A 57,671-nucleotide genomic window follows, 5' to 3' on the forward strand; every position below is an offset into this window, starting at 1 on the left:
CCAAAGGACGGGTAAGCTTTATTCCCCCTCCGCCGTAATTCCGATGACACACCTTGCCAGTTTCGGAGTTATAGAGTTATAGAGTTACTAAGGCCGCCACAACTTTCCTTTCGACAGATGCTCTGCGGGCAGTATAGCCGTTTCTTGAACATTGTCAAATAATTATATTGTTTTTGGAAGACAAAAGACTGCCCGATGCGGAACTGTCCCCCCCACCCCTATCGTCTGCCGGGGAATGGGGATTACTATTGCCGCCTGCGTCGGATAATCACACCTGAATGATACAGTCAGGCTGTCCATCTTTATATTGACTTTATTGATATTAGCGGATATCATAATATTGTCTTAATATATCTTTATGCCACAGAAGCAGAAAATACTTATCATTGACGATGAGCCTGATGTCAGGAACGTGCTGTCCACGTTCCTGGGCAAGCTTGATTACGAGGTGCATCAGGCGGAAACGGGCATTGACGGCATCGAGGTGCTGGCCAAGGAGCGGTTTGACCTGGTGCTCTGCGACGTGATGATGCCGGCGCTGGACGGCCTGAGCACGCTGGCCCTGATAAAGAAAAACCATCCCAAACAGCCGGTGGTGATGATGAGCGGCTTCGCCACGCACGACAAAATCATCGAGGCCCTGGACAAGGGCGCCGTGGATATGCTGGCCAAACCGTTCAACCTGACCCAGATCAGGCAAGTGGTCACCAAGGTGCTCAATCCCAGGCTCAGGTATAAGCCGGAATACAACTCGGCCACCTCGCATCTATTGCGGGAAAGCTATATGGGACTGTTGCGGATTATCATCCAGCTGACGGAGACCAAGAATAAATACCTGAAGAACCACTGTTCACGCGTAGCCGAATTTTCCGGACTGATTGCCAAAGCGATGCGCCTGCGCGACGACACGGTCGAGGTGATAAACTGCGCCGGGCTGATGCACGATATCGGCAAAATCAGCCTGAGCGACCTGATACTGTTGAAAGACAGCAAGCTGACGCCCCAGGAATGGGCCGAAATAAAAATGCACCCGGTCATCGGCAGTATGATGATGGAACAGCTTAAGCTGTTCCGGGCCGAGGAGCCGTTGATACGGCATCACCACGAGCGGTTCGACGGCAAGGGTTATCCGGCCGGGCTGGCCGGCGACAAAATCCCGGTGGGCGCCCGGATTATCGCCGTGGCCGACGCCTACGACGCCATGACCTCAATCCGGCCTTACCGCGACGCCATCACACCGCACATAGCCCTGAATACCATCAGGCAGAATTCAGGAAGCCAGTTCGACCCCAAGGTCGTGGCGGCCTTCCTTGAGGTGGTGCAAAAAGAGCAGGCGCCTGATTAAATGCCCTCCTTAGAATAACGGGGATATTTGTTCAAATATCTTGACTTTTGTTGTAATAAATTATTTATTCAGCCATTTGAAATTAACAGGAGATAAACTATGCCCAATCCAAAAAGGAAACATTCTAAAAGCAGGAAGCGTATGCGCCGGTCGCATCTCGCCTTAACAACGCCAAATTTATCAATTTGCCCGCGTTGCCACACTGATAAGCTATCCCATCGGGCCTGCGGTAATTGCGGTTACTATAAAGGTAGTCCGGTAATTGCGCTTGATTAACCCCGACGGAATAGTCGGGATAACGTGGCAGGTAACGTCATGCCGTGCCTGCGACACGGCATAACTAACTGCCACTAAGAATAATTGAATGACAGCCCCCAATAATTCCGTCTCAATTGCCATAGATGCAATGGGCGGCGACCATGCGCCCGAAGAGGTAGTCAAAGGCGCCCTGCTGGTCGCCCCTGAATTCCCGCAAAGCACCCTGCTGTTGGTCGGCGATGAAACCGCCGTCAATAAGATTATCGGCCCCAATAAGCCGGGCAATATCCAGGTCATCCACGCGGCCCAGACCATCGGAATGGACGAACACCCGGTTGAAGCCATCCGCCAGAAGAAGGATTCCTCGCTGGTCAAGGCCCTGGGCCTGGTGGCCGCCAAGAAGGCCGACGCATTTATCTCGGCCGGCAACACCGGCGCCTGCGTGGCCGGAGCGTCTTTTATGTGGGGTTTCCTGGAAGGCATCAAGCGCCCGGGCATCGCCATACCCCTGCCCACCCGAAAAGGCTTGACTTACCTGATTGACGCCGGCGCCAATATATTCTGCCACCCGATTCACCTGCTCCATTACGGCATTATGGCATCGGTTTATTGCAAGCACGCCCGGAACATAGCCAATCCCAGGGTCGGACTGCTCAATATCGGCGAGGAAGATACCAAGGGCAACGAGCTGGTCCAGGAAACACTTAAATTATACCGCAAAGCCCCGATTAATTTTACCGGCAATATCGAAGGCCAGCATATTTTTGACGGCGACTGCGAGGTCATCGTCTGCGAAGGTTTCGTCGGCAATGTCATCCTTAAAGTGACCGAAGGCTGCGTTGAATTCGTGAGCGAATCATTCACCAATAAACTGACCCAGAAAAAGGACTCCATCCCCCAATTCGATACCCTGATGGAGCTTTTAAATAATATCAGGAAACAGGGCGACCATTCGGAATTCGGCGGCGCCAACCTGTTCGGCGTCAACGGTGTCTGTATCATTTCGCACGGACGGGCCAAGGCCAAGGCCATCTATAACGCCATTAAGGTGGCGATTAATTCAGCTCAGCATCATGTCAATGATGAAATCGTCCAGGAACTCCAGAAAACCAAGCTGACCTGGCTGGACCTGCTTAAGAGCTGGAAGACGCACAGGTAATATAACTAAATTCCAAATGCCAAATTCCAAATTACAAATTCTCAATCTGACTTCCAGTAATCCGGCCAAGCTTTGGAGCCCGTTGCGGTTGCTTTGCGTTTTGGCGGCGCTATTAAGCCTATTCCTGGGCGGTTGCGTGGCCAAATGGATTGCCGGCGGCGAAACGCCGGTGGTCGGGGTGTACCGCTACGACGAGAACAGGTTCGAGCTTCAGCGGAATTATCCGGTGGATATGCAAAAGGCCTGGCTGGCCGTTGTGGATATGACCGAGAAAATGCAGTTTTCCATAGAAAACTCCTCGCGCGACCCGCTCAACGCCGTTATGAATACCAGGAAAAGCGACGGCACGCCCATAAGAATAACTTTTGAGTATATCGCCGATAACATTACGGCGGTCAAGATAAAGGTCGGCGTTTACGGCGAAAAGGACATCTCCTATAAAATCCACGATCAACTCAAACACAGTCTGGATGAGGCCTCTAAAAAATGAGCCCTATCAGATGGATTAACAACTCTACGAAGTCGCTGATGATACTGGCTATCCGGGCTTACCAGTCGGGCATCGCGCCGATAATCCGCCCCAATTGCCGGTTCCAGCCGACCTGCTCGGAATACTTCATCCAGTCGCTCCGAAAGAAAGGCGTATTCCTGGGCTCGTTGTACGGTATCTGGCGAATATTGAGATGCAATCCTTTCGGAGGCAAGGGATACGACCCGGTGGAGTAAAGCCACAGATTTCACGGATTAAAAACCGCTTAATAACCGCCTAAAATATAGGTATGTCCTCTTCAACCCTTCCGGCCTTGATATCTCGGGCTGCCATTTGAGTATTTTCCTGGCCCGGGTAATATCCGGCCGCCTTATTTTGGGGTCGTCCTGCGGTAATGGATAGATCCGGACAGAGCTGTTACTGCGGCAGATGTCTTTTATCTCGCGGGCCAGCTGGCGGATGGGGATTTCCGACGGGTTGCCCAGATTGACCGGCATATGCTCCCGTGAATCAAGCAGGCGGGCAATGCCGCGGACCATATCGTCCACGTAGCAAAAACTCCGGGTCTGGCTGCCCTTGCCATATATGGTAATGGGCTGGCCGGTTATGGCCTGGGCGAAGAAATTAGGCAGTGCCCGACCGTCTTTAAGGCGCATCCTCGGGCCGTAGGTGTTGAATATCCGAACGATTCTGGTATCCAGTTTATGATAGCGGAAATAAGACATGGTCAAGGCCTCGGCGAAGCGTTTGGCTTCGTCGTAAACGCTGCGCACCCCGACCGGGTTGACATTGCCCCAGTATGACTCGGGCTGGGGATGCTGTAAAGGGTCGCCATAGACCTCGGACGTCGAAGCCAGTAGGAACCTGGCCTTTTTAGCCCGGGCCAATTCCAGCAGGTTATAGGTGCCGATAGAACCGGCTTTAAGGGTTTCTATGGGGTATTCCAGGTAATCCTTGGGGCTGGCCGGCGATGCGAAATCAAGTATCGCGTATAACGGTCCGGCTAATTTCAAGGGTTGGGCTATATCGTGCTTTATGAAGCTGAACCCGGGTTTGCCGAGCAGGTGTTTGATGTTGTTTTTGGTGCCGGTAATAAGGTTATCAAGACAAATGACCTGGTTGCCCCCTTGTCGGAAATAATCGCACAGGTGCGAACCGATAAAACCAGCTCCGCCGGCGATTAGAATACGTTTCATATATTAAAATAACTAATATAGGTCAATCCCGTCAGGAACAACATCATCTTTTACAAAAATCCCCAACGGGGTCAATAAAAACCCATTATTTCTTTGCTATTAGCATTTGGTTTGGTACACTCTTTGCAGGGATATTAAAGTATGAGAGGATTCACGTTAATAGAATTAATGATTGTTGTGGCAATAATCGCGATTATTGCGGCAATGGCCATCCCCAATCTGGTCACCGGAAAACTTGCGGCTAATGAAACATCGGCTATCTGCACCCTAAGAATACTTACCAGCCAGCAGATGATTTGGCGCGAGCGTAATTATGATGGTAATGCCTACCGGGATTACTGGACTTATGATGTTTCCTGCTTCAACCGGATGGCTTTGGGCTCAGGCTCAAAAGTGGGTATGGTAGATATTTCCGTGGCGCGGTCTGATTTTGCGGCCGCAGTGGACGATGTCTTTGGTCCCAGCCCGACATTCGAGGATTGGGGCGTTTTTACGCCTACCGCCAAGTCCGGTTATTACATTCGCGCCATGACTACGGCTTTCGATGGAAGTTCTTACAATCAGAATCTGGTCGGAACTAATAACCTCCCTGCAGCAAATACCGTATTATTTGGGATGATGTCTGCGCCTGAATTCTACGGTATAAGCGGCGTAAGAAGCGCCATTGTAAGCCAGGATGGCATCATATATAATGTTGACTGCGGCGGCGAGGCTAATAAATGGAAAACCACCTCTACATGGGAATTACGTTGGCCGGACCAGGTGCCTTCCTCTATAACCGGTCCAGGCGGTCATATTTGGACAATAAGTGATTAAACCTTATTACAAAACAATAAGCTTAGTGACAAAATATGTCCATATAACCATATAAAGTGACAATTTTTGTCAATTTTTAGTGTTAAATACCCGATAATATTGAGATAATATACAAAAAAACTGATACTATCTTGGATGTCAATGATTTTATGGCTAATATCGAGATGTTATCCTTAATTTAACACCTCTCTATTAGCAATTTGGCATATTTTTTGCTTATATTATTAGAAGATATATAAATATCTGAAAAAGCTGCTGATTTACTGAATTAAGCAGTAAAACTTCCCTTATGAAAGGAGATGAAAACTAATAAAGGGCAAGTAAAGTCTGGTTAATTTGATTAGGTCTGCGGCGACAAAAGGAGAAAAACATGTCAAGCAAAAAAGGTTTTACACTGATTGAATTGATGATCGTGGTAGCGATTATCGCGATTATTGCGGCTATCGCAATCCCTAACCTGATTACAGGTAAAATAGCGGCTAATGAAACATCAGCAATTGCCACGCTGAAACTGTTTGTTTCCACAGAAGGTATCTGGAAGCAGACCGACTCGGATGGTAACGGCAAAAAGGATTTCTGGAACCTTGACGTCTCTTGTTTGCACAGGATGTTCAGGGCAGATGGAGTAACCAAGGTTAATTATGTTGACGTTTCCATCGCCAGGGCTGATGCTAATATGTATAGCCGGATTGCTGCCAACCCCTTCACCGCAGGCGCTCCTGATGATATTCAGGACTGGGGTTCAACGGCTACTTTGTTAGCTAATTTTACAACCACAGCGAAATCAGGTTACTATTTCAGGGCATTGGATACACACTTAACCAGGGCCCTGTTGGTAAATACACTGGGAGCCAACTTAATCCCAATGGGTCACGATAACCTGTTCGGTTTTATGGCCGCGCCTCAGGTTTATCCGACATCCGGCGTTAACCATTTCATCGTGGATAACGGCGGCACCATCTACCAGAGCGATCCAGGTACGGATACAGCCTCCAAGTGGTATACCAAAACCGGTCTCACAACCACTGACTGGCCCTCTGACCCCCCGACATCATCACAGAGCATCGGTGGCAAGTCATGGGCAACGGCAGAATAACCTTCTTAAAGGTTATTTGTTAGCTCAAAAAGGGCTCCGACAAAATCGGAGCCCTTTTTATTTCTGCCCACATTTTCAATCTCCTAACAGCGTATGCTTTTCTTGACCTAACCTCATTTTTATACTATTTTACAACTATGGTTGAACCTGTTTTGACTGATGCGTCTTTTTGGGAACAAATCAAACAAAATAACCTGCCTGATAAATTATATAATACGGCTTTTTACCTTACTCGCAGCCATCATGATGCCCACGATATCTGCCAGGAAACATTCCTGATCGGTCACCGTAATATTAATAACTTCAGGGGGGAATCATCGCTTTCCACCTATCTTTATCAAGTAACCATCAATCTTTGTAATAAATACCATCAGAAGAAAAAACCTGGCACTACAGAAGAAATTAACAACATCGCCTCGACGCAATCATCGCCTTATGAGAACACGGCGGTCAATGAAAAATGTCAGGTTATCCAGATGGCGCTTAATGAACTGCCACCGGAATACCGTCAAGTGGTCATTTTAAAGGATATGGAAAACTTCTCATACCAGGAGATATCCGAAATACTCAATCTCTCGGTACAGACGGTCCGTACCAATCTGGATAATGCCCGTAACCAGCTGCGCATAGCTCTGAAGAAAATAATCGCTTAATTCTCATTTTCCCTAACAAATTTCAGGCCCCAAAGTATCTAATATTATAGAAAGGGATAAAATACCATGAAATGCCCAGAAATCAAACAGATGCTCAGTCCTTATCTGGATAATGAATTATCGCGGCCGGAGACCGAAGCAGTGGAATCGCACATCAAATCCTGTTCGGATTGCCGCAAAGAACTGACCGAACTGGAGCAAATCAAAGGCCTAATTAAATCACTGCCCCGCCATAATGCGCCTAAAAACCTTTTGGCTAACGTCGTTATCAACCAACCCGTTTCGACCCCCAGGGAAAAAGCCGGACTGCGGTGGAAATTTCAATGGGTATCTACCGGATTGGCTTCTGCCGCGGCTATGTTCTTTGTCATATATATCACCATGACTGCCCTGCCACGGTATGAATTAATACATGAAACGAGTGGATTTGATGTCATGTCAGAAGCTGGTAAAAAGCCAGAGAATAACGATGCTATTAACACGTATAAGGATAAAATTTCAGGCTCATTAAAATTGCAAGAATCTCTCAAGAAAGGACAGGAAGGATTTATCCCGGAATTAACCACTAACTTAAAGAACAAGGAATCAGATAAGAGCTTGGACAAAAAAAACAGTAATGAATATTCCCGCGGCAACCAAAAGGGGATGGTGAAATCCAATAAATCTTCTGATATGGAATTGAGTAAAGCTGAAGCTATGAAGCCAAAAGATATGGGTGATATGATCATGTCAATAAAACCGGAAATGGGATTGAAAGAAAAAGCTATGGGGTCGCCGGGGGCACCGGGTGCGCCGCCTGTGTTTGGAGCCGGAGCTGCGCCGGCCGAGAAAAGGAAATACGCCTTCAGCATAAAAGTCACTGATTCCGCCCTTTGGAATATCAATTCCATGGAAAATCTCCTCCAGCAAGCCCTGGCCACAAAGCAGTTGGTAATGGTATACTTCTATTTCTCAAGCAAGGACTATTTCCCTAAGAACCGTGATGAAAAGCTTATGGAGTATTCAACTAGACGGGCTATTTTTACCAAAATATTTGTAACCATCGACCAGTCCAATAAAATTACCGACGCCTGGCTGGGAGAATTCTTCAGCAAGAACAAGCTGGACCATTCCGCCCAATGCGTTATCCTCGATTATTACGGCAATATGATCCAATCCGTGACAAAACCGCTGGCCACCAACAAGATAACCGCGGCAATAGACGCGGCTGATAAAAAAATTTACGAAATCAAGTCCGACTTTAACACTTCTTATACCAAGGCTGAGGCACTGGGCAACAGCGGCAAAATAACGGAGCAGATTAAAATCCTGACCGGATTGCTGAAGAAACCCTATACCGGCTACCCGGCCATTGAGAAAGCCCGGATTAAACTGGATAATATCAATCAACAGGCTTTGAGTGACCAGAAAAGTATCATTCAAAAATACATCGATGTTGCTGATGAAGATGACCGGGATATAGATATGGCTATCAAAGAACTGGAAAATCTGGCCAGGCAATACAAAGGATTAGCTGCGGAAAAAGAAATCAGAGATAGTATTAACCGGGTAAAACAAACCCGTCCGTCTGGTGAATAAATATCTTAATGAAAAGGAGTCTGTATGAAAAAGCAACTGATAACATGCTTAATGGTTGTCCTAAGCTGGATGACACTGATTCCTGCCCAGACTGTCAACGCCTGCGGAGTAATTGACATCGATAGGAGGATTTTACCGCCGAATACCCAGGTTACTAATATTTCCGTAAAGAACACCACCTTGGATATCAAGATTGAGGAACAGGTGGCGATAGTAACCGTAGATGAAATATTCCATAACTCCAATAACCATCAATTGGAAGGCACCTTTATACTGCCCATTCTGCCAGAAACTACCGTCCAGAACCTGGCTTTATGGATTAATGGAAAAGAAACTAAAGGAGAACTCCTGGATAAGGATAAAGCCTTGCAGTATTACCAGGATATCGTCCGCCGGATGATTGACCCGGCGCTCTTGGAATATGCCGGACACGGAATGCTTAAACTGCGCGTTTTCCCGATTCCGCCGGCGCAGCAGGACCTTGGACAGGGACCAGGCAACGTGCGCATTAAGTACTCTTACACTTATCGTCTGCCTAACGATAATGGCGTCTGCACATTCCGCCATCCATGGGGAACTAATAAATTCTCTTCTGAAATCATCGATTCGGCTGTGATAAAAACCAGTATCAAATCTGCCATTCCCATAAAAACAGTTTACTCCCCCACTTATCCTAACATTGATATCAATCGTAAAGATGATAATACCATATCTTTAAGCTTCGAACAAACCAAGATGAAACCGGATAAGGATTTTATCCTGTATTATACGCTTTCGGATAAACAGTTCGGCGTGAATTTGGTCAGTTACAAAAAACCAGACAACGATGGTTTTTTTATGATGCTGCTGGCGCCTAAATATGCGCTTACCGAATCTGAAATAGCTAAAAAAGACGTGCTGTTCGTTCTGGATACATCAGGCAGCATGGCTGATAGCAATAAAATAGAACAAGCTAAAAATGCAATTAACTTCTGCATTAACAGCCTCAAGGAATCTGACCGGTTCAATCTGATTACATTTTCCACTGAGGTGCGTCCGTTCAAACCCAGCATCCAGGAAGTAACCAAAACAATCAAAGATGAGGCCCTAAACTGGGTTAAAAGCATCGATGCCCGTGGCGGAACGAATATTGATGAAGCACTTCAATCAGCACTTAGCATGGTTGACCCTAAAGATTCCAGACCTTTTATCGTTGTTTTTATGACTGACGGCCTGCCAACCGTGGGCGAACAAAATATCGAAACCATCTTGAAGAATGTCGCCTCTAAGAACAAAAGTAATGTCCGGATTTTCACCTTCGGCGTAGGCTATGATGTAAATACCCACCTGCTTGATAAGTTAGCCGAGATAAACCGCGGCACCCGTGAGTATATCACGCCTGAAGAAAATATCGAGGTTAAAGTCTCGAGTTTCTATGATAAAATAGCCTATCCGGTCCTGGCTGACGTGAAACTCGATGTCTCCGGCATAGAAATATATGACCGCTACCCAAAAGTGCTTTCCGATCTTTTCCGCGGAACGCAATTGGTTATTTTTGGGCGCTATAAAAGTTCCGGGAATAAATTGATTACCCTTTCGGGCGTGGTTAATGGCGAACCTCGTAAATTTGAATACGAATCTACATTTACTAACCAGAATATATCCACTGATTTTATTCCCAGGCTCTGGGCCACTACTAAAATAGGATACCTTCTGGACGAAGTAAGACTGCGCGGCGAAAGCAAGGAAGTAAAAGAAGATATTATCAAGATTGCAATGGAATACGGGATTCTTACGCCTTACACCTCTTATTTGGTAATGGAAGATACCAAAACCGCGGGCGCTCCGATGACGCCTTTAAGAAATTCACCAAGAATTTTCACCGAGACAGAGAGGAATGAAGGCATCAGAGCGCAAAAAGAGATGAGAAACGCTAGTGGTCCTCAATCGGTTACACAAAGTATGGCGACTGAAAGATTAAAGAAAGGTGATTCCGATGCCGCAAAACCAGAGGGCAACGGATATCTAGACAAAATGGTCCGCGATACCGTAAAACAGGTAGCCGACAAGACCTTCTATCTCAACAACAATATCTGGTATGACAGCAAGTATGACGAAAAGGATACCAAAACGGAACGGCTTAAAGTCAAATACCTGAGCGACGAGTATTTTACCCTTATTTCCAAACAGCCACAACTGGCTAAATATCTTGCCATAGGCGAAAAGGTTGTGGTTTGCTTTGACAACAAGATATATGAAATTATAAAAGAGTAACGAAAGGAGACGGATTATGTGGAAGAAACTGGTGACATTGGTAATAACCCTGGGAGTAATGAGCGGTATGGTTACAGCTCAGGAGGAAAAGAAGGAAAACGATGCGCCTCCAGTAACCAAGATTGTTCTGTATAAGCACGGCATGGGCTATTTTGAAAGGCTGGCATTGGTTAAGGACAATGGCGTCATTTCGCTCAGCTTCAAGACAAGCCAGATGCCGGATTTATTGACCTCATTCTTTGCCGTTGATCTTTCGGGCAAGGGAAGCATCACCTCTATCGGCTACGATTCCAAGGACCCTATTGATAAACAGCTGGAAAACATCCTGATTCGCGTGCCCGAGGGCGCGGCACTGACCCAATTCCTGTCCCAGCTTAAAGGAGCCAAAGTGGAGGTTAAAATCGGCTCTGAAACTGCTCGCGGCAGTATACTGGGCATTGAACCGGTCTCTCAGAAAATGGATAATACCGTGATAACTTCTTATAAGCTTATTCTGCTCCGCGACGACGGCGCAATACAACCTTTCAGCCTATTTGATATTTCAACCATGAGGCTTTTGGATGAACCTATCCAGAAAGACCTCCAACGTATTTTAGATATTTATCTCCATTCCAAATATACCGACCGTAAAGTAGTTAAATTAGAAACTACCGGCAAAGGTAACAGGGATATCCTGATGGGCTATCTGCTGGAAATGCCCATATGGAAAACGTCTTACCGCCTGTTGTTAGGGGAAAACAAACAGCCTTATTTGCAGGGCTGGGCCATTGTCGAAAATCCAACCGACGAGGATTGGGATAATGTCCAGATGTCTTTTGTCTCCGGCAACCCCATTTCGTTTAAACTTGATTTGTATACGTCTTTTTATCCGCCCCGGCCGATCATCGATTTGAACGCTATAGCCACCGCATCTGACAAACTTAATTTGGAGGCACTTTCAAAATCAGAGATGGCAGACAGTAATAATTGGGAAGCAGAAGGTGATGCCCGGATGAACGATAAAGCGAAAGGTAACCGCGCTTACGCTGCTCCTATGGCGCCAGGCATGATAACAGGAGGCGGGTATGGTAAAAACAAGCAACCATTAAATGAGTTGATGGCGTCATCGGTAAAATCTGTTGCGACTGGTATAAAAGTCGGCGAGATGTTTTCCTATAACTCCCAGACGCCGGTAAGCATCAAGCGCCGCCAGTCAGCCATGATTCCGATAGTGACAGAAATGGTTGACGGCAAAAAAGTCCTATACTACCGGGCGGCCATTTCGCCCCGAGCCATGAACGCATTATACCTAACTAATTCCAGCAAATTAACCCTGGAAACCGGGCCGCTGACTTTCTTTGAAGAATCAACATCGGTCGGAGAAGGATTGCTCAAGCAATCACTCGAACCGGGCATGAAAGAAATTATTCCTTACGCAATGGAAACAACATGTATCATTGAACCAGTCGTCAAGCAAGATACCAAACCGGTACACAAGGTATCCTATGCCAACGGGACAATGGTCTTAAGACAGTTTTATATAAATGAAACCAATTATAAATGCATTAACAAAAGTAATAAGGCTTTTGTCTTCTATCTTGACCACCCCCGTACCGGTAATTACGCCTTAATGGAACCCATCAAGCCGGAAGAAGAAATCCCCGGTTATTACCGGTTTAAGCTGGAACTAGGCGCTAATAAAACTATCGATTTTAAGGTTGTCGAACAATTTGAAGGCGCTTCAAGTATCAGTTTGAGTAATACCAGGCTCGATCAAGTCAGCTTTTATATAGGACAAAACTATCTTAGCAAGAAGATGAAGGAGTTTTTGGGGGAAATAAAGGTTTTAATGGAAGCGATTTCCAAGCAAAACAACATCTTCAATGAAGCCAACCAGGAATCCCAGCGCCTGAATGAAGACCAGAGCCGTTATCGCAACAATATGAATTCCCTTAATATAAACGACCCGAAAGAACGCGAAGTAAGAGCAAGCTACGTGGAAAAATTGCAGCAGGTTGAAAGTAAAATCACTGACTTGCGCAGCCTAATGCTTGATTCGCAAAACCAAAGGAAAGGGTTAGAAGTCCAATTGGCTAAGAAAATACAAGAATTTACTGAAGAATAAATTATATTGTTTTACCGAAAGCGCCCCGATAGGATTGGCCTTAGGGGCGCTTTTTTATCGATCAATCGTCATCTGATATAATTCTTGACTCCCAAATAAATATATCTACAATAAATTAATTATGGCTTTCAGAAAAACTGAAGCAATTTGCCTGTTTCGGACTGATTACAGTGAAACAAGCCAGATAGTTACTTTTTACACGGCTGATTACGGCAAAATTACGGTTTTAGCCCGTGGAAATAAACGCCCCAAGCACAATAAATTAGAGCCGGTTGATCTGCTGGCGCACAGTGAGATAGTTTTTATCGATAAGACACCAAAAGGATTACATCTATTAACCGAGTATACTTTAAAGAACGAATTCCCGAGGTTAAGGAATAGATTAGAAAGGTTATATAAAGGTCTTTATCTGGCAGAATTCCTGAACGAATTAACCCCGCCCGGAGATTCTAACCAGGTTTTGTTTAATCTGGCGCTAAAAACCATCAGTAAAATACACGATCTTCCTGATGATAAAGCCACTGACAGGTGGGAGGCAATATTTTATTTTGAGGCTAATTCCTTAAAACAACTTGGTTTTATTCCGCGCCTGGTTCCTAACGGATTCGAGAAAGACTTCCAGTGTGGGCTATGCGATAACCGAATAGGAGAGAAAAGAATACTGAAATTTAGTTCCAGATACGGAGGAATCCTTTGTGATAATTGCAGTCTGGCGCATGAAACTGTCAAAGTGACACCAGGCATATTAAAAACGGTCCTTTGGTATGCCGGCATCGTTCAGGATGAAACTGATAATTATCAGAATCGAAATAACTTGAAAGTGCCACATAAAATGATTTACGGATTGAGAAGCTTCTTGAATTATTATATAGCATCAATAACCGGAAAAGAATTAAAAATGAACAGGTGGCTTAATTAAAAATAGAGTATGCAATATCGATTGTTTTGTATTTGTGTTTTACTAATTACTACGTCTTTATACGGATGTAGCGGCAAAGTACTTTTAACGGCTGAAGAGGCCGCCCAAATTCCACCATCCCCGGAAATCGAAAGTCAATATTCTGAAGCAGAATTACTCTCAAAAAACAGCCAGTATGACAATGCAATCAAAATCCTTAATTCTTGCGTAGAAAAAACGCAGAACCCAGGGCAAAAAGAAAAGGTAACTTTTCTTCTAGCTGAATGCCTTTTTCATTCGCGCCATTACGAAGAAGCACATAAGCTTTACGAAATATACCTGAATGAGTTTTCCGCCACATTAAAATTCAAAGAAGTACTTACACGCGAATTTGAAGTTGGGTTGCAATTTATTTCAGGGGCTAAAAGAAGTCTATGGGGTTTATATATACTTCCAGCGTTTGATTTTGGTCTTAAAATAATCAAAGATACTTTAGCCCGTTACCCTTACGCCAAACCATCAGAAACATACCACTTAAAATTAGCTGATTACCTTTTTACTCATAGCTATTTCGAGCAAAGCCTTGAAGAATACGAATTATTCATTTCTAAATACCCGCAGAGCTCTTCCCTTGATATAGCAACCTATCGAGCCGGCTTATGCCACATCAACAACTATCTAGGAAGTGAATATGAGATAACTCCTCTTTTAAACGCAAAAGTATCTATTAATGAACTATTAACTAAATACCCCCAAAGTAACCTAAAGGGTGAAGCACAAAAATTGTATAATGAAATAGTCTCCTTATTAGCTGAGCGGGATTATCAGGTTGGCTATTTCTATAAAAAAACTGGCCAGGAGAAAGCAGCCCAGGTATATTTCAAAAGCCTTGTCCATAATTATCCCCAAACCGAATGGGCACAGAAAGCAAAAACCAACGCGAAAGTCGAAGATGACAAATGAAGATATCTTTTTTTCTTGTATTTGCTTTAATTTTAAGTTCCGGCTGCGGTTACAAACCATCGCTCTTTTTAAAAGAAACCAGCTCTATAGCTGTTCCCATATTTGAAAATCAGACTACTTACAGAGGAATCGAGTTCGAACTAACTAATTTTGTCCATAATCAAATTAAGAGTCGCACGCCCTTCCGTTTAGTAGCAAAACCTGAGTACGCTGACCTGTTGATTAAGGGCGAAATTATTGATTATCAAAAACCGGTATCGATTGAGGGCCGACTTGATATAGTTATGGCATCCGAAGTTGTGATTACCGTCAAAGTAACATTGCTTGACCAAAAAACCGGAAAATCTATTTTGGAGAAAAAGTACACCTCCAGAAATGACCTAATCCCCTCAAGAAAAGAAGACGAAATTTCCGCCCGTGAAAGAATTTATGAAAATATAAGTCAGTGGGTTGTATCACTACTCGAATAATATTATGAAACGTGGATTAATACTTTTTTCTTTACTGATTACATTCATGGCAATAATGTTTTACTACGCCAGTGACTCCTATCTCACAAAAACAGGCAATATTACATTCGCCCAACTTCAAGAACAGGCTAAAGCCGGAATAGTTAAAAGCATCATAATAAAGGGTAATTACGCCGAAGGTGAATATAAGGAACCCCAGTCATTAAAAGGAAAATCATTTGTAAGGTTTAAGACTGATAAGGTTTCTGAACTATATTTAAAAGAACCCACTGTATGGAATGAATTAAAAAATAGCGTCTCTGCTGAGAATTTCAGTTATGATGACGGAAATTCTCTTTGGTACCAAGCATTTCTGGCATTACTCCCGGTGATTTTAATTGTCGGAGTTATTTGGTTTCTTCTCATACGCCAGGTAAAAAATGCTAACGGGCCATCCGGTGTTTTCTCATTTGGTAAAAGCCGCGCCCGAATAGCCACGAAAGATAAAAAGAAAATTACTTTTGAAGATGTCGCTGGAGTGGAAGAAGCAAAAGAAGAATTAAAAGAAATAGTCGAATTTCTAAAAGACCCATCTCATTTCCAAAAGCTTGGGGCCCGTATTCCACGCGGAGTCTTACTAATCGGACTCCCAGGTTCAGGAAAAACCCTTTTAGCTAAAGCAATCGCCGGAGAAGCCGACGTGCCATTTTTAAATATGTCCGGATCAGATTTTGTAGAAATGTTTGTCGGGGTCGGCGCTTCCAGAGTACGCGATTTATTCAAAACAGCAAAAGAAAATTCACCTTGCATAATATTCCTGGATGAAATAGATGCTGTAGGAAGACACCGCGGCACCGGACTCGGTGGCGGAAATGATGAGCGCGAGCAAACCCTTAATGCAATCCTCGTGGAAATGGATGGTTTTGACACTGATACCGGAGTAATCGTTATGGCCGCAACTAACAGACCTGATATCCTAGATCCAGCACTACTCAGACCCGGCCGGTTTGACAGGCAGATTACCATCGATCTACCTGACATTAAAGGGCGAGAAGCTATTCTTAAAATTCATTCACGAAAAATTAAAATAGATCCAAAAGTAAATCTAGCAAACCTGGCAAAAACAACACCAATGTTTTCAGGAGCTGATCTTGCAGCAATAATAAACGAAGCAGCTTTAATCGCGGTAATGAAGAAAAAAGAACTTGTTGATATGGAAGATCTTGAGGAAGCCCGCGATAAAGTACGCTGGGGCCGGCAGAAACGAAGCCGAGAAATGGCCGAAGAAGATAAAAAAATCACTGCTTATCACGAAAGCGGACACGCGCTGGCTGCTTACCTCTTGCCTGAGGTGGAAAATGTACACAAAGTAACTATTATCCCCCGCGGCAGTTATTTGGGGGCAACCATGCGCTTACCTGAAAAAGACCGTTACCATATGCAGCGCAAATACATTTTAGGAAATATTACTGTATTGTTCGCCGGACGAGCGGCAGAGGAGACATTCTGCAACGATATTTCTGCCGGCGCGCGTTCGGACATTAAGGAGGCTACAGCTTTAGCCAGACTGATGACTACTGAATGGGGTATGAGTGAAAAATTAGGCCCGATAAGTTACACCGACAGCGAAGAACACCTTTTTTTGGGCCGCGAAATTACTAGAACCAACCATCATAGTGAATCCACCTCATTAGAAATAGATCAAGAAATCAAAAAAATACTCCTTACCTGTTATGAACGCGCCAAGGAACTTATCAGTTCGAACAAAGAGTTATGCGAAAATATTGCCAAAAATTTACTGATATATGAAATTATTACCTCTCAGGATATTGAAAATATCGCTAACGGCGTGGATATAGAACCTTTCCATAAAAACAACAATACAGCTACGGCGTAATGAATCTAATAGCAATTAACTTAAAGAACAAATCTATCCCCATTCCCAACCATCACATTGGAAAATTGCCCTTAAAAAAAACATTAATTATGGGCATCCTGAATATCACACCGGATTCTTTTTCTGATGGTGGTAAATTTTATCATCGTAGGCATGCTGTAAATCACGCCCTAAAGATGGCTGAATCCGGCGCTGATATTATCGATATCGGCGGAGAATCAACCAGGCCCGGCGCCCAAAAGGTTAAACTTATAGAAGAATTAAAAAGGGTTATTCCAACAATAGAAACGATAATAAAACTGCAGCCAGATACTATCATTTCAATTGACACTTACAAATCAAAAGTCGCTGAAGCAGCAATAAAAGCGGGGGCTAGAATAATCAATGACATATCCGGACTAACATTTGACAGCAAAATGGTCGATATAGCCCTCAAATACAAAACTCCAGTTGTTATAATGCACATTAAAGGCACCCCCAGAAACATGCAGAATAAACCTTGCTATAAAAATATAATCTCTGAAATAAAGGAGTACTTTAGGGAAAGGATAGCATTAACCCTGTCAAAAGGCATAAGTAAAAATCAAATTATTATTGACCCAGGAATTGGTTTTGGTAAAAGAATAGAAGATAATTACATCATTTTGAAAAGGTTGTCGGAGTTAAAAACCTTAGGTTACCCAATATTAGTAGGCCCGTCCCGTAAATCTTTTATAGGCGCAACCTTAAACCTAGTGCCAGAAAAAAGATTACTAGGAACAGCTGCTTCAGTAGCGATAAGCATACTAAATGGCGCCAATATAGTCAGAGTGCACGATGTGAGCGAAATGAAACAGGTGGCTACTATTTGCGATAATATTATAAAATGAGTATTAGTATTCAAGAAATCATTACTGTAACCGCGCAAATTGGCCTGCTTTTTGCATTTTTCTATTTCTTGCTAAAAAGTCTGCAAGGCACAGGCGGTATAGGTATACTCAGGGGTGTAATTATCGGTTTTCTCGTAGTATTCATACTGGTAAAAACTGTTGCCAAACAGTTTAAACTGGATACTATTTCCTGGATTTTGAATGATTGGTTTTTAGTTTTTCTTATCGTCGCACTGGTAATTATTTTCCAGCCGGAGCTTCGCCGAATCCTACTTAGATTGGGGCAAAATCCTTTCTTCAAGCCATTCTTAAAAACTAAATCTGGTGTTATTGATGAGGTAGTTGAAGCGATATTTGAGCTTTCTGGAAGTAAATATGGAGCTTTGGTCGCAATTGAGAGAGAAATAGGCTTAAAACCCTATATTGAAGGCGGCACATACATAGATGCCGATGTTTCAAATGAGTTAATACAAACCATATTCTATCCCGGCTCCGCCCTTCACGATGGAGGCGTAGTCATCAAGGATGAAAGGGTCATCGCCGCCGGATGCCTGTTCCCTTTAACCGAGAACAAAAATATACCTAAGACAATAGGCACCAGACACCGCGCCGCTATCGGATTAACCGAAGAAAGCGACGCCATCGTCCTGATTGCCTCAGAAGAAACAGGGCAGGTCTCATTATGCGTTAATGGGCAGTTAAAAAGCGGCATGGATAAAGATGCAATAAAGAAAACAATTCATGATATTTACCATAAATAGCTATGATTTCATTTAAAAAGATTCTTACTGATAATATTGGCACAAAAGTTACCGCTCTTATCCTGGCTTTATTGGTCTGGTACTATATAGGCTTGCAATTAGAAAATCCTCTAGATACAACCGCCCAAATTAAAATCGAAGCGCCATCACAGATTCTTAGCCGGGTGGAAACTTTAGAAGGCGACCCCATCAGTGAATTATCAATCAGGCTGAAATATGCCGCAAAAACAGAACCTCCGACTAATTTAATATGCAAACACCGTATAGCCAACCTCAACCCTGATATATTAAACCAAATGTTTATTGAGGAATTATCCGCTAAAGATTTTAAACTAGCTCCGGGCATCAAAATAGTTTCTATTGTACCATCTAAAATCCGAGTGGTCTTATATAAAGAAGGCTCTAAATACATGAAAATCAGGACTGATAATTGTCTTAAAGGAACTCCTGAGAAAGAATACCGAGTCGCTGGAGTCCGGGCCGAGCCTTCGGACATTCTAGCGAAAGGACCTCTTCATATTCTAAATAAATATGACAGCATTTCAATAATGAAAATAGACATAACCGGACATAAAAAAACATTTTCGCGTACCGGGCAGATAGACCCCTTACTGGATGGCGAAAAAATATATAGCGAAGATAAATTTAACGTGGAAGTGAATATTCAAGCCGAAATGAGCGATTCCGTTTTTCAAGTGCCCGTAAAACTTCTGATACCCATTGATTTCCCTTATCAAATCCAGCTAAAATCAAAAGAGCGCGGGGTAAAAGTTAAAGGACCTCTATCCAGCATAAAATTATTAAAAATACAGAGCATGAATCTATTCGTTAACGTAGCCTCATTATATAACGATATCGCCGAAGTTAAACCTCCGATGAGCTTTACCGCATCCTTGGAATTCAAATTAGCTCCGGATGCGCCTAAGGATATCGAACTGGCTGAACCAATAGAGCAAATAACCCTTGATATCATAGCGCCACAACCACCGGCACAGGAAGCGCCTAAACCTCCAGAAAAAAATACCCCTCCTCCCCCGCCCGAGCCGCCTAAACCTCCGGAAACACCTAAATAGCCATGAGAATATTCGGAACTGACGGTATCAGAGATGTTGCGAACTCGGGATGGCTTACACCGGAATCCCTTGTCAAACTCGGCAAAACCATAGGATTAATCCTAAAACCTTCATCCCAAATAATTATCGGGCGTGACACCAGGATTTCCGGAAAATCAATAATGCAATCACTCTCAGCCGGAATCCTTCCATACGGAATAAATATTACCGACGCTGGGATAATACCCACCCCAACTTTATCGTTCTTGACAAAAGAAAAAGGATTCGACATGGGCATAATGATATCAGCCTCACATAATCCGGCTGATAACAACGGAATAAAAATATTCGGTAAAAACGGACTAAAAATACCTGCTAAAACAGAACTTCTCATTGAAAAACACCTTTTAAATAAACTACCTGTTAAGCTGAAAAATATCCGCCCGGGCATGATTAATAACGGCGATAAATTACGCAACCTATATGTTAATCATTTACTCAAAAAGGCGGTAGGACCAGATTTTTCCCTAAAAGGATTTAAAATAGTAGTTGACTGCGCTAATGGCGCGGCATCCGAAATAGCTCCATCTGTCCTATCATCTTTCGGCGCAAAAGTCATCGCTATCAACAACCATCCTAACGGCAAGAATATCAACCTCTATTGCGGCGCCTTACACCCCACCGTAATGAGCAGGTCTGTCGTAAAACACCAGGCGGATGCCGGGTTTTCTTTCGATGGCGATGCTGACCGTGTAATCATGTCCGACCAAAAAGGAATCGTGCGCGACGGGGATTTTGTTTTATCAATCGGGGCAATGCACCTAAAGAAGAAAAAACTCCTCAAAAAGAATACTATCGTCGGGACTATAATGACAAATTCCGGGCTGAACGCTTACCTCAAAAAACTAAATATCAATATTGTGGCTACGCCGGTCGGTGATAAATACGTCTTGAATAAAATGCTTTCTGGAGGTTACGTCCTGGGCGGTGAGCCCTCGGGCCATATTATTTTCTCGGATTATTCCTTGAGCGGAGACGGCCTGCTAACGGCCTTAATAATCCTAAAAATAGTCAAGGAGGAAAATACCAGCCTTTTAACCCTGGCCAAACGCCTGACTAAATACCCTCAAATTCTGGTAAATGTCAAGGTGAAATCAAAACTTCCGATAAAAAATATCAAGCCACTGATGTCCAAGGCCGCCGAGGTTGAAAGAATTCTGGGCAATGAAGGCCGCCTATCCCTGAGATACTCCGGCACCGAGCCCCTGCTTAGAATAATGGTGGAAGGCAAGAGCAAAAAACAGATAGAAATACTTGCTAAAGAGCTGGCTAATATAGTAAAAAAGACGTTATAACTCTATGATAAAACTAGGCGTTAATATTGACCATATCGCGACAATCCGCCAGGCGCGCTACCGCGATATCACTATCGGCCAACATTTTGAACCAGACCCGGTGCGTGCCGCGGTTATGGCTGAATTGGGCGGAGCTGACAGCATTGTGGTTCACCTGCGCGAAGACCGCCGCCATATCCAGGAACGCGACCTAAGGCTGCTGCGCCAAACTATCACGACCAAGCTGAACCTGGAAATGGCCATGTCTGACGAAATCGCTAAAATCGCCCTGGAAGTAAAACCGGACCAGGTTACCTTTGTCCCCGAACGCCGTGAAGAACTAACCACCGAAGGCGGATTAAATATCGTAAAAGAACGCAAACGGGCCGAAGAATTCACTAAGCTTTTCAGGAAAAATAATATTGCCGTTTCCGTATTCATCGACCCGGACCGGGAACAGCTCCAGATAGCCAAATTAATCGGCGCGAATATCGTAGAACTCCACACCGGAGAATACGCCAACGCCAAAGACCCGGAAAAGAAAAGGATTTGTTATATCAAATTAGGCGAAGCCGCTGTCAGCGCCCGAAATATGCGCCTGAGCGTAGCCGCCGGACACGGCTTAACTTATGTTAATGTCGGTGGGATTACCAATATTCTGGAAATCGAGGAACTAAACATCGGCCATAGCATTATTTCCCATGCCGTAACGGTCGGACTGGAACAAGCCGTCCGGGAAATGAAACAGCTGATTAGCAGAAGGATTTGATTATGTTCAACGGATGCATTACCGCCCTGGTTACCCCGTTCAAAAAGCAGCAACTTGACCTCAAGAAGCTCAAAGAACTGATAGATTTCCAGATAAGTTCAGGCGTTAACGGACTGGTGCTCTGCGGCACCACTGGCGAAAGCCCAACCCTTAGCGATGACGAAAAAACCGCCATTTATAAAACGGCCGTAAAATATTTCCGTAATAAGATAACGCTTATCGCCGGGACAGGCACCAACGATACGGCTAAAAGCATTAAACTCACTAAAATGGCCGAAGCCATTGGCCTGGACGGCGCCCTAATAGTGACGCCCTACTATAATAAACCTACACAGAACGGCCTTTACCTGCATTACAAGGCTATCGCCGCCAAAACCAGGCTGCCGATAATCCTTTACAATGTTCCGGGCCGCACCGGAGTCAGCATCGCCCCGGAAACGGTCGCCCGGCTTTCGGAAATAAAGAATATCGCGGCCATCAAGGAAGCCAGCGGCAGCCTCGAACAGGTCGGACAAATAAAATCACTCTGTAACATAACCATCCTGTCGGGCGATGATTATATGACTTTCCCGATTCTCTGCCTCGGCGGCAAGGGCGTGATTTCGGTCAGCAGTAACATCTTGCCTAAAAATATAGTCGCAATGATCAATGCCTTTGAACAAGGAAATATCAGGCTAGCCAAACAATATCATTACCAACTCGGGCCTATCAATAAAGCCCTATTCATTGAAAGCAACCCCATCCCGGTCAAGGCCGCGATGAAAATGCTGGGCCGGCTTAATGGCGAGATGCGACTGCCCCTGACGGAAATGTCCAAAGAAAATCAGGTTAAGCTGAAAGGCGTGCTCCAGGGTTATAAATTCTAAGGTTCAGCCGACCTCGTTATAAATCCGGGCCCGGAAATCAACCCCCAGTTCTTTGGCAAAATCCCTGAACCTGTCCGCCTCGATACCCGGCCTTATGACCGTGGTTATTTCCACATAGGGCAGGTTATTCTTGGCGTCATTAATAAATTCCAACACCTTGCTCAGCGTAATCTCGCCGAACTGCGGGTTGCAGGTTTTGACATATTCTTTCGGGTCGGTGGCGTTCAAGCTGACCGAAACGACATCAATCAACCCCTTAAGTTCAACGGCGATGGACCGTTTATGGATAAGATTGCCGTGCCCGTTGGTATTGAGCCTGATGTTCATCCCCTTGTTCTTAAGATGCTTGGCCACACCCTTGATGACATCCAGCCTCAGAGTCGGCTCGCCGTAACCGCAAAACACCACCTCTTTATACTTCTTCGACACGTTATCCGGTATCGCCTTTATCACCTCTTCTAATGAAGGCTCAATCTTGAGCCTCAGGTTATGGCCTTTGACGTAATCGGTAAACTTGGTCACGCAGAAATAGCACTGGGCCGTACAGCGATTGGTGATATTAAGGTATAAAGAATTCCTTATCGAATAGGCAACCTCGCCTTCTTTTACCAGCTGTTCAAACCCAAAAAGCTTCTTGGCATTATGCGATGTAACCCTGTCAATATCCGCAATACTCAGGCCGTATATTTTGGACAACTCCTCGATGCAATAGGTCAGATATGCAGGCTCGTTCCGCTGCCCTCTTTTGGATTGGGGCGCCAGGAACGGGCAGTCAGTCTCAAGCAACAGGTTTTCTACGGTAATCTTCTTGGCCACCTTCTTAAGCTGTTCCGATTTGGGAAATGTTATCGGCCCGCCGATGGAGATACTCATACCCAACTTCAGGTATTCTTCAGCTACTTCGGCCGTACCGGAAAAACAGTGCGCCACTCCGATGACTTCATTGCCCATTACCTGTTTAAGCGTCTTAAGGCATTCCGGATGCGCCTCGCGCGAATGAACTATCACCGGCAATTCATACTCGCTGGCCAGCTCCAGCTGCTTGATAAAAACCTTCTCCTGCGCATCCTTGGGCGCGTAGTCCTTGTGAAAATCCAATCCGGTTTCGCCTATGGCTACCACCTTCTTCTCGCTAATCAGCTTCTCGAATTCCTTCCAGTCCTCCGGTTTCACATCCTTGGAATTACTCGGGTGAATGCCGACCGAGGCGTAAACATTAGAATACCGGCTGGCGATATCAATAGCCCTTTTGCTGGATGCCATATCCGTTCCGACGGTTATTATGTGGCTTACTCCGTTGCCCTGCGCACGCTCTATAACCGCCGACAAGTCATCTTTATAATCCGGGAAATCCAGGTGCGCATGCGTATCTATCATATATCCTCTTTAGTGATGATAAAAATAACTTTGTCATTATAACTAAATAACCAAAAAAGTCAATAAATTAAATGGCTTTCAGTGAGAAATCGTATGTCAGCCGCTTTACCAGGATAGTGGCGTAGGCGCCGCGGGGTATCTCGAATGATACGGTCATCTTCTGCTTACCTTTATTAAGCTCATCGCTTTCCGCCGCCGTGACCGACAGCTTATCCGTAAATATTATGGCATTGCGCTCGCCCTTGCGGAAATATGTCTTGACCATACCGCGAATCTTGAAATCTTCCATCCTGATGCCCTCTTCCTTGAGTATCCCTTCGAATATCTGCCTGATTGTGGAGTCATTATATACGGTCCGGTGGGTCACAAACGGAATACTCAGCCCTTGGAGCGATTCCAGCGCCTCAGTAGGCAATTGCCGGTAGAATACGAACTCGCCCAGCATATACGGAAACCTGATAAATTCTGAATTACTATTTGCCCCATTCTGGATATTCCGCGTTAGGTACTGGCTCAGCCCTTTATTCCACAGATAACTCTGGTAGGCGTGCAGGTACAACAGCACCAGCTTGGGGTCAATCAGCTCGAAGGCCCGCCTGAAATTGACCGGTTTATGGTCCCGGAGATAGTTGACGATGCTCCGCTCGGGTGACCTGGGCAATAACCCCATCAGCTCCGCCCATTTGCCCCAGTTCTGGCTGATGGCGGTCCTGACATCCCTGACCTGCTTGCGGTCCGCGGCGGAGGTCGAGGTCAGGGCCGTCTTCAGGGCGCCTTCATAATCGCGCCGAATTAGCTGCTTGGCGGCGAAGTCGTTCCCGGCGCGCACCGACCCGAACCTCTGCTCGTCAAAGTAGTTGGGCAGGCCGTCCCGTCTGACCTCGTCCAGCCGCTGGGTTATCCGGTCCATCTCGGGCTTGGACAAATCGCGGATGGTTATGTCAAAGTGGTTGGCATCGAACGAATCCGGCCCGATGGCGTGTTCAACCCGGCCCAGGTATTTGAGCTGAAACCGGTCCTGGGTCATGTCCTTGTCCGGCCCGCGGTAGATGGAAATCAACTGGGCGGTTTGGGCGTGGCGGTCCTTAAGCCCGCCGGCCGAGATGGCCTTGCGGCTGAGGGCCCAGAACTTGCCGATGATGTCCATCGCCTCTATCGTGCCGATGTCGAATTTAGCCAGCTCGTAGACGGCATAGATTCCCATTCGACCGGGTTTAATCCCGGACACCTCACGCACCACAAAATCAGATGGTAACTGTTTTATCTTCATATAATCTTGCCACAGAGACACAGAGCACACGGAGAATATAAAATTATAATTAAATCCGCCTCTGTGAACTCTGTGTCTCCGTGGCTATTACTTATTCGACTCGAACAATTCCTGCCTCAGTATCCTCAATGCCTCCAAATCGTCGTATTCCCTATCCCTGAACCCGCCGGCCTTACGGTTGATGCCTTCGGCCTTCTGCTCCAGGTCTATCCCGTTCATTATCGCCTTCTTTATGGTCTTAGGCGTTATCTTATACTTCTTGTTATATGCCAGCTGGATATTCCTGCGGCGAGTGGTCTCGTCTATGGCCTTCTGCATCGAGCCGGTCATCTGGTCGGCATAAAGCACCACCAGCCCGTTGACGTTCCGGGCCGTCCGCCCGACCGTCTGGATGATGGACGTAGTCGAACGCAGGAAACCCTCCTTATCCGCGTCCAGGATGGCCACCAGCGACACCTCAGGCAGGTCCAGCCCCTCACGCAGCAGGTTAACACCGACCAGCACGTCAAACTTGCCCTCGCGCAGTTGCCTGAGAATCTGGGTGCGCTCGATGGTGTCTATCTCCGAATGCAAATACCGGCCCTTGATGTTCTTGCCCTGGAAATAAACGCTCAAGTCCTCGGCCAGCCGCTTGGTCAAGGTGGTCACCAGGATGCGCTCCTTGCGCTTAATCCGGGTAACCATCTCCTTATGCAGGTCGTCTATCTGCCCGGTAATCGGCCGGACGACAATCTGCGGGTCAACCAGCCCGGTCGGCCTGATAATCTGTTCGGCCACCTCGCCCTTGGTCCGGTCCATCTCATACGGCCCGGGCGTAGCCGAAACGTATACCACCTGATTAATCGCCTTCTCCCACTCATCGAACTGCATCGGCCGGTTATCCAGGGCCGAAGGCAGTCTGAACCCGTATTGAATCAATACCTCCTTGCGGGCCCGGTCGCCGAAGAACATCCCGCGCACCTGCGGAACGCCCGTGTGCGACTCGTCCATAAAGCACAGAAAGTCCTTGGGGAAATAATCCACCAGCGTGTACGGCCTCTGCCCGGCCAGCCGCCCGCTGAAATGGCGCGAATAGTTCTCTATGCCCTTGCAATAGCCCAGCTCCTGCAACATCTCCAGGTCGTAATTGGTCCGGGTCTTCAAACGTTGCGCCTCGAGCAGTTTCTTCTGCTTCTTCATCCGGGCCAGGGTCTCTTTTAACTCCTGCCGGATGGACTTGACCGCCCGGCCTATCTTGGTCTCCGGTATGACGAAATGCTTGGCCGGAAAGACGTTATAACTCTTGAGCGTCTCCATTATTGTTCCTGTCAGCGGCTGAAAGCGGCTGATTTCCTTAATGAAGCTGGAAGTGGCCGTCTGGCTGAAAACTATCTTGATGGCCGTCTCGTCGTAGGCCGGGAAAACTTCTATTGATTCGCCGCGCACCCGGAACAGTCCGGCCTTGAACTCATATTCATTCCGCTCGTATTGCATATCTATCAGGCGCTTGAGCACGGACTCGCGGCTAAGCACATCGCCAATCCGCAGGGGCAGGACCATCCCGGCATAGTCTTCCGGGTCGCCCAGGCCGTAGATGCACGAAACGCTGGACACGATAATCACGTCCCGGCGCGACATCAGGGACGATGTGGCCGCCAGCCGCAAGCGCTCCAGATTCTCGTTTATGGCCGCGTCCTTTTCGATATACATATCCTTGTGCGGGATATAGGCCTCGGGCTGGTAATAGTCGTAATAACTGACGAAATAATGCACCGCGTTATGCGGGAACAGCTCCTTGAACTCGGCGTATAACTGGGCGGCCAGTGTCTTGTTAGGCGACATAATCAGGGCCGGCCGGTTGGTGTTATTGATGACGTGGGCTATGGTAAATGTCTTGCCCGAGCCGGTCACGCCCAGAAGCGTCTGGTGCGGCCTGCCGGCCAGGATGCCGGCGGTCAACTGCTTGATAGCCGCGGGCTGGTCGCCCCGGGGCTTGAGCTTGGTGACTAACTGAAATTTATCCATATTATTAAACTCTAAAGATTACTATCCTTGGCAGCGAAGTCAAGAGTAACCTAACAAACCCGGATATTTACTTGACAGGAAATTAATAACAATTATATTGATACTACTGAAGTGGAAAATGCAGTAACAAATCTAATAAAAGGAGTATGGTATGCGCAAACTATTGATGAAAGTGTTGGTCTTGGCCTTATTTGTTACATATATAACGGCGTTCAACTACGGCGGCTGCGGCGGCGGAGGCGGCGGTTCCAGCGGCTCGTCCGGCGAACCTCTCCCGAACTATACGCCGTCACTGGCCGTCATCGCCAACCAGTCAGTCAACGAAGGCGCCGCACTGTCATTCACCCTTTCCGGCACCGACGCTAATGGCGACGTCCTGGCCTATTCATCGCCCAACCTGCCGATAGGCGCGACGCTTATTTCTACCACCGGCGTCTTCGCCTGGACGCCGTCCTATACCCAGTCCGGTTCGCATTACGTCACCTTCCGGGTAACCGACGACGAAAACGCCCAAGCCGAAAGGTCTATTTATATCACCGTCGCCAATATCAACCGCACTCCGACCCTTAATACCATCACCAACCAGTCCGTCAATGAAGGCGCCGTACTGTCATTCACCGTCTCCGGCGCAGACCTTGATAGCGATACGCTCACCTATTCATCCGCCGACCTGCCGGCCGGCTCAAGCATTATCTCTTCATCCGGCGTATTCTCCTGGACACCCAACTATGCCCAGGCCGGCGCTTATCCGGTCACCTTCCGGGTAACCGATACGGGCAGTCTCTACGCCGAATCGACCATCACTATTACCGTTACAGACACCGTTCCCAACTGGGCCAGGATCAGCGCCGGCTGGTATCATAACCTGGCCCTGGAGGCCAACGGTACGCTCTGGGCCTGGGGCAGGAATGGCGCCGGCTGTCTGGGCGATGGGACAGATACCAAGCGGAATATTCCGACCCCGGTGCTCGGCACCGGTTGGAAAGTGGTCACCGGAACCAACCTGTCCACCATCGCCGCCGGCGAAAACCACAGCCTGGCCATCAAGGCCGACGGCACACTCTGGGCCTGGGGCAGGAATGCAGAAGGCCAGCTGGGCAACGGAATAACAGGTACTTACAGTACCATCCCGCTCCAGGTCACCGGCATAAGCTGGTCGGCCGTAGCCGCCGGCCAGAATCACAATCTGGCCCTTAAAACAGACGGTACACTCTGGGCCTGGGGAAAAAACGACTTAGGCCAACTGGGTGATGGAACAACCACCGACAGCTCTATTCCCATTCAGGTTACCGGCATAAGCTGGTCGGCCATTGCCGCCGGCATTGGCTACAGCGCAGCCCTCAAAACCGACGGCACACTCTGGACCTGGGGCGATAACGGGTTCGGTCAATTAGGCGACGGCACCACCATCAGCAAAACCTCTCCCACCCAGATTGCCGGCACCACCTGGTCAGTCATTGCCGCCGGCTGGTTTAACACCATAGCCATCAAGACCGACAATACCCTGTGGAGTTGGGGATCTAATGGAATGACCGCCCCCTATGTCCCGACCCAGGTTTCCGGCACCACTTGGGCATCTGTTACCACCAACCAATACCATGCCAGCGCCATTAAAACCGATGGCACTCTCTGGGCCTGGGGCCAAAATGAATACGGCGTCCTGGGCGACGGCACAATCACAAACCGGGCCGACCCGGTCCAGGTCACCGGCACCGGCTGGGCAAGCGTGTCAGCCGGCGTATATCACACCATCGCCCTCAAAACCGACGGCACCATCTGGTCCTGGGGATTTAATTATTACAGCCAGCTAGGCACCGGCGTCTCGCCGGATAAAACCGTGCCCGCCCAGGCAATCGGCACCGGCTGGCGTGTCACCTCCGCCACCGGCCTGTCCAATATCACCGCCGGCAAACAACATTCAGTTTCCATCAAGTCCGACAACACACTCTGGGCCTGCGGCGGCAACACCTACGGCGAACTGGGCGCCGGCTCCGGGATAATAGTTCCTACTCAGATTACCAGTACCGCCTGGTCGACTATGGATGCCGGCGAATACTATACCTTGGCCATCAAATCCGACGGCACCCTTTACGGCTGGGGCTATAATAATTACGGACAGCTGGGCGACGGCACCAATACCGATAAAACCCTCCCCACCCAGATTACCGGCACCAACTGGGCCACCTTGTCCGCCGGCACCAATCACGCCGCGGCCATTATGGCCAACGGCACACTCTGGACCTGGGGACGCAATAACAACTACCAGCTGGGCGACGGAACACTAACAGATCATAATACCCCGACACAGATTACCGGCACCAACTGGTCGACCGTATCGGCCGGCGGATGGCACACCGCGGCCATTATGGCCAACGGCACGCTCTGGTCCTGGGGCATTAACTCCTACGGGCAATTAGGCGATGGCTCAACTTTATTGAAAAATGTCCCAAACCAGGTTGCCGGCACCAACTGGGCCGCCGTGTCCACCGGCCTATTTCACACCGTGGCGCTCAAAACCGACGGCACGCTCTGGACCTGGGGCAATAATTCCTATGGGCAATTAGGCGACGGGACTACTTCACTCCGCACCCTGCCCACCCAGATCGGTATCGGCACCAACTGGTCGGCCGTATCCGCCGGAGAGAATTATACCGTGGCCCTCAAGACCGACGGCACCCTTTACGGCTGGGGCTATAATAATTACGGACAGCTGGGCGACGGCACCAATACCGATAAAACCCTCCCCACCCAGATTACCGGCACCAACTGGATTGCCATCGCGGCCGGCTGGCAGCACACACTGGCGCTTAAAGCCGACGGCACCCTCTGGGCCTGGGGCAATAACAACAAGGGCCAATTGGGCGACGGAACCATCTGGAAAGAATCGCCGGTCCAGGTGAATCAATAAATTCATTAATATTCTGGTTCAAATAAATAAGGGGCGACCAATTAAAGGTCGCCCCTTGTCACTTATCCCTTCTTAGTGCCGGTTCGAGCTTGCCCCATTAGAGACGTACCTCTAACGGGGCAAGAAGAGCGCAAAGCCTGACTCCACAGACTCCACAAACCCTTTAGACTCTTCAGACTCATTCAATATACCCTTTCACCCACACATTCGTGCTACAGAACTGACCCGATTTGGTAATCATCACCTTGATTTGTCTAAGTGCATCTACCGCCAGGGTTGCCTCTTTATAGGCATTCTGGTTCAGGTTGGCGATGTTTTGCCATATAAAGTGCACCGTGCTTGAGCCGAAGTTCATCCCAGCCCTTCTACCGAATACGGTCAATATCTGTTCCATACCCACCGGCACGGACATGGCGTTGAACTGGATTTCTAAGAGCACCGCCTGGGCCGTGGCCGGAATCTGGGTTGACAGGTCCACCAACTGGTCAATATCGGTCATCGAGTTCTCGGAGAACACCAAGGGCTGGCCGGACAACAGGGTCAACTGCATCCCGCCCGCACCGCCGGTGGGCGGAGCAATCCAATTAAACTTGCCGGTGGCCGCATCGAAAGACAGTATTTGTCCGTCCGTAGGCGGGGCGATATTGTAGAGCAATTCGTGGTTGATGGAGCTCAGCGCAATCTTGACCCAATCAACGGCCCGGTCGGCTATCTTCGCATTGGTAACAGCGCCTGTTGCTATCTTTTCGGCGGTTACTGCGTCTCCTGCGATTTCTGCGTTTTCTATTGGCGGAATCAATGGCCGTGTTATGCCTCCGGCTGAGGTCACATACTTAAACTTACCCGTCGCCTGTTCGTAAGAAACCACTTGCCCATCCGCCGGAGCATTGACCGCATCCACCTTGGGCGGGGTTACGGCATTGCTGGACAGTTCCGTGTTACCGACCGCGCCGGCTATCAACTCGCTCGAACCGACCGAGTTAGCCGCTATCTTACCCTGGGTTACAGCATTGTCTGCAATCTTGGGATTGGTGACCGCCCCGTCCACCAGGTCGGCCGTGCCGACTGATTTATCCGCCACCTTGTCCCGAGTGATTGCGCCTGTGGCAATCTTGGCCGTGGTAATGGCATTGTCCGCTATCTTTGGTGCGGTGATGGCCCCGTCCGCAACCTTTTCCGGTGTTATTGCCGAGTTGGCAACTTTATCCGTGGTTACGGCGTTGCCTGCTATCTTGGGCGTGCTGACTGCGCCGTCCGCTATCTCGTCCTTGCCGATAACGCCGTCGGCAATCTTGGCCTTGGTAACCGAGCCGTCCTTGATGTGTTTCTCCGCGATAGCATTATCTGCTATCTTGTCGCCCGTAACCGATTGCGGGCTTAAGTGCTTTGTTTTGATTTCGTTGATTCGGTCTAATAAAGTCCTTGCCATAAAACATCACTCCTTTTGCGTTCCCGAACTTATGGTCCGGGCAGACATACCACCTTTTTCTGCCGAACCTGTAGAAAGCTTGGTTTCGACAGGGCCGGAGATACTCGGTTAATGCCTGACATTGTCTTCGTTGTTGCCATATCCGTTTCATAAATCCTTTTCATAGTGTTGGAGGTTAAGGGCGGTGCCCGCCTGCCGGCGGGCAGGCACTCGCCCCTTCTCCTGTTACATACCTTATGGTATATAAATCTGAACCTCCAGTTTCAGCTGGCCTTCCTCCACGAACCAGACGCAGTAGGACTTATCCGCGGTAATGGTTGATACCCAGTCAGTTGCCTTGAGCGGGTCAGCCATACTCTCCAGATAATCCTTGATACGCTGGTTTTGTGACGCCAGAACGGTAGCGGAATAACCCGATGCCGTAACAGTCACGCCGGTCTGAACCAACAGTTGGGTCAATCCGGTGCGCAGGGTAGCTTTCAGCTTTGCCTTGGCGATGTCGTAAGGACCACCGGCCAGAACGACCGTGCCCTCAGGCATTTGCCCGACAATATGCTGGTATCCGGTCAGCCAATAGCCGACCAGAGATGCCGCCTGCCTACCGTTTGCCTTGCTCCCGGTAAGCCGCAGTACCTTGGGAATGCCTTCCTCCCAGGAGGACTGTTTGGCCTCAACGGATTCCTTGAACCGTTTGGCCTCAACACCGTCAACTTCCTCGAACATCCTATCCAGGTTGTCGTTGTACTTGTTGTAGGCATTCATCAGGTTATCGCGTTGCTTAGTGCGAATATCTTCAGCCGAGAGGTCGCCCTTGGATACGAATCCGGGCGCAACCATTGGCCCGTATTCATCCGCAGATTGAGTTGCTATCAGTTGGCCGAAAGTGCCGTCCGTATCAACCCTTTTCTTGCGCCTCTTGTTGATGGTATCCGCGTTGCCGGTCAGGTCCCGCACCCACTTGGCACCCATATCCGGGTCCGGGGTAATGACCGCAACTATCGATATCCTTGCTTTGCTTTTTATCATTGTTATCACCTCCCTCTCTTAGAGCCAGTTAGCAATTGCCCGGCCAAACGGGCAAGGGCGTTACTGGCTCTTAGATCCCAACAAGCGCAGCTTCGTTGGGACATGCTAAATTCACAACTACGCGTTAACGGTAAGCCCTTGTGCGCTGCAAGAGTTACCGATCTGACTCTAGTGTTAATCCGTGTAATCTGTGGCTTTAAGAAACTCATATATTTCTCCTATAGGAACTATTCCTGCCATAGTAGTTATAAGTTGGTCTTTATAAATCCTGACCCAGACGGCAATCCCGATAACCTCAAAGGTTTTACTATCGTAAACCGGTCCGCCGGAATTACCGGGTAATATAGGGCTGGACACTTCCCAGTAAGCATCCTCAATAACGCTGATGATTCCCTGTGACGGCCGGGGAGGAAGCCCCAGAGAGCAACCGATGGTATAGACAGGCCTGAAAAGGTACGGCTGGTAGCTCTTTGGGGCCAGGGTTGCCGAATAGACTTGTGGAGGGAGAAGGTTCGGCCGTATCCTTATGAGGGCAAGGTCCTTGGTGGTGTCTGTTATCACCACCAAGGCGTTGATTTCTACAGAGTCAGGATAAAAGAATTCAACTGTTACATTGGAGCTGTTCCCCACCACGTGAGCCGCGGTCAAAACCCAGTAGTTTATAGAGTCTTTAGAGTCTAAAGAGTCGCAAGAGTCATTTTCCACGGACCCTTTAGACTCCATAGACTTTTTAGACTCATTAGACTGGATAATAACCCCGGAGCCGGTGGAGTTACCCGTCTTAATCCTGACTGTCGGCCAAAGCATCCGTTCGTATTCGGTTATATAAGGGTTAGGGTCCTGGGGCGGTTGCCGGCTCAAATCAATTATAAGAGCCACCTCGGCACCATCACGGTCACGCAGACCTAATGCCGGGGCCGCCACCAGGACCACTAAAGCGCAGCCTCCTGTAAGGACTATTGCCAAAATCATTATAAGCCATCTTTTCATAAGCCACCTATTACTTTTAGGGCTTTTTAGAGCCAGTTCGAACACAGTGAGTTACTGGCTCTTATCCCGAGTATTCCCGAGGGGGCATCTGCTCCCCTCAATATATATAGTTGCGAGATGGCAAAAGGTGACATTGGAAAATGAGAATTCTTGTTAAATTCTTTGTAAGCTGATTGAGCGGATTAAGCAGAAAAGAGGGGTAGATTACTTGACAACCAATAGGAAATGGTATACTAAAAGCTTAGTAATTGAAGTTGTAGTAGATTTAAAAAGTCAAGCAGATAAAATAATTATATTAGCTATGTTTTGACGTAAGTGAGTTGCTCATAAATTAACACCATGATAAAAAAAATATTAAAGTGGGCGGGTGGCATAATCGCCAGCTTAATCATTCCCTTTATATTTTGGGTGGTATCTCCAAATGAAACCATTTCATTAAAATGGTTTATACCAATATGTGTATTATGCGGTATTTTGATTGTAATCGTAATATACCTGGTCGTAAAAATAAACCAGCCGATTCTTCCCGAAGTTATTCATGGTACAAAATTATCGCCACAGTCTGATTCTGTGTTGTGTATACTTAATCCATCAAAGTTTTTTTCTCATAATATTAAAGTTTCTTGTTACTATAACGATGAGTTTGAGCGACTTATAGCTATAGGGCGTGTTCTAAATATTCAGGAGGATGGAAAAATACAAATATTGCTATCAGAAATTTTACCAGGATATACAGAGGTAACAAAGAAGGTATCCGAGAATAACAAAAGCACTTTAGTTAAGATTATAATAAAACCTACTTTCCCGGCGAATTTTTAGAAGATACATTTACTAAAATAAGGAGTATGACAATGAACGAAAAAACAGATAATCAATCTCAAGAAAAACAAATATATCCTGCAAGTGTTGTTGGGATTCTTGATCATAGTACGTTGGTTATTAATAGAGGTGCTATGCACGGCATAAAACTAAATCAAAGATTCTTAATTTACTCGTTAAGCGCAGAGGAAATAAAGGACCCAAGTACCGGGGAAAACCTAGGTTATTTAGAAATAGTTAAAGGAACAGGCATAGTGATTCACGTTCAAGAAAAGATGGCTACTATAGCATCAGATATGGAAAAAACCGGGGAAAAAACTATAATAAGGCGGAAACCAGTTATTTCTTCTTTCGATATTGCATCCATGTTTGGAGGAGAGCAGGAAACAATAAAAATACCGAATGAAGAGGTTCCATTTAATGATCCTAAAATAGGGGATAGTGCAAAACCAATTTAATAGGATATCTACAAAGTTAATAAATGATATGAAGAAGATAGTTGTATATTTAGGATTCATATGCACCCTCGATATCGTACTTCTATGTGCGACGCGAACAGGCTTCATGCCACCATGGTGGAACACACTAGGTTTGGTTTTGCCATGTGCACTTATTGGTGGTACTGGTGGAGTTGTCTATTGTCTTCGCGGAGTATACCTAAATGCATGTGTCCAAAAGTCATGGAATGATCAATGGCAACCTTGGTATTACATACGACCGATTGTTAGCCATCTATGTGGCGCAGTTAGTTTCCTTTTCCTAAAGGCGGGACTTCTTTTACTTGAAGCACAACCAAAAACACAATCAACAGAATTAGGATTTTTAGCCCTCGCTTTTATTGCAGGACTTAATGTTGACAAGTTCATAACTAAAATTGAAGACATTGCACAAGCTACTTGGGGAATAGAAAAGTCTAGAACGGCTAAGGGGGAAAAATGTGAAAATTCAGGTGTTTGATGTTTTGCATGGTTTTTGCTCATATTTAATTGCAGATAATGGCAATGTAATGCTTTTTGACTGTGGTCATAACGAAGAGACAGGATTTCGTCCTTCTAAATACTTGTCGGCTAATGGTTGTTCTTCAATAGAGCGTTTTTTTATCACTAATTACGATGATGATCACGTGAGCGACCTTGCTAATCTTCGAAAGGTTCTTCCTATCAGTATACTTCACCGTAATAAAAGCATCACACCCGACGAACTGAAAAAGTTAAAAGAGGAATCGGGTCCACTTACCGAGGGGCTTCTGGCAATGATTAATATGGCAAACGAATATTCTTCAGTTGTTACGAATCTTCCAGAGTATCCGTCTATTGAATGGGAAGTATTTTCTAATAAATACCCTGTTTTTAAAGATACAAATAATCTAAGCCTTGTTACATTCATTCACTACGATGGGATGGGCATCGTTTTCCCGGGGGATATCGAAAAAGCCGGCTGGGAAGAATTACTAAAAAACAAATCCTTTTGTGAACACCTTAAGCGAGTAAATATATTCATAGCATCACATCACGGGCGTGAAAGTGGATATTGCGAAAACGTCTTCAGTTATTGTAAACCAGATATCATTTTTATTTCGGATGAAGATATTAAGTATGATACGCAAAATGTAGACTATAAAAAGCATGCTTATGGTGTACCATGGAATAGTTCAACAGAAAAGCGGTATGTTTTGACTACCCGTTCTGATGGAATGATTACGATTACGAAAGAAATTGGCAAAGGATACCACATAGCAATATAAGAATTCAGCCCTATCCCTGAGGTGCTATACTTAATTATATGCCCGCAGACTTTCATTCCGACGAATTCCTTGTTTCCGCTTACCTGACCGGGGATAAGTCTGCCTTAGAGACCCTGCTTAAACGCTATTTCATCATTATCCTGGCTTACCTTCATAACACCAGCTTCTACGGCAAGGATGAAGCGTATATCGAGGATATCCGCTCCCAAGCAGTCCTGACCATAATAAACGAGATTCAGGACGGGCACTTCCAATACGAGGGTCAGAACTCGTTCCGGAAATGGGTGTTTACCATCGTCAAGAACGAGTGCCTGAACCAAGACCGCAAACGCCGCAAACACGCCAAGCCCTTTACCGAGGCGTTCCCGGACGAGCCGACCGGTTTCCCGGACGACCTGATTGCCGATACCACGCCGGACCCGGAAGATTACGAGGATGCCGAGAGACAACTGACGGATATCACCGCGAAACTGACGCCGGAAGAGCTCAAGCTGATGGTAATGATATCCAACAGCAAGCCCTATAAGGAAATCCTTGAGGAACCTGAATTCGCCAAATATTCGCTTGACTATTTGAAGCGCAAGATATATATTATCCGCAATAAGATGAAAGGGAATGACTTATGAAAAAGAATTCTTGCGAAAAATACGGGCTTGCCATAACTGATTATGTCCTGGGTGAAAAGATGGACATCACAAAGGAAGAGTTAATCGCCCACCTGCAGACCTGCGCTGATTGCCGGGCCGACCTGAAGAACTGGAAGGCCACCTATTCGGTTATGCGCGCCAAGGCGTTCGACGCCAAACCCGAAGCCAAAGAGCATCTGGAAGAGCTTATGATGGACGGGTCCCCGACTAACTTAATCTGCCATAAGATTAAGAATGCCCAGATATTGCTGGGCGACGTCGAGGTGGGCGCGCCGGCCGGAGTGGTCTGGAAATGCGTGGGCGAGAACGGAATGGTCAAATTAGCCGACCTGCCCAAGATGACCAACCTGCCCGTTGAACAGGCCTACGGCGGATACGGCTGGCTGACACGCCAGGAAAAACTGATTATCATCAAGACCAAAGACGAAAAATACATCTGCCTGACCGAAGCCGAACGCAAGCAATACCAATACGAGGGGTAGAGCATCAAAAACAGGTGATTTTGACCTTCCTGCCCGTCCGGTCAGGCGGGCCTGCCCCGTCCGGTCAAACGTCCCTCCTGCTACCGAAAACGTCTAGAATTTGACATAACCCATTATTTCACAACCCTTTAGAGTAAAAACCTGTCAGGGGGGTGGGGGGTAGGGTATCCCCCCTGGGGGGATGGGGTATCGGGTGCCGGAGGATAGTCCATAGTGTGCCAGAGGGTATGGTATCAGGTAGCAGGGTATGCCCTATCAAGTGCCAGAGGATACCCTATCGGATGCCGGAGGATATGGTATCGGCTATGAGGGTATAGCCCACCGGCTGGCAGGGAATACCCTATCGGGTAGCAGGGGATATGGCATCGGGCGCCGGAGGATAGCCCATCGTGTGCCGGAGGATATGGTATCAGGTAGCAGGGAATGCCCTATCGGGTGCCAGGGAATAGCGTATCAGGCGCCGGACGATACCCTATCGGCTGGTAGAGGATACCGGTACGGCCCGGAGGTAATGAATTAAACACCCACTAAAATACGAAGCAGTTTTCATTGCCTTTTACTGCGGCTGATGCTTTATTGCCGCCTATGACCATCCAGCGTTATGACGAGCCGTTCCATAATGAACCGGAGCCGGCTATCTCGGAAGACGCCGTTGAACTACACCGGCGCCTGGTTAATGACGGCGTTATCCCGCCTAAGGGCCCGATGCCGCTTACACTGGAACTGGTCCAAACCATCCTTAAGGCCTATTACGACCTGTTTTCGCCCAGGAAAGAGGGCGTCCGGGAAACACGGAAGCTGTCCGAATATACCGACCGGGCTTTCAAGATTTACAGCATGCTGAACGAGGAGTCCGCCGGCACCATCGAGGTGACGCCGGAGTTGATGGAACAGATAACCAATATGATTACCTTCGGCAATATCCTGGATGCGATGGAAATCGGCCACGAAATGGGGTTGGACAAGATGTTTGGGCTGACCAAATATGACTGGACTGAAGCGGACTATCTGAGCCAGGCCGCAAAACAGGAGCATGCCGGCAATAATAAAGCGGCCCTAGCCGCCTATGACCAGGCCGTGAAACACCACCGGACCGGACATATTTTCCCGCTGATACACCGCGGCAAACTACTGGCTAAACTGGGCCGGGCCGATGATGCCATCGCCGATTTTACCCGGGCCATCAAGGAAGGTGAACTGCCCGATGATTTTGTTACCGTTTCGCAGGCCTACGCCGAGCGGGCCGAGGCCTATATCAAAAAAGGGTCAGTCGAAAAAGGGCTTAATGACTTAATCTGGAATTTCGGCCGTTACCGCAGGGAATTCATCAAAAAGCCGTTTAACCGGGATTTGCTCGACGTGGACTCGGATGATTTCGATATGGATTTGAACGACCTGTCCGGCCGGGCGGAATTCGATATCGAGCGGGCGGTGGAACTTATCCATACCATCGAGCGGGACAGGCAGCCATCCCTGACCAAAGCCGAAACCAAAAAGCTGGCCCGCATCAAAGAGCTGGTCCTGGCGGTGCGGAACCAGCTTGACTTTTAGCCCACGCTCTGTATCACCACACAGAACCACCTCTGGCCCAGTGCAAATATCACTAAGCCCGTTTTTCGCACTGGATAAGAGCCAGGTAACTCCCTTTGGTCGAAATGGCTCTAAACCTGTTTTACTTGACAATCCGGGCGGGCTGGATTAAATGGCGTCCTTTTAACCATCCCGTCATTCGACGGGACTTCGCTGCGGCTTAGCAGATAGAAAGAGTATAGTATGATAAAAGCCAAATATGCCCTGCTGACAATCGCCATTATCTTGGCCCTGGCCGGACCGGCCTTGTGTGAGTCGGCGGAATCGGCTACCGAAGTGGGTAAGAACCTGCCGCTCTGGTCCGTTGCCCCGTTTGTCCTGATGCTCCTGGCTATCGCCATCATCCCCCTGGCTTTCGGCCATTGGTGGGAAAGTAATTTCAATAAGGGCATTATCTCCATCCTGCTGGCCATACCGGTGGCTATTTACATCATCACAATCAATCCGCACGAACTGATGGTGGTCGGGTTTGATTATATCTCGTTCATCATCCTGTTGGGCGCGCTTTATGTCATCTCCGGCGGCATCTATATCAAGGGCTCGCTGGCCGGAACTCCGCTCATCAATACCATCGTCCTGGCCATCGGCGCGGTGCTGGCCAGTTTCATCGGCACTACCGGAGCTTCGATGCTGTTAATCCGGCCGCTTATCCGGGCCAATAAGGCCCGCAAGGACAAGGCCCATATTATCATATTCTTCATCTTCGTGGTCAGCAACTGCGGCGGACTGCTGACCCCGCTGGGCGACCCGCCTTTGTTCCTGGGATTCCTTAAGGGCGTGCCCTTCCTGTGGACCTTCGCGCTCTGGAAGGAATGGCTGTTCGTCTGCGGTTTAATCCTGATTATATTCAACCTCTACGACCAATTCAAGTTCAACCGCGAGGACATCGCCACGCCGGGCGCGCTGACTGAGCAGGTCGAGCCCAAGCAGAAGCTGGGAGTTGAAGGCACGGTAAATTTCCTGTTGCTGGGCGGAATGGTGGCAGCCATATTCTTCGCCGGCGACCCGTTCGGGACCGACCCCAAGCATCCCTGGCCGTTCGGCGTCAAGGAAGCGCTGATGCTGGTGATGGCCGTATTATCGCTGGTGGCGACCAAAAAGCATACCCGCCAATCGAACAGCTTTACATTCAACCCGATTATCGAGGTGGCCGTGCTGTTTGCCGGGATATTCGTGACGATGATACCGGCGCTGATGATACTCAACGCCCGGGGCACGGAACTGGGACTGACCCAGCCCTGGCATTTCTTCTGGGCGGCCGGGTCGCTGTCGTCGTTCCTGGATAACGCGCCGACCTACCTGACGATGTCTTCGGCGGCCAGCGGCGTATTGAACGTGCCGCTCGGACCGGCCTACCTTAAAGACCTGTTGGCCGTGGCCAGCGGCCCGCTGTTGCTGGCGGCCGTCTCCTGCGGCGCGGTGTTTATGGGAGCCAATACTTATATCGGTAACGGGCCGAACTTTATGGTCAAGGCCATCGCCGAGGAATCGCACGTTAAGATGCCCTCATTCTTCGGGTATATGGTCTATTCCATATTGATACTGATACCGATATTCATCATCACCACGTTCCTGTTCTTTGTGTAAAGACCTTATTCTACCACGAAAACACGAAGAGACACGAAAGTTTAACCGCTGATTAAGCTGATAGGCGGGAACACGAATGGCACGGATTGGCACGAATTGCCACTAAACACAAAAGCACACATTCGCTTCGCTCAGTGCAAGCGGAGGAACACAAATGACACGGATTAAGCTGATTAGGTGGGGATAATCTACTTGTCTTTCGGGATTTCTACACCAAGTTCTTTGAGCACCATCCGGGCCGCTTCACGAACATTTGGGCTTTCATCCTGTAATAGTTTAGTAATCTCTGGAATAGTCTCTTTAGCGCCAAGTTTACCCAATGATATAATAGCCGCCCAACGGATACCAGGATTGTTGTGTTGTAATAACAGTATGATGTCCGGTATAGCTTCTTTGACTTGACTGATTGTTAATCCATCAATAGCTGAATTTTGAAACTCCGAACTGTTATTTTGCAAGAGCTTGGTAATTTCCTCGGCAGTCTTTTTAGCATCAAGTTTTCCCAGTACCCAAATAGCTGACAAACGAACTTCTTTGTCATTATCATAAAATAGTTTGATGATGTCCGGAATTGATTCTTTGGCGTCAAGATCTAACAATGTCCGAACAGCCGACTGGCGAACATCTGGGTTTTTATCTTGTAAAAGTTTGGTAAGTCCCGGTATAGCTTCCTTAGCATCAAGATGTCCCAATGCCCAAATAACCCACGAAAGAACATTCTTGTCATTAGTTTGCAACAACCTAGTAATTTCAGGTATTAATTCTTTGGCATCGAGTTGTCCCAATGCCCAAACAACTGACGACAGAACATCTGGATTGTTATCTTGTAACAAAGTAGCAAGATTCGGAATAGCTTCCTTAACGCCAAGTTGCACTAATGCCCAAGCCGCCGACGAGCAAACCTTTGGGTTGTTATCCTGCAATAATCCGATAATCTGAGTTTTAGTTTCTTTCTCATCTATTCTTACCAATGCTTTGATAACTGACTCTTTAACCCTTATGTCTGCATATTTTAATAATTCAATAAGTTTCGGGAAAGCATCTTTGGCATTTAGTCCAACAAGGTTGTAAACAGCATTTATCCGTTTAGAATCATCTTTATCAATGATTTGTTCGAGGGCTACTTTTATCTTTTTCTGACGGATTTGTTGCTGGCGTGAATTAACGACCGGATAGACCCCTGTCCCGAGCAGAACCAGCCCGGTCACAATAATGCTGATGCGTAAAAACATAAGCGCAAGATAGCATTGGTAAAACAGGTGTCAAACAATAGAATATAGTATATGCTCGAAGCAGCACTAACCCAGTGCAAATTACAATTGTATTAATATTTGCACTGGATAAGTCCTTGCAGGAGGCTTCGCTCTGACACTACGTCGTTGTACTCCTACTGCCACTAATACACCTTGTTCCTACTGGCTCTAATAAACACTAATAGTAATCATCCAAACTTATTCGTGAACATTCGTGTTTATTAGTGGCTAATTACTCAGACAATGCAAAAGCCGGCATACAGCGTTTGCCATATGCCGGCTTTCGGTGTTTGGTCAGTTATTATTTGGGTGCTTCGGGATTGGGCGGAGGCGTTGTGCCTGTATCCTTGCCCAGTTCCATCTTGCCTAATTCATCAATAGCCTGTTCCAGTCCTTCTTTCTGGGCCTGTAACTGCTTGGTGATGACGTTGGCCGATGCCCTGAGGTATTTGGCCAGGTTTTCCAGACCGGACTCGCCTGACATCTTCAGAGAATCAAGCGTGGTGCGGAGGTCTTCGGACAGTTTTTTGACGGTCTCGATACGGCTGTCCACTTCCTTAAGAAGTTCCTGCTTGACCTTGTAATTTTCGCCTTCGACGAAGTTCTTAAGGGCATAATTCGTCTGGATGTCAACGATGCTCTTTTTCAGTTCAGAGCTGAGCTTGGCATAGGATTCATCCACGCTCTTGGTGTACCCGTTGATGAGCTCGGTCCTGGCCTTGGAGATCTCCTCCTGTACAAAACCCTTTGATGCGCATCCCATCAGCACGACCGTGCTGCAGAGCGCGGTTACGCCCATTTTCCATAATCCCTTCATACTCAATCCTCCTTTATCAGAGCCAGCGAGTTACAGCCCCCGATAGCTATTGCGGGGAGTGGAACGTTACTGGGTCTTTTATCCCGCCGAAACGGGATTTTCGTCCCCGGTTGTTTTCCGGGGCATGTTCCTATACTCCGGCAGTTTGTGAAATTACTGCCGGGTATAGTCGGCTGCAACTTCACAGGCAACCGAACTATAATTATTTGTTACTTAACAGATTTCGCACAGCGGAACCCGACATACTTGTTCCGCTCGAAATACAGTTGGTTATCCCTTCTGCTTGCCTTGGCCCGGACGGCGGTACTATACCAATCGCCGCCTTTTATGACAACTTTTTCTTCACCTTTTTTATCGGACCACCAATCGAATACCCATTCCTTGACGTTGCCGGTCATATCAAACACGCCGTAAGGGCTGGCATCATCCTGATAGGAACCGACATCGGCCAGGCCGCCTTTGCCGACGCCTTTGACGTTGGCCTTGACCTGGTCATCATCGGTCCAGCCGCCGGAGTAGATAAGGCCGTCAGCGCCCCGGGCCGCCTTTTCCCATTCGGCCTCGGTCGGCAGGCGCTTGCCCTGCCAGGCGGCGTAGGAAAACGCGTCGTACCAGTCCACACCAACCACCGGCAGATTGGCCTCGGCCGGCGGATAATCGCCCTTGACAAAGAATTCCGGGGTGTGGTTCTTGTTCTTGAGCTTGGGATTGTCCCTCTCGTCCGGATGGCACTTGCTGTGGTCGCCGGCCATCTTCAGCAGGAATTCCTTGTATTCTTTCTTGGTCACCTCGTACTTATCTATGAAGAAAGATTCCGCCCGGACCTTCTTATTGTCCGTGCCCATAATAAAATCGCCCTCTTCGACAAAAAGCATATTGGGCGGGAAGCGCCCCTTGATTTCCTCTATTTTGCTCATCACGTCCCGGTTGCCGGGCTTGTAAACCAGCGCTTTCTTGAGCATCGCCTCGGCGCTGTTGTATTTGCCGTCGTGATATAAGCTCACGCCCTTTTCAAACACGGTGTTGTATATCGTATCTATGCACCGGTTGATATGAGTCCTGACATCTTCCAGCTTGTCGGTATATTGCTTGGCCTCTTCGTATAGCTTAATGGCCTCTTCGCATTCCTTCTGCTTTTCCAGTTCGGCCGCTTTAGCTACGATTTCGTTATACTGGCTCTGTTTAATCAGTTGGACGTTGACCGCCTTCAAATGCTCCGCGACTTCGGTCGTATTGCTGAGATCCATGGCTTTTTTAAACATCGTGCTGGCGCCTTCCCAGTTCTTCTTGGCTTCCTCATCCATCCCCTTGGCCAGGTATTCCTTGTATTCTTTTTCTATCTGTTCCTTTTGGGCCTGGCTCTGGCGGTCCTGCTTTATCTGGTTGATCTGGTCCAGGAGTTTCTTAACGCCCTCGTGGTCTGGGATGATGCCTAATGCGTTAATCAAATCGCGGTTGGCGTCGTCCAGCTGATCCTGCTCAATCATCTTCTGCGCCCGCGCAATTATCAGATCCACCTTCTTGACCGGGTCTTCTTCCTTAATCGGCTCGATGGCAATAGCCGTGCCGCTGATGGGAGAATTAAAACTGGTGCTGGGCTGGATATAATCCCGACGCTGCTGTTGTTGTTTCTGGAAGACCAGGAAATACCATCCGGCCGCGCCGCCTAATAGCAGAATGGAGATAATACTGACGATTAATACTGCCTTGCTCTTGGATTCGCCGGCCGGTCGGGCAATCATGGTGGCGCTGCCCATGTTAGCCATGGTCTGCTGGGCGTAAAGCGGCGCTTGATCGCGCCTGATGGCTTCCAGGTCCGTCACTAATTCCGCCGGGCTGTTGTAACGATGGTTGGGGTCCTTCTGGATGCATTTCATTATCACCGACTCCAATCCCTGTGGCACCTTGGGATTGAACTGGGTGGGCGGCATAGCCTGGTCGTAAATATGACTGCGTATCAGGCTGACGGCGCTGTCGCTGGCAAAAGGCAGCCGGCCGGTAGACATTTCGTACATAACGATGCCGAGCGAATATATGTCCGAGCGAATATCGGCCGGATTGCCCAGCCCCTGCTCGGGTGAGATGTATTTGGGAGTGCCGATGACCGTGCCGACCAAGGTTTGGTCCTTCTGGTCGGTGGCGGCGCCGATGGACTTGGCCAGGCCGAAATCCATGACCTTGATGCGCGTTTCCTGGATATTTATGTCCATAAAGGCCCGGGCTTCCGAGGTATCCACCTTCTGGCGGGCCGCAATAAGAGAACTGGAGAAAGAGACCATGATATTGGCCGGTTTGATATCGCGATGGACAACCTGGCCCGGGCTTTCCCAGGCCGCCTTAAGCGCCTTGGCCACCGAAATGGAGATGTAAACTATTTCCTCGGTGGTGAACTCGCGTCCTTTTTCTATGAACTTTTGGAGCGGCACGCCCTGGACGAACTCCATGGCAAAGTAGTGGGAACCATCAACCTCGCCCAGCCCGTAGACCTGGATTATGTTTTCATCGATTATCTTGGCGATGGTCTCCGCTTCCTTGCGGAAGCGCCGGACGAAGTCCGCATCCTGGGTCATGTCTTTCTTGAGGATTTTAATGGCAATGGGCCGGTCCAGAGATATCTGGCGTCCGCGGTAAACCTCGCCCCAGGCGCCTTTGCCCAGAAGCTCGTCTTTAAAGACCTCGAAGTCGCCGATGGTAAACCTGTTCTGATTTTCTGTCACTTCTGGCATAGTTCGCTTATTTACTCCGGGCAAATAATCTAGATTCTGCTTATAACTTATAGTATCCTAAGCCTTATTGTCAACAAAATAAATGCTTCTGCACCGGCTTTTAGTGATACTTCTTGCCCCCGGTTTGTCATCGGAATAAAGTCCGGCTATTTCTTACGGGCGATGAGGTTATTGTAGAGTATCTGGGACCAGGTTTCCATCAGCGGGTAGTGCGGGGTGATTTCGTCGCCGGTGGCGAAATGGCCGTCCATCAGTTCGGTCTCGGCAACACTGACCTTGGCGCCGTCTTTGACATTGACCGTGTATATCAAGCCTAAATGGACCTGCCCGACCGGGTTGGAATCGTCATTGAGATAGGCCACTAGTTTGTACCGGTATGGGCATTTAACGGTCAACTCTTCGTGCAGTTCACGTTCCAGGCCTTTTTCGATGATGCCGCGGATGCTGCGCATGCCTTTGACCGGATTAATATGCCCGCCCACGCCTAAAGAGTACTTATTATGGAGACGCTTTTCGGTCTGGGTGGCCCGGCGATGGAGCAGGAAGAACCGGTCCTTATATTGCATCAGCATATAAGGGATAATCTGCTTGAGGTCGGGATTATTCTCGGCATAAGGACGGTTGACGAACTGTCCAAACTTGTATATCCGCTCTACCAGCGCTTTAAGGCCGGTCTTTTTCAGGCCGTGCGGTAAAGCCTTGCCGCCCAACAACTTACTGCGGTCAACCACTAAAACCTGTTCCATCATAATTTTCAGTTATTAAATCTTATTATGTTTATATTGTCAAATGTTACTGGATTTATTAAATATCCAATTGTATCGATTATATTGAAGGAATTAGCTCCTCGGCTGAATCCGTTTAATCTGCTTACTAAGAATTATGGATTTTTTCAGATACCATAACAATGAATTGTACTGCGAAGGCGTGCCAATCAGCAAGCTGGCCGAACGCTTCGGCACTCCGCTTTATGTCTACAGTTCGCAGACCATCCGAAGCCATTACCAAAAACTGCGCCGGGCGTTCCCGTCTGCCCTGATTTGCTATTCGCTCAAGTCTAATTCGAACCTGAATATCTGCCGACTGCTTAAGTCGCTGGGCGCGGGGTTTGACGTGGTTTCGGGCGGCGAGCTGTTCCGTGCGCTTAAAATCGGCGCCAACCCCAAAAGAATAGTCTTTGCCGGGGTGGGCAAGACCGCCGAAGAGATTGCCTACGGATTAAAGCACAAAATCCTGATGCTTAACGCCGAGTCGGTCGATGAGGTCCAGACCATCAACGAGGTGGCCGAACGGCTGAAGGTTACCGCGCCGGTGGCACTGCGCATCAATCCCGATGTCGAACCGCATACGCACCGCTACCTTAAAACGGCCATAGAAGAAACCAAATTCGGGCTGTCCATCCAGGATGCCAAAGAACTCATAGGTGTAATGCACCTGTTCCGGAACATCAGGCTCAAGGGACTGCACCTGCATATTGGCTCGCAGATTACCGAGACTAAACCTTACCTTCAAGCCCTTAAGAAGGTGCTGCCCTTAATAGATTATTGCCGCAGATTCGGACATAACATTGAATATTTGGATACAGGCGGCGGTTTCGGCATATTCTACAAAGGTATGGAGGCCAGGCCAGCCAGGGAGTTCGGCCGGACCATAATGCCGCATACCAAACGCCTGAAACTGATTATCGAACCGGGACGGTTCATAGTCGGCAATGCCGGCATTATCGTCACCCGGGTGATACGAACCAAATCCAATGCCAGCACTAATTTCGTCATCTGCGACGCCGGGATGAATACGCTTATCCGACCGGCCTTGTACGAGGCCTATCACCGGATAGAACCGGTGACTATAAATACGAATGCGACGATGAAAGTAAACGTGGTCGGACCGATATGCGAGAGCGGCGATTTCCTGGGCAAGGAACGCATATTGCCCAGACTGAACAACGGCGCCCTGCTGGCTGTCTTCTCGGCCGGGGCTTACGGCTACTCGATGGCCTCGACTTATAATTCCCGGCCCAAGCCGGCCGAGGTGCTGGTAACCGGGAATAAATACAAGCTGATTACCAGAGCGGAAACATACAACGACCTGATACGATTAGAAAAATAGTTATTCACCACAAAGGCACTAAGAACACAAAGAATATTGTTAATTATATAAATGCAAAAGGATAAAGAATACAAAGACCTCAAATAAGACAAAGTAAGATATGCATATTAAGGATGATGCGGTTATAAAAAGAAGCAATGATTTATCAAACATCATAATCGGAGCGGCTATAGAAGTCCATAAAAACTTAGGTCCCGGTATACTGGAATCTGCTTATGAAGAATGCCTATGCTATGAATTAACCCAGAAAGGCGCGCCTTTTGAAAGGCAGAAAACCCTGCCCATTAAATATTAAGAATGTTTCCTTGGATTGCGGTTACCGTTTGGATATATTGGTTGATAATTTGGTTATAGTCGAATTAAAGTCAGTGGATAAGATAGAACCTATTCACGAAGCCCAGTTATTGACTTATCTACGATTAAGTAATCTGTGGTTGGGATTGCTTATTAATTTTAACATGCCGATACTCAAGAACGGCATTGTCAGAATCGTTAATTAACCTGAAAGTATTCTTTGTCTTCTTCGTGTCCTTTGTGTCTTTGTGGTGAAATTATGATAGTAATGAAATTCGGCGGGACGTCCCTGAAGGACGCTTCACGGATTAAATCTGTGGCCGGCATTATCCGCAGATTTCTCAAGGATAAGCCGATGGTGGTCGTCTCGGCCCATCACGGCGTGACTGAGAAACTCATCGGATTGGCCCACGGAATTGCCAAATTCCACTCTATAGAAAAGATTCATCTAAAAATAGCCGGTGATTTGGGTGTGCCGCATAAATCAATAACCGGCCTGCTGGATGAGCTGAAACAATACGCCGCAACCCTGACCATCAAACCAAGCCTGAAGCAACTGGATAAACTGATGTCTTTCGGCGAACGGCTGTCAGCCAGGATTATCTCGGTTTACCTAAATAAACACGGTATCAAATCCCGGGCGGTTGACGCCTTTGATGCCGGACTGCTGACTGATTCACATTTCAGCCAAGCCCAACCCCTGGACGAAAGCCCGGCGCTCATCCGCAAACATCTTAAGCCGATCATCGGCAAGGGCATTGTACCGGTCATAACCGGATTCATCGGCCGTGACAGTCAGGACAATATCACCACCCTTGGCCGGAACGGCAGCGATTACACAGCTACGATTATGGCCGCGGCTCTTAATGCCGGCCAGGTCCAGCTCTGGAGCGACAGCGACGGCATTATGACGGCTGACCCGCGTGTCGTGCCCGAAGCGATGCCTATCAAGAATATAAGTTTTAACGAGGCCTCGGAATTGGCCTATTACAGCCGAAGGTTCCACCCTTCAACGCTGTTACCGGCCATCCGCCGAAATATCCCGGTCCGGATTCTCAACACCTATAAACCAGAAGCCGAGGGTACGATAATTACGGCCAGGACTAAGCCCAACCGGATCCCGGCACCCAGAAGCATCGTTTATAAAAAGGACATCTACCTGATAACCATTACCTCACCTCGGATGTTAATGCAATACGGGTTTTTGGAACATATATTCGGCGTCTTTGCCCGGCACAAAATAGTGGTTGATATGATTGCCACCTCTGAAATAAGCGTCTCGGTGACCATAGACCGGCGACACCACCTAACCGAAGCGCTTAAGGAGCTGTCAAAGTTCGCCCGGGTAAATCTGGAGGACAAACAGGCGCTGATCTGCGTCATCGGAGAAGATATCAAACGATTACACGGAATCAGCGGTAATATTTTCGGCGCGCTCCGAGACGCTGATATCAAGGTCAAGATGATAAGCCAGGGCGCCACCCAAACCAATATCGCGTTTCTGGTAGAAAACAGCTCGGTCAATGAAACAGTCCGGGCATTACACAGAGTATTATTTTGTTAGGAGACACTGATGAAAGATATTTTAGCCAAACGAGTCAAGGCGCTGCCGCCCTATTTCTTTGAGGCATTAGACCGCAAGAAACAAGCTATCATTTCTAAAGGTAAGGATCTGATTGACCTTTCGGTCGGCGACCCGGACCTGATGCCGGCCCGCCCGCTGATAGATGCGCTCAAGTCGGCGTTGGATAATCCCTTTGTCCACCGCTACCCGCCCTATAAAGGCACCAGGCCTTTCTGCCAGGCACTGGCCAATTGGTATAAGGCCAAAGGCGTAACGGTTGACCCGGACAAGGAAATCTGGTCGCTCATCGGCTCCAAGGAAGGGTTCGTCCATCTTATCTGGGCCGTGGTTGACCCGGGCGATATAGTCCTAACCACTGACCCGTGTTTCCCGGCTTACCGTTCGGCTATAATTCTTTCGGGCGGCCGGATAGCTGCTATGCCGCTCAAATCCGAGAATAATTTCCTGCCGGATCTGAGTGCAGTCAAACCAGACATTGCTAGAAAAACCAAACTGCTGCTGCTCAATTATCCCAATAATCCGACCACGGCCGACGCACCCAGAGAGTTCTACCAAGACGTGGTCAGGTTTGCTAAAAAGTATAACATCATCGTCTGCCAGGATGCAGCCTACAGCGAGATGTATTTTAACCAACCACCGGTATCGTTCCTATCTATTCCCGGCGCCAAAGATATCGGCATAGAGATAAATTCTTTCAGCAAGATGTTCAGCATTGCCGGCTGGCGAGCCGGCTGGGCGGCCGGCAACCGGGATATCATCAAGGCTCTGGGACGCATCAAAACCAATATTGATTCCGGCCTATTCACGGCTATCCAGAAAGCGCTGACGGCCGGGCTGAAGGAACCGGACAAAATTGCCGGCGCGGCGGATATCCGTAAGCGCTACCAGTTAAGACGCAATATCTTTATCCGCGGACTAAAAGAGATGGGCTTCGACCCAATTATCCCGGATACGACTTTCTATATCTGGTTGCCGCTGCCGCCTGGAACCAGCTCCATGGATTTTGCCGGACGGCTCCTATCCAAAGCCTATGTCCATACCACTCCGGGCATCGGCTTCGGACCGCACGGGGAAGGATATCTTAGAATTTCACTAACGGCGCCGGAAGAGCGGCTAAAGGAAGCAATCGCCAGATGGAAAAAGCTGTAAATAATAATGTCATCATAAAACCAGCGGATGCAAATGAGCTAAACATCATTGCGGCCATGCATATCGATCCAGATATTACTAAAATCACAGAAATAATTAACAGTAATACAGGACTATATCGTTTTTACCGGGATAAAATCAAGTTGTTTTTTGACTCTGAACCGCAGGGTGTTCTTGTAGCCAAAGAAAAAGACCTGGTCCTAGGTTTTATTATCGTTTCATCTTCCGGAAAGAACCCCATCGGCGGCATAAATCTTTTACGAATCTTCCTAAAAGGTCTGTTAATCTATTATGGCTTAAGTAAAAAAGTGTTCGGCAAGATGTTGTCAAGCGTATACGCTAAGTTTATCCAGAAAATCAAACCTCCGGCTAAAACACCGGTATTAATAGACATCAAAATCTGGGCATTCATTGTGATGAAATCAACCAGGAATCAGGATATCGGATTCAATTTAGTAAAAACCTCTTTTGAGTATGCCCAGAATAAAGGAGCCAAAACCATGGGTGTAACTGTAGCACAGAATAATAGTAATGCATTAGCCCTTTACAAAAAAGCTGGTTTTAGCATTACCGGGACATGCGCCGAAAGTACCGGACCATCTTACTATTTAACTAAAGAATTGATATAACATTAGTATCCCGCTTATTAACAGAATCTTAAAAAAGTTATGAGTATACCCCCTATTTTTATCGTTGTAGCCGGGTTATTCATCGGCTTGCTCATATTCTTCGTTCCCAAAACGGGATTGTTTTTTATCATCTTAGGAACTTTATTCCTGCCGGAAATACCTATGGGTTCAGCTGAAACAGGTATTGGTCAAGCCCGGGCCATCGAAATCAGAGCCGAGGATATTTTAATAGCCATCGTTACTCTGGGTTGGTTTATCGGATTAGTCGCCAAACGTAAGCCTCTCGATATCCCTCGCACCCCTCTAAATAAACCCATTATTATTTTCTGTATACTAATGATTATTTCCGCGATTTGGGGCGTATTCAAAGGAACGACCACACCCACAGCCGCATTCTTTTTCACATTAAAAAGAATCCAGTACTTCCTGATTTTCTTCATGGTTATTGCCAATATAAAAACTTACAAACAATTAAAGTTTAATGTTACGACAATTCTATCTTTGGCTACCATAGTAGCGGTCTGGGGAGCCATGGATTACTACCTAATGCCAATATCACGAGCATCCGGGCCTTTTCGCACTGACCAAAATGCCTTGCTCGGCGGATTCCTATTGATAATAAGTTTTATAGCTATGGCCTTTATTCTTCGTTATCCACGCTGGCAGTCCTATGCTTATCTGCTGCCATTGATAATAATTTCAGTCTATGCTATTGCTTTCACAACCTCTCGAGCCTCATATGTCGGACTATTCACCGGATTTATAGCCTTCTCGTTTTTGTCCAGAAAAATCGTTTTACTTTGCTTGCCAATACTGCTTTTATTCGCAATGATTTATTTCTTACCAGCTAAAGTAAAAACTGCGGCCTTCTCTATAAAAGGTGTTTGGGATAAAAAAACCACTGTTAATTCATCATGGGAATCCAGAATTAATGCATGGACTACTTCTATCCCTATGATTGCAAGCGACCCTATTTTAGGTCTTGGGCCCGGTTCGGTGCCATTAAGTTGGGCTGATAATCAATATATTACTGACTTACTTTATATGGGCGTTATAGGACTGGGTTTATTCCTATGGTTGATAATACGCATATATCTTAGTGTTAAACCATTGCGACACCTCGGGCCACCTACATACATACAATTAGGTACTTTATCCGAAGGTAGAGAATCAATAGAAATGGAATATTATATCGGAACATTAGCCATTGGGTATAGTACCGCACTAATAGCTCTACTAGTACAGGGTTTAGCTGTAGCCACTTTTTACACGGTCCGGATAATGGTGCCCTTCTGGTTTCTGACCGGGCTTATGATGGTCGCGTTAAATCTTGCTAACCAAGACCTCGGCGATGTCAAGGACCCGGACATTTCCGGAACTTGATTCGACACTCAGTTCTTTCACGCCATCGCCTATCATAGTCAAGCAATAGGGGCAAGCCGTGGCAATAATCCCTTGGCTGATGGAATCCATGGCTTCTTTGGCCCTAATTTGGTTTATCCGTTTGCCCAGCTTCTCTTCCATCCACATTCGGCCGCCGCCGGCGCCGCAGCAAAAACTACCCTCTTTCCGACGCGACATTTCTCTAAGCTTAACACCGGCTGATAACAAAACTTCCCGCGGCTGGCAATAAATATCATTGTACCGTCCTAGGTAGCACGAGTCATGATAAACTACCTCATCTGCTACACCAGCCTTAAGCTTTAACTGGTCGTTATTGACTAAGTCCAACAATAACTGGCTGTGATGAATGATATTTATATCGCCGAATGATTTATCCAACTGGGGATACTCATTCTTGATGGTATGGTAACAATGCGGGCAATAAGTCAAAATACGATTGAATTTACGGCCCTTTAATGTTTCAATATTCTCCATAGCCCGCATCTGATAAAGATATTCGTTACCGGACTGTCTGGCCGGATCACCACAGCATTTCTCGGCATTACCCAAAATGGCGAAATCAACTCCGGCCGCCTTAAGCAGTTTCACCAAAGCCGTAGCCACTTTGGTGTTACGATCATCCGTCGCCCCAGCACAACCAACCCAGAGCAAAACGTCGCATTTTTCGCCGGCATTAAGTATTTTTACATCCAGCCCCTTACACCAGTCACTCCTTTTCTCCCAACCTACCGGCCAGGGATTACCATTAACCTCTATATTCTTAAACATTGATTTAAGTTCAGCCGGAAAATTGCTTTCCGCCAGAACCAGGTTACGCCTGAGCTCAACTACTTTGTCTGTATGCTCTATAAAAACCGGGCAATTAGATTGGCAATAATGACAGGTGGTGCAAGCCCAGATTTCATCCGAAGTCACCGTTTTATCCAATAACGGCTCTGGCTCCTTAACAACTTTTGAACCGGTCAGCTTGACCTGCCGGTTAAGTTCATTCTTTAAATCAAGTACCAGCTTTTTAGGCTTGAGTGGCTTTTGACTAAGATTAGTCGGGCATCCTGTATCGCACCGTCCGCAGCGAGTGCAAGCATCAAGGTCCAGAAGATGCTTCCATGAAAAATCATTAATCTTGGCCACACCGAACTTCTCGGTATTCTCCAAGTCAATGTGCTTAAATTGCCCTTTTGGTGTTAACTTACTCAAGAATATATTAGCCGGGGCCGTAAACACGTGGAATATCTTACTATAAGGGAAATAAGCAATAAATACTAACACAAGCGTCGAGTGAACAAACCACAATATCGGGTGCCAGGTCAAGGCATCCTTATGCAAACCAATGAAGTCGAATAATTCACCTGAGACTAACCCTATAGGCGACCAATAACGAAACCATACCTGTCCGGGTATCTCAGTCATCTCCATCCGAAAACCCTGAAGCACAAACCCGGTCGCGGCTATAACTAACAACAATAAAATAATGAATAAATCATCAAATTTCTGAGCCATGTTTGCGGCCCAGAGCTCCGGCGGCCTAAGCACATAACGCCTGAATAAAGCCATCATAAGACCGGCTACCAGTCCGACTCCGGCTAAATCCATCACCAGCGAAAACCCCTGGTAAAACGGTCCTTTCAGAAAGATTATGCCCAGATCGGCCTGGACCAATACCAGCAGCGTGCCGATATAAAGAACCGCCAGTCCATAAAATATTCCCGAATGCATTATGGCCTGATAAATTCTCTTAAGAATACGATACTGGAACCCAGCAAAAATAACTAACCGCCAGAAACGGGTTATCAAATTATCTAACCTGTTTTCCTTATCGCCCAGACGCCAAAGCCTGATACGCCAGAAAATCCCAATCATGAATACAACAACCGCAACGGCGAACAAAGCGTAATGGATTCCAACCAGTATTTTAGGTATGTTCCAATATATTTCTCGTGATGCTATCATGGCTTAGTCCTTTCCAGACTTAAGTGATATTTTGTGCATAAATTATAATATTCATAATATCCTGTCAAGATATGCAATGTGAATCCTATCACTAATAGAAATATGCATATGGCTTGACAACCAGATTCTAATCTGCTTTATCTTCTTGCTTATTATATGGTTATCATCAAGATTGGTCTGATTTTCCTGCTGATTATCCTGTTTCTCAGGCTAAAAATAACATTCAGCATTGCCATACTCATTACCGGCCTGGTGCTGGGGCTGGGATTTAACCTGGAGCTGGCCAAAATCGGCCAAGCCGCACTGGGAACAGTCATCAGCCCAGAAACTATTTCTCTGGCTGGAATTGTCGGCATCATACTGGTATTATCCGAACTGCTCCAAGCCTCGGGGCAGTTAAACGCCCTGAGCCGGCTTATTATTGAAACATTCGGTATGCGTCGTTATACCTATACCATCCTGCCGGCATTAATCGGACTTCTACCCATGCCCGGCGGCGCCCTGTTCTCCGCGCCGCTTCTGGATAATGTAGCCGAAGAATTCGTCCCGGCGCACAAGAAAACACTGATAAATTACTGGTTCCGCCATATCTGGGAATACTTCTGGCCGCTATACCCCGGATTGGTATTGGCTGCCGGTTTATATAAAATAGAACTCTACACCCTGGCCTTGTTCCAGTCGCCCATGACCCTAGTTTCTATAATTACCGGCATCATTTTTATATTTCCGCATATAAAAACACCACCATCAACAAATAATCAGAAACTCCATATTAAAGAGTTATTCAGAATCATTTACCTGATCCTACCCATTATTATCATCATCACCCTGTTCCTATTCCGGTTACCCATGCTTATATGCCTGCTAATCGGGCTAAGCTGGGTTATCGTTAATATCCTGATATTCAAGCAGTTATCACTATCGGCGATATTAAAAATAACCTTCCTGAAAAAGCACATTTACCAAATGATGATTATTGTCCTAAGCATATTGGCTTTCACCGGCATATTACAGGTCAGTACACTAACCAACGACCTGGCTCAATTTTTCCATCAAGGCGACGGCTCAATACCGATGTCTGTGGTACTGCTTTCGATAGTATTCATGCCTTTTATCGTTGGAATGCTGACCGGAATGACCATGGCGTTTGTCGGTGTGACTTTCCCTATACTATTCTCCAGTATCCTACCTCCGGGTGCGCCGATGATGCCTTACATGATGCTGGCTTATGTGTCCGGATTCAGCGGAGTGATGCTTTCGCCTCTGCACCTGTGCCTAATACTTACCAACCAGTATTACGGTTCCACCCTGTCCAAAGTCTATCGCTATCTCATTCCCATCGTCCTAACCGTGCTGACCAGCTCATTCGTGGTATTCTGGCTTTACCTATCCCTGATGCATAAATAAGACTTAGACTTTAGTTTCTCTAAGAAATTTAGCACTGGCTTCAGGCAAAGCCACATTGATGAACATCCCCGATCCCAGCTCAAACCCAGCGGTCTGGCTAACTCGAGGTACCAGGCTGATATACCAGTGGAAATAATCGCTCCCTTTCTCTTCTGTCGGGATAGAACGTATTGAATAATTAAAATCTGGATTATCCAGCCCACGATATAACTTAGCTAACGTTGTCTTGAGATTTACGGCCAGGTCATTTATTTCCAGATCGTTAATTTCCGCGAATGAAGACATATGCCGCTTGGGAAAAATCCAGATATGGAACGGCGAAAGCGCCGCATAAGGAACCATAGCAACGAAGCTTTCCGTTCCTAAAATAATCCGTTCCTTAACCTTAAGTTCCTCACTCAAGGTATGACAGAATATACACTCTCCGGTATCGTCAAAATAGGTCGTCGCCTCGTCCATCCGGTGCCTGACCTGGGGCGGCACAATCGGCGTGGCAACCAACTGCGAGTGTGGATGCTCCAAAGAAGTACCGGCTGACGGCCCATGGTTCTTGAATATGATAATTGATTCTATGCGCTTATCTTTCTGGATTGCCAGGTAACGCTCCTTGTAAGCGCGGATGATATTAGCCACCTCGTCATCAGACATCAATGCCATTAAGGCATTATGTTTGGGGTGCTCGATAATAACCTCGTGAATTCCGACGCCGTTCATCGAACGGTAAATACCGTTCATCTTACGGGTTCTCTCTCCCTCAGGCGTTAATGCCGCAAACTTGTTGTATACCACCCGCACTTTCCAGTTCTTGCCCGTACCTCCGATTCGAAACATCTCAGGCGGCGTCTTATCCTCAGATCCCGGGCAAAACGGGCACTTGTCGTTGAACTCCGGCAACGGCTTAACATCTTTGTGTTTGACAAAATCTTCCGGGCGCTTAGCCCGCTCCGTGGCAATAATGACCCAGTCGCGTGATATGAGGTTCTGTCTTAATTCTGGCATGTTTTGGCCCTCCATTTCAATTGACTACAAAAGCAGAACTACTGCCTCCATAGCATTGATTATATTATACTTCTGCTTTCTTAAAAAACAAGTAAAATAGCGTACCAGCAATAACATACAATCCAGCCGCAATAAAGAACGCTGTTGTATAATTACCATTAAGAACCCGACCGAATATCACCGCCGAACCAGCCCAGGCAATGCTGGTAGTAGTGGCAAAAAGCGCAGCCAGGATACCCTGCAACTCGGGCGGACAAAGCCCCAGGTAAAAAGAGCTCAACACCGGCCCGGTCATGTTCATCAGGACAATCCGGAATATGAACGCCGTTACGGCTATTTCGATATGCCCAGTCAGAGCCAACACTATCATAAACGGAATAGATGCCAGCCGGGTAAACGCTACGGTTCGTACCTTACCTACCCTGTCGGCCATCACCGGAGCTAAGATAATAGCAAAAACCATAGCCACCCCCTGAGCCGACATATAAACACCGATTGACTGGTCCGACGACCCGAAGGTATCTTTGAAATACAGGTTCATGAACTGGACTATCAGTCCAGCCCCAACGGCAATAAGGAACTCGGGTAAGACCGCCTTGAGCACCAATCCCCGATTCTGCTTCAGAATCGGCCAGAATGCCGGCCGCGCCTCATCCGCCTTACAAACCGG

General features: G+C 47.3%; 50 protein-coding genes and 1 pseudogene (1 of these 51 cut by a window edge). 37 read left to right on the forward strand and 14 right to left on the reverse strand.

Annotated elements, in window-relative coordinates:
• The first annotated feature begins 358 nt into the window (after positions 1–358).
• From WC980_01470 to yidD, 5 genes are all read left to right on the forward strand, one after another.
• Positions 359–1,345, forward strand: coding sequence for an HD domain-containing phosphohydrolase (locus WC980_01470; GenBank protein ID MFA5793729.1), 987 nt, complete (start codon positions 359–361; stop codon positions 1,343–1,345).
• A 99-nt stretch (positions 1,346–1,444) separates the two neighbouring features.
• Positions 1,445–1,621 carry a 50S ribosomal protein L32 gene (gene rpmF, locus WC980_01475; protein ID MFA5793730.1) on the forward strand — a complete coding sequence of 59 codons (177 nt, stop codon included), beginning with the start codon at positions 1,445–1,447 and terminating at the stop codon, positions 1,619–1,621.
• An 88-nt stretch (positions 1,622–1,709) separates the two neighbouring features.
• The gene (gene plsX / locus WC980_01480; protein ID MFA5793731.1) at positions 1,710–2,762 is read left to right on the forward strand and encodes a phosphate acyltransferase PlsX; all 1,053 of its coding nucleotides are present in this window, start codon (positions 1,710–1,712) and stop codon (positions 2,760–2,762) included.
• Positions 2,763–2,778: 16 nt separating this feature from the next.
• A complete protein-coding gene (locus tag WC980_01485; GenBank protein ID MFA5793732.1) occupies positions 2,779–3,252 on the forward strand; it encodes a DUF3568 family protein in 474 nt (157 codons plus the stop codon).
• Positions 3,249–3,488: a membrane protein insertion efficiency factor YidD gene (gene yidD, locus WC980_01490; protein MFA5793733.1), complete on the forward strand. Its 240-nt coding sequence runs from the start codon at positions 3,249–3,251 to the stop codon at positions 3,486–3,488. The genes WC980_01485 and yidD overlap by 4 nt, the downstream gene beginning before the upstream one ends.
• Before the next feature lie 18 nt (positions 3,489–3,506).
• Here the strand turns inward: yidD and WC980_01495 are convergent, their stop codons facing one another.
• Positions 3,507–4,448 (reverse strand): UDP-glucuronic acid decarboxylase family protein, encoded by a 942-nt coding sequence (locus WC980_01495; GenBank protein ID MFA5793734.1) that lies wholly within the window; start codon positions 4,446–4,448, stop codon positions 3,507–3,509.
• 141 nt (positions 4,449–4,589) lie between these two features.
• Between WC980_01495 and WC980_01500 the strand changes: the two genes are divergently transcribed.
• From WC980_01500 to dapA, 16 genes are all read left to right on the forward strand, one after another.
• Positions 4,590–5,264: a DUF2950 family protein gene (locus WC980_01500; protein ID MFA5793735.1), complete on the forward strand. Its 675-nt coding sequence runs from the start codon at positions 4,590–4,592 to the stop codon at positions 5,262–5,264.
• 370 nt (positions 5,265–5,634) lie between these two features.
• Entirely contained in the window at positions 5,635–6,360 is a 726-nt protein-coding gene (locus WC980_01505; protein MFA5793736.1) for a DUF2950 family protein, read from the forward strand.
• A 137-nt stretch (positions 6,361–6,497) separates the two neighbouring features.
• Complete coding sequence (locus WC980_01510; protein ID MFA5793737.1) at positions 6,498–7,013, forward strand: RNA polymerase sigma factor; 516 nt, start codon at positions 6,498–6,500, stop codon at positions 7,011–7,013.
• 66 nt (positions 7,014–7,079) lie between these two features.
• Entirely contained in the window at positions 7,080–8,591 is a 1,512-nt protein-coding gene (locus WC980_01515; GenBank protein MFA5793738.1) for a zf-HC2 domain-containing protein, read from the forward strand.
• Between the two features lie 24 nt (positions 8,592–8,615).
• On the forward strand, positions 8,616–10,844 hold the full coding sequence (locus WC980_01520; GenBank protein ID MFA5793739.1) for a VIT and VWA domain-containing protein: 2,229 nt from the start codon (positions 8,616–8,618) through the stop codon (positions 10,842–10,844).
• 16 nt (positions 10,845–10,860) lie between these two features.
• Positions 10,861–12,948, forward strand: a complete 2,088-nt coding sequence (locus WC980_01525; GenBank protein ID MFA5793740.1) for a DUF4139 domain-containing protein — start codon at positions 10,861–10,863, stop codon at positions 12,946–12,948.
• A gap of 121 nt (positions 12,949–13,069) precedes the next feature.
• The gene (recO, locus tag WC980_01530) at positions 13,070–13,867 is read left to right on the forward strand and encodes a DNA repair protein RecO (GenBank protein MFA5793741.1); all 798 of its coding nucleotides are present in this window, start codon (positions 13,070–13,072) and stop codon (positions 13,865–13,867) included.
• 9 nt (positions 13,868–13,876) lie between these two features.
• Positions 13,877–14,809, forward strand: a complete 933-nt coding sequence (gene bamD, locus WC980_01535) for an outer membrane protein assembly factor BamD (GenBank protein ID MFA5793742.1) — start codon at positions 13,877–13,879, stop codon at positions 14,807–14,809.
• Positions 14,806–15,279 carry an LPS assembly lipoprotein LptE gene (gene lptE / locus WC980_01540; GenBank protein ID MFA5793743.1) on the forward strand — a complete coding sequence of 158 codons (474 nt, stop codon included), beginning with the start codon at positions 14,806–14,808 and terminating at the stop codon, positions 15,277–15,279. Before bamD ends, lptE begins: the two co-directional genes overlap by 4 nt.
• A 4-nt stretch (positions 15,280–15,283) precedes the next feature.
• Positions 15,284–17,155 (forward strand): ATP-dependent zinc metalloprotease FtsH, encoded by a 1,872-nt coding sequence (gene ftsH, locus WC980_01545; protein MFA5793744.1) that lies wholly within the window; start codon positions 15,284–15,286, stop codon positions 17,153–17,155.
• Entirely contained in the window at positions 17,155–18,024 is an 870-nt protein-coding gene (folP, locus tag WC980_01550) for a dihydropteroate synthase (GenBank protein ID MFA5793745.1), read from the forward strand. The genes ftsH and folP overlap by 1 nt, the downstream gene beginning before the upstream one ends.
• The gene (gene cdaA, locus WC980_01555) at positions 18,021–18,785 is read left to right on the forward strand and encodes a diadenylate cyclase CdaA (protein ID MFA5793746.1); all 765 of its coding nucleotides are present in this window, start codon (positions 18,021–18,023) and stop codon (positions 18,783–18,785) included. Before folP ends, cdaA begins: the two co-directional genes overlap by 4 nt.
• A gap of 2 nt (positions 18,786–18,787) precedes the next feature.
• Positions 18,788–19,858 carry a hypothetical protein gene (locus WC980_01560; protein ID MFA5793747.1) on the forward strand — a complete coding sequence of 357 codons (1,071 nt, stop codon included), beginning with the start codon at positions 18,788–18,790 and terminating at the stop codon, positions 19,856–19,858.
• A gap of 2 nt (positions 19,859–19,860) precedes the next feature.
• The gene (gene glmM, locus WC980_01565; GenBank protein ID MFA5793748.1) at positions 19,861–21,192 is read left to right on the forward strand and encodes a phosphoglucosamine mutase; all 1,332 of its coding nucleotides are present in this window, start codon (positions 19,861–19,863) and stop codon (positions 21,190–21,192) included.
• Positions 21,193–21,196: 4 nt separating this feature from the next.
• Positions 21,197–21,940: a pyridoxine 5'-phosphate synthase gene (locus WC980_01570; protein MFA5793749.1), complete on the forward strand. Its 744-nt coding sequence runs from the start codon at positions 21,197–21,199 to the stop codon at positions 21,938–21,940.
• Positions 21,941–21,942: 2 nt separating this feature from the next.
• Positions 21,943–22,806: a 4-hydroxy-tetrahydrodipicolinate synthase gene (gene dapA, locus WC980_01575; GenBank protein ID MFA5793750.1), complete on the forward strand. Its 864-nt coding sequence runs from the start codon at positions 21,943–21,945 to the stop codon at positions 22,804–22,806.
• A gap of 3 nt (positions 22,807–22,809) precedes the next feature.
• Here dapA and WC980_01580 read toward each other — a convergent pair whose 3' ends face one another.
• The 3 genes from WC980_01580 to uvrB all read right to left on the reverse strand — a co-directional run bounded on the left by WC980_01580 (position 22,810) and on the right by uvrB (position 27,457).
• The gene (locus WC980_01580; protein MFA5793751.1) at positions 22,810–24,183 is read right to left on the reverse strand and encodes a TatD family hydrolase; all 1,374 of its coding nucleotides are present in this window, start codon (positions 24,181–24,183) and stop codon (positions 22,810–22,812) included.
• 67 nt (positions 24,184–24,250) lie between these two features.
• A complete protein-coding gene (gene truD, locus WC980_01585) occupies positions 24,251–25,453 on the reverse strand; it encodes a tRNA pseudouridine(13) synthase TruD (GenBank protein ID MFA5793752.1) in 1,203 nt (400 codons plus the stop codon).
• Between the two features lie 87 nt (positions 25,454–25,540).
• Complete coding sequence (gene uvrB, locus WC980_01590) at positions 25,541–27,457, reverse strand: excinuclease ABC subunit UvrB (protein MFA5793753.1); 1,917 nt, start codon at positions 27,455–27,457, stop codon at positions 25,541–25,543.
• Between the two features lie 151 nt (positions 27,458–27,608).
• Here uvrB and WC980_01595 point away from each other — a divergent pair, with 151 nt between their 5' ends.
• Complete coding sequence (locus tag WC980_01595) at positions 27,609–30,365, forward strand: putative Ig domain-containing protein (GenBank protein ID MFA5793754.1); 2,757 nt, start codon at positions 27,609–27,611, stop codon at positions 30,363–30,365.
• Between the two features lie 178 nt (positions 30,366–30,543).
• Here WC980_01595 and WC980_01600 read toward each other — a convergent pair whose 3' ends face one another.
• The 3 genes from WC980_01600 to WC980_01610 form a co-directional block, all read right to left on the reverse strand.
• Positions 30,544–31,794: a hypothetical protein gene (locus WC980_01600; GenBank protein MFA5793755.1), complete on the reverse strand. Its 1,251-nt coding sequence runs from the start codon at positions 31,792–31,794 to the stop codon at positions 30,544–30,546.
• 234 nt (positions 31,795–32,028) lie between these two features.
• Positions 32,029–32,820 carry a hypothetical protein gene (locus tag WC980_01605; protein MFA5793756.1) on the reverse strand — a complete coding sequence of 264 codons (792 nt, stop codon included), beginning with the start codon at positions 32,818–32,820 and terminating at the stop codon, positions 32,029–32,031.
• 174 nt (positions 32,821–32,994) lie between these two features.
• Positions 32,995–33,810 (reverse strand): serine protease, encoded by an 816-nt coding sequence (locus WC980_01610; protein MFA5793757.1) that lies wholly within the window; start codon positions 33,808–33,810, stop codon positions 32,995–32,997.
• Positions 33,811–34,149: 339 nt separating this feature from the next.
• Between WC980_01610 and WC980_01615 the strand changes: the two genes are divergently transcribed.
• The 8 genes from WC980_01615 (at position 34,150) to WC980_01650 (ending at position 40,679) form a co-directional block, all read left to right on the forward strand.
• The gene (locus WC980_01615) at positions 34,150–34,629 is read left to right on the forward strand and encodes a hypothetical protein (GenBank protein MFA5793758.1); all 480 of its coding nucleotides are present in this window, start codon (positions 34,150–34,152) and stop codon (positions 34,627–34,629) included.
• A 32-nt stretch (positions 34,630–34,661) separates the two neighbouring features.
• Entirely contained in the window at positions 34,662–35,087 is a 426-nt protein-coding gene (locus WC980_01620; GenBank protein ID MFA5793759.1) for a hypothetical protein, read from the forward strand.
• Between the two features lie 28 nt (positions 35,088–35,115).
• On the forward strand, positions 35,116–35,586 hold the full coding sequence (locus WC980_01625; GenBank protein MFA5793760.1) for a hypothetical protein: 471 nt from the start codon (positions 35,116–35,118) through the stop codon (positions 35,584–35,586).
• Positions 35,567–36,373 (forward strand): MBL fold metallo-hydrolase, encoded by an 807-nt coding sequence (locus WC980_01630; GenBank protein MFA5793761.1) that lies wholly within the window; start codon positions 35,567–35,569, stop codon positions 36,371–36,373. Before WC980_01625 ends, WC980_01630 begins: the two co-directional genes overlap by 20 nt.
• Before the next feature lie 38 nt (positions 36,374–36,411).
• The gene (locus WC980_01635) at positions 36,412–36,999 is read left to right on the forward strand and encodes a hypothetical protein (GenBank protein ID MFA5793762.1); all 588 of its coding nucleotides are present in this window, start codon (positions 36,412–36,414) and stop codon (positions 36,997–36,999) included.
• Complete coding sequence (locus WC980_01640; GenBank protein ID MFA5793763.1) at positions 36,996–37,502, forward strand: winged helix-turn-helix domain-containing protein; 507 nt, start codon at positions 36,996–36,998, stop codon at positions 37,500–37,502. Before WC980_01635 ends, WC980_01640 begins: the two co-directional genes overlap by 4 nt.
• A gap of 585 nt (positions 37,503–38,087) precedes the next feature.
• Positions 38,088–39,053 (forward strand): hypothetical protein, encoded by a 966-nt coding sequence (locus WC980_01645; protein MFA5793764.1) that lies wholly within the window; start codon positions 38,088–38,090, stop codon positions 39,051–39,053.
• Between the two features lie 225 nt (positions 39,054–39,278).
• A complete protein-coding gene (locus tag WC980_01650) occupies positions 39,279–40,679 on the forward strand; it encodes a sodium:proton antiporter (protein MFA5793765.1) in 1,401 nt (466 codons plus the stop codon).
• A gap of 188 nt (positions 40,680–40,867) precedes the next feature.
• Here WC980_01650 and WC980_01655 read toward each other — a convergent pair whose 3' ends face one another.
• From WC980_01655 to WC980_01670, 4 genes are all read right to left on the reverse strand, one after another.
• Positions 40,868–41,911, reverse strand: a complete 1,044-nt coding sequence (locus WC980_01655; GenBank protein ID MFA5793766.1) for a HEAT repeat domain-containing protein — start codon at positions 41,909–41,911, stop codon at positions 40,868–40,870.
• A gap of 322 nt (positions 41,912–42,233) precedes the next feature.
• Positions 42,234–42,749, reverse strand: a complete 516-nt coding sequence (locus WC980_01660; GenBank protein ID MFA5793767.1) for a hypothetical protein — start codon at positions 42,747–42,749, stop codon at positions 42,234–42,236.
• Between the two features lie 209 nt (positions 42,750–42,958).
• Positions 42,959–45,475 carry an SUMF1/EgtB/PvdO family nonheme iron enzyme gene (locus WC980_01665; protein MFA5793768.1) on the reverse strand — a complete coding sequence of 839 codons (2,517 nt, stop codon included), beginning with the start codon at positions 45,473–45,475 and terminating at the stop codon, positions 42,959–42,961.
• A gap of 146 nt (positions 45,476–45,621) precedes the next feature.
• The gene (locus tag WC980_01670) at positions 45,622–46,224 is read right to left on the reverse strand and encodes a hypothetical protein (protein ID MFA5793769.1); all 603 of its coding nucleotides are present in this window, start codon (positions 46,222–46,224) and stop codon (positions 45,622–45,624) included.
• A 133-nt stretch (positions 46,225–46,357) separates the two neighbouring features.
• Here WC980_01670 and lysA point away from each other — a divergent pair, with 133 nt between their 5' ends.
• From lysA to WC980_01700, 6 genes and pseudogenes are all read left to right on the forward strand, one after another.
• Entirely contained in the window at positions 46,358–47,584 is a 1,227-nt protein-coding gene (gene lysA, locus WC980_01675) for a diaminopimelate decarboxylase (protein MFA5793770.1), read from the forward strand.
• A gap of 100 nt (positions 47,585–47,684) precedes the next feature.
• A pseudogene (locus WC980_01680) lies at positions 47,685–48,084 on the forward strand (GxxExxY protein).
• Positions 48,085–48,137: 53 nt separating this feature from the next.
• Positions 48,138–49,442, forward strand: a complete 1,305-nt coding sequence (locus tag WC980_01685; protein MFA5793771.1) for an aspartate kinase — start codon at positions 48,138–48,140, stop codon at positions 49,440–49,442.
• A gap of 9 nt (positions 49,443–49,451) precedes the next feature.
• A complete protein-coding gene (locus WC980_01690; protein ID MFA5793772.1) occupies positions 49,452–50,612 on the forward strand; it encodes an aminotransferase class I/II-fold pyridoxal phosphate-dependent enzyme in 1,161 nt (386 codons plus the stop codon).
• Positions 50,597–51,241, forward strand: a complete 645-nt coding sequence (locus WC980_01695; protein ID MFA5793773.1) for a GNAT family N-acetyltransferase — start codon at positions 50,597–50,599, stop codon at positions 51,239–51,241. Before WC980_01690 ends, WC980_01695 begins: the two co-directional genes overlap by 16 nt.
• Before the next feature lie 39 nt (positions 51,242–51,280).
• Positions 51,281–52,624 (forward strand): O-antigen ligase family protein, encoded by a 1,344-nt coding sequence (locus WC980_01700; GenBank protein MFA5793774.1) that lies wholly within the window; start codon positions 51,281–51,283, stop codon positions 52,622–52,624.
• On the opposite strand, the gene WC980_01705 is transcribed toward WC980_01700, so the two are convergent.
• A complete protein-coding gene (locus WC980_01705; protein MFA5793775.1) occupies positions 52,565–54,595 on the reverse strand; it encodes a (Fe-S)-binding protein in 2,031 nt (676 codons plus the stop codon). The two genes, WC980_01700 and WC980_01705, sit on opposite strands and share 60 nt — an antisense overlap.
• A 156-nt stretch (positions 54,596–54,751) precedes the next feature.
• Between WC980_01705 and WC980_01710 the strand changes: the two genes are divergently transcribed.
• Entirely contained in the window at positions 54,752–56,002 is a 1,251-nt protein-coding gene (locus tag WC980_01710; protein ID MFA5793776.1) for a DUF401 family protein, read from the forward strand.
• A 3-nt stretch (positions 56,003–56,005) separates the two neighbouring features.
• Here the strand turns inward: WC980_01710 and galT are convergent, their stop codons facing one another.
• Both galT and WC980_01720 read right to left on the reverse strand, forming a co-directional pair.
• Positions 56,006–57,001 (reverse strand): galactose-1-phosphate uridylyltransferase, encoded by a 996-nt coding sequence (gene galT, locus WC980_01715; protein MFA5793777.1) that lies wholly within the window; start codon positions 56,999–57,001, stop codon positions 56,006–56,008.
• A gap of 64 nt (positions 57,002–57,065) precedes the next feature.
• Positions 57,066–57,671: the end of an MFS transporter gene (locus tag WC980_01720; GenBank protein MFA5793778.1), read on the reverse strand. The gene runs 633 nt beyond the window's last position; the window shows 606 of its 1,239 coding nt (coding positions 634–1,239); its start codon lies beyond the right edge, outside the window; the stop codon is at positions 57,066–57,068.

Source organism: Candidatus Brocadiia bacterium (assembly GCA_041658285.1).
Lineage (GTDB): Bacteria > Planctomycetota > MHYJ01 > JACQXL01 > JACQXL01 > JBBAAP01.

Excerpts from the sequence above, each read along its gene's own strand:
- WC980_01670 (MFA5793769.1), bottom strand. The coding sequence starts at position 46,224 with ATGATGGAACAGGTTTTAGTGGTTGACCGCAGTAAGTTGTTGGGCGGC.
- WC980_01500 (MFA5793735.1), top strand. The coding sequence starts at position 4,590 with ATGAGAGGATTCACGTTAATAGAATTAATGATTGTTGTGGCAATAATC.
- lptE (MFA5793743.1), top strand. The coding sequence starts at position 14,806 with ATGAAGATATCTTTTTTTCTTGTATTTGCTTTAATTTTAAGTTCCGGC.
- WC980_01515 (MFA5793738.1), top strand. The coding sequence starts at position 7,080 with ATGAAATGCCCAGAAATCAAACAGATGCTCAGTCCTTATCTGGATAAT.
- WC980_01640 (MFA5793763.1), top strand. The coding sequence starts at position 36,996 with ATGAAAAAGAATTCTTGCGAAAAATACGGGCTTGCCATAACTGATTAT.
- WC980_01610 (MFA5793757.1), bottom strand. The coding sequence starts at position 33,810 with ATGAAAAGATGGCTTATAATGATTTTGGCAATAGTCCTTACAGGAGGC.
- WC980_01570 (MFA5793749.1), top strand. The coding sequence starts at position 21,197 with ATGATAAAACTAGGCGTTAATATTGACCATATCGCGACAATCCGCCAG.
- WC980_01705 (MFA5793775.1), bottom strand. The coding sequence starts at position 54,595 with ATGATAGCATCACGAGAAATATATTGGAACATACCTAAAATACTGGTT.
- lysA (MFA5793770.1), top strand. The coding sequence starts at position 46,358 with ATGGATTTTTTCAGATACCATAACAATGAATTGTACTGCGAAGGCGTG.
- WC980_01600 (MFA5793755.1), bottom strand. The coding sequence starts at position 31,794 with ATGGCAAGGACTTTATTAGACCGAATCAACGAAATCAAAACAAAGCAC.
- plsX (MFA5793731.1), top strand. The coding sequence starts at position 1,710 with ATGACAGCCCCCAATAATTCCGTCTCAATTGCCATAGATGCAATGGGC.
- WC980_01510 (MFA5793737.1), top strand. The coding sequence starts at position 6,498 with ATGGTTGAACCTGTTTTGACTGATGCGTCTTTTTGGGAACAAATCAAA.
- WC980_01525 (MFA5793740.1), top strand. The coding sequence starts at position 10,861 with ATGTGGAAGAAACTGGTGACATTGGTAATAACCCTGGGAGTAATGAGC.
- yidD (MFA5793733.1), top strand. The coding sequence starts at position 3,249 with ATGAGCCCTATCAGATGGATTAACAACTCTACGAAGTCGCTGATGATA.
- WC980_01595 (MFA5793754.1), top strand. The coding sequence starts at position 27,609 with ATGCGCAAACTATTGATGAAAGTGTTGGTCTTGGCCTTATTTGTTACA.
- WC980_01665 (MFA5793768.1), bottom strand. The coding sequence starts at position 45,475 with ATGCCAGAAGTGACAGAAAATCAGAACAGGTTTACCATCGGCGACTTC.
- WC980_01685 (MFA5793771.1), top strand. The coding sequence starts at position 48,138 with ATGATAGTAATGAAATTCGGCGGGACGTCCCTGAAGGACGCTTCACGG.
- WC980_01560 (MFA5793747.1), top strand. The coding sequence starts at position 18,788 with ATGATTTCATTTAAAAAGATTCTTACTGATAATATTGGCACAAAAGTT.
- WC980_01660 (MFA5793767.1), bottom strand. The coding sequence starts at position 42,749 with ATGAAGGGATTATGGAAAATGGGCGTAACCGCGCTCTGCAGCACGGTC.
- WC980_01690 (MFA5793772.1), top strand. The coding sequence starts at position 49,452 with ATGAAAGATATTTTAGCCAAACGAGTCAAGGCGCTGCCGCCCTATTTC.
- WC980_01615 (MFA5793758.1), top strand. The coding sequence starts at position 34,150 with ATGATAAAAAAAATATTAAAGTGGGCGGGTGGCATAATCGCCAGCTTA.
- WC980_01620 (MFA5793759.1), top strand. The coding sequence starts at position 34,662 with ATGAACGAAAAAACAGATAATCAATCTCAAGAAAAACAAATATATCCT.
- WC980_01520 (MFA5793739.1), top strand. The coding sequence starts at position 8,616 with ATGAAAAAGCAACTGATAACATGCTTAATGGTTGTCCTAAGCTGGATG.
- cdaA (MFA5793746.1), top strand. The coding sequence starts at position 18,021 with ATGAGTATTAGTATTCAAGAAATCATTACTGTAACCGCGCAAATTGGC.
- WC980_01495 (MFA5793734.1), bottom strand. The coding sequence starts at position 4,448 with ATGAAACGTATTCTAATCGCCGGCGGAGCTGGTTTTATCGGTTCGCAC.
- WC980_01580 (MFA5793751.1), bottom strand. The coding sequence starts at position 24,183 with ATGATAGATACGCATGCGCACCTGGATTTCCCGGATTATAAAGATGAC.
- WC980_01485 (MFA5793732.1), top strand. The coding sequence starts at position 2,779 with ATGCCAAATTCCAAATTACAAATTCTCAATCTGACTTCCAGTAATCCG.
- WC980_01505 (MFA5793736.1), top strand. The coding sequence starts at position 5,635 with ATGTCAAGCAAAAAAGGTTTTACACTGATTGAATTGATGATCGTGGTA.
- WC980_01655 (MFA5793766.1), bottom strand. The coding sequence starts at position 41,911 with ATGTTTTTACGCATCAGCATTATTGTGACCGGGCTGGTTCTGCTCGGG.
- WC980_01700 (MFA5793774.1), top strand. The coding sequence starts at position 51,281 with ATGAGTATACCCCCTATTTTTATCGTTGTAGCCGGGTTATTCATCGGC.
- galT (MFA5793777.1), bottom strand. The coding sequence starts at position 57,001 with ATGCCAGAATTAAGACAGAACCTCATATCACGCGACTGGGTCATTATT.
- recO (MFA5793741.1), top strand. The coding sequence starts at position 13,070 with ATGGCTTTCAGAAAAACTGAAGCAATTTGCCTGTTTCGGACTGATTAC.
- WC980_01695 (MFA5793773.1), top strand. The coding sequence starts at position 50,597 with ATGGAAAAAGCTGTAAATAATAATGTCATCATAAAACCAGCGGATGCA.
- rpmF (MFA5793730.1), top strand. The coding sequence starts at position 1,445 with ATGCCCAATCCAAAAAGGAAACATTCTAAAAGCAGGAAGCGTATGCGC.
- folP (MFA5793745.1), top strand. The coding sequence starts at position 17,155 with ATGAATCTAATAGCAATTAACTTAAAGAACAAATCTATCCCCATTCCC.
- WC980_01635 (MFA5793762.1), top strand. The coding sequence starts at position 36,412 with ATGCCCGCAGACTTTCATTCCGACGAATTCCTTGTTTCCGCTTACCTG.
- uvrB (MFA5793753.1), bottom strand. The coding sequence starts at position 27,457 with ATGGATAAATTTCAGTTAGTCACCAAGCTCAAGCCCCGGGGCGACCAG.
- truD (MFA5793752.1), bottom strand. The coding sequence starts at position 25,453 with ATGAAGATAAAACAGTTACCATCTGATTTTGTGGTGCGTGAGGTGTCC.
- ftsH (MFA5793744.1), top strand. The coding sequence starts at position 15,284 with ATGAAACGTGGATTAATACTTTTTTCTTTACTGATTACATTCATGGCA.
- WC980_01710 (MFA5793776.1), top strand. The coding sequence starts at position 54,752 with ATGGTTATCATCAAGATTGGTCTGATTTTCCTGCTGATTATCCTGTTT.
- glmM (MFA5793748.1), top strand. The coding sequence starts at position 19,861 with ATGAGAATATTCGGAACTGACGGTATCAGAGATGTTGCGAACTCGGGA.
- WC980_01625 (MFA5793760.1), top strand. The coding sequence starts at position 35,116 with ATGAAGAAGATAGTTGTATATTTAGGATTCATATGCACCCTCGATATC.
- bamD (MFA5793742.1), top strand. The coding sequence starts at position 13,877 with ATGCAATATCGATTGTTTTGTATTTGTGTTTTACTAATTACTACGTCT.
- WC980_01470 (MFA5793729.1), top strand. The coding sequence starts at position 359 with ATGCCACAGAAGCAGAAAATACTTATCATTGACGATGAGCCTGATGTC.
- dapA (MFA5793750.1), top strand. The coding sequence starts at position 21,943 with ATGTTCAACGGATGCATTACCGCCCTGGTTACCCCGTTCAAAAAGCAG.
- WC980_01645 (MFA5793764.1), top strand. The coding sequence starts at position 38,088 with ATGACCATCCAGCGTTATGACGAGCCGTTCCATAATGAACCGGAGCCG.
- WC980_01605 (MFA5793756.1), bottom strand. The coding sequence starts at position 32,820 with ATGATAAAAAGCAAAGCAAGGATATCGATAGTTGCGGTCATTACCCCG.